Consider the following 57671-nt stretch of genomic DNA (forward strand, 5'->3'; position numbering starts at 1 on the left):
GTGCGCCAGAATCGGAACTCGACATCCTCAGGGCCCGGCTTCTGGGCGGTCCGGGACGCCCGTCGTAGCAGCGAGGCGCGGTGCACCGCAGGGTCATCCTTCATAGGGAGCCTGGAGTACGGCGCGGGCCTTTTACGGCTTGGGCGGCGCGGCCTCCTGGTGCTCAGTCTGTGTATGCCGGGGACAGCGAACACGCTGTCCCCGGCAACACCGGAGGCTCCTCTGTTCCCAGAAGGTCATCCCTGGTGGGGGTCAGGCTCCGTACCGCGCCTGAAGTGCGAGCGCCGCGGTCGGGCCCACAACCATGCAGACGGTGGCGAACAGCGCTCGGCCCTTGCGGGGCCTCTGCTTGAGGACGACCGTCAGGCCGCCCACCTTGAGAGTCAGATAGGGCTGTTGGCGTCGGGCTGGCGGTTTGGTGGTGCTCATACGGTCACTCCGTCCACAGCCGTGGTACCAGTCGGCGCGGCGGAGGCGACGTTGGTGCGGTGCCAGGCGAAGTACTGCTCGCTCTCACCATGGTGAGCAGTGCAGGTCCTGCCCTTGAGTACCTTGGCAACCGACGCCAGGTCCTCGGACGCCTCGGCCTTCGGTGACATCTCGACCGAGCCATCGAAGGTGACGTAGATGAAGCCGTCCTCGAACAGGGCATCGCAGCCGAGCACGCATGCGCCCATGAGGTTCCACAGGTCGGAGCGCTCCTGCAGGTTGCACTGCGAGCGCTTCTTCACGTGTGCGGCACGCACCAAGATGGCCGGCAACATCCGACCGCACAGGTCACACCTGACGATCGGCTTGCCGCGGAACTTGGCGCGCCGCAGCCCGGCCTGCTCGCGGCGGGCGAGTGCCAGGGTGGGACGGTCGAGGTTCTCGGGCAGGTCCAGGTAGCGCTCCTGCGGGTCGACATCGTCAGGCGTGCTGCTGGGCGGCGTCTGTGATCCGTCTTCACCCGCGCTCTGCTCCTGGACCGAGTCGACCAGGCGGTCCAGGACCGCAGGGTCGTGGACCGGGACGGGAGCACCCTGCTTGTTGGCGGACAGCCGGAAAGCCTCCATGGCTTCCTCGCCGAGCTGGTGGCCGGCGACGGCCTTCTCGACGCCAAGGATCTCCAGATCGATGCGAACGTCGTAGGTGTCGTCCGGCCACACCGTGTTCTCGGCGTGGTACCTGTTCGACGTTGCCCTGGCCACAACCAGCTCCTGCAGGACCGCATCGGTCCAACCGCCGGCCGGTACACGGGCGTTCGGCCCGCGATGGCCGAGCAGCAGGTAGTCACCGGGCTTGAGAGAAGCCAGTACCTGCGGGGTGTCGGCCCTGCCAGCGGTGTCGGGCTTCCAGCCCCACACGGACTTCGCCAGGCCGATCTGAAAATTCCGCCGCGATCCGGCGGGAACGTATACGACAACGACAGACACGTCGACTTCCTCCACGGCTCGACTCCCCACGCGCGCGGGGGAGTTCGGTGGTTCGGTTGAATGGCGCCGCGTGTCCCGCACATCTGCGGGAGATGACAGCGCCTTGATCATGTCTACCAGACCCCACCGACACTCTGGAAGCCACTGCGATGGGACCGCGAGCACGGCCACGGGGAGGCAGTCGTCCTGGCTGGCGAGTCCTCCCACTTGCACCGGCAGGCAGACCGGCCGCTTGCCGGTCAGTAGCGTCCCTACGCTCTGGGCATGGAGGCCGCGAGGTATGCCTGAGTCTCCATGTCGGTGGAGTAGAAGCGTGTGGCGCGAGCCCCACGCGTGGCGAGGACCCGGTAGGTGTTCAAGGCATACGGCAGGTACTGGTCTGATGTCAGGCCCTTGAGAGGTGTGTCGTGGCTTGCCTCCGGCCGGGCCAGCCAGCGGCCGTTGCGCCGGACGAGGTCGTCGCCCACGATGACGGCTCCGAATCCGTACTCCAGGCCCTGCGCGGTGTAGATGCACCCGACCTGCTCGTGACCTCCCGGGTCGGTGGCCCAGTAGGGGCGGGCGGGAACGTTGGGGAATGCGGGAAGCGGTTCATCGGAGCGCAGGTTCCACGGACGGGCCCAGGACTGGTCGCGCCCATCCGCATCCACCCACTTGAGGGCGACCTCCGGGATCAGTGGTGGGACTGATGGTCGCTCCCATGGCCAGCAGAAGCCTGCGGTGATTCGGGCACTGTGGCCGGCCGCGGTGTGGTCGTCAACCCATGCCGCCAGCTCGTCGGGGTCACTGCTCAAGGCGAGGTCGTAGTTCTCGCCCGTCCACGGCGCTGCCTGCCCCATAGGGGAGAACATCTGGTCGACCCATTGGAAGTATGCCTGTGAGCCGTTGCATCGGAACTGCGTCACCAGGTCGACGTGCTCGAACGCCGCTCCCGTTTCCTGTGCGTGGCGGCGCAGCTCGTTGAGGGTGATGCCTTCGCTCGGTCGCACGATCTGGCGTTCGTCGAGGAAGAGCACTAGGACGCCCACCCGATCGAGCACTCTGCTCAGTGTGAGGGGAAAGGCTGTCCTGCGGTTGTTTGGGTAAGTCCGGGCCCGATGGGCCTCGTCTAGAAGAATGACGCTGCGCTTGTCCAGCCCGGTAGGAGTGCTGTCGAGAAAGGTCGTCACCAGCCCGCGCGAGGACTCCCCGAGCAGCCGTTGCAACTGCTTGGTAAGCGTGCCAGAGGGCGTCAGCAGGCGGGGATTCCGCCCGGGCTGCCCGCACAGCTCGCCCATGAGGCGCCCCGCGATGGCTGTCTTACCCGTGCCCGGCCCGCCCGTGACGACGACCATGCCACCAGGGCCAGTCCCTCCAACTGCGGCCACGGCCCTCAGAATCGCCTGGCGAGCCTGATCTTGTTCCCCGATGAGAGGGAACAAGTTGTTGCCACTGATGTTCTCGGCCAGCCGGTTCAGAACTTCCTGCGACGGCCTGTGCTCCGCAGCGAGAAAGGCGGCGACCGTCTCCTCGCGGGCAGCGGTCAGGCCGCCACAACCAGTGCGCGCCGCCAGCTCCTCGGGAACGACACCGGCGGCGAGATCACCACGACCGAGCAACGGAAACTCGGCGCTCGGCGCGTCCGCGGGAACCATCCCCCGGAGGCCGCCGATCAGTTCCGCTGGCGCGTTGTGCAGGAGCACTGTCCCCCTGACCCGTAGCGCAGCGCCTCCGGCGACCCAATCCCGCAGGTAGTAGACGTAGCCCCCGACCTGTCGCGCGGGATGAGCCACCTCCCGCCCTCCGACCTCGAGCTTCCCCGGCGTCGCCGCAGGGCGCGCGTACGTCCATTGCTTCAACTCGACTGCAACTACGGTCAAAACGCCGTCCGCGTCTTGACCGACAATCACCGCATCAACACGCTCGCCCGTCGCCGGCAGCGAGTACTCGAGCAGCACGTCCAGCTCGCCCAAACCGGCGCGCACCAACACATCGAGGAGCGCCGGCCAGCTCTGACGCCAGCTCCTCACCTCCTCTTCCGCAGGAGCCAAGCCGAACAGCTTGCCAAATCGTCGAGCGCACGCCTCAACGAAATCAGGCTGCACGACCAGCCGCGCTACATCCTCGACAGTCCCCCGATACACATACATAGACCGATCAGTACCACCCCAGACAGACACCTCACACACCAGGCTGCCCTCAAGGTGCACCCCGCCGCTGGAACGCTGCGCTCTGGCAGGTCAGGGCAGTCAACCAACGCAGCTCAGCAGAGAGCTACGGTCCGCGCCAATCCAAGCCACGCTGCGACTGCGCCGAGGGCTACCGCTGCGGCTGTTCTCCGCCGAGACCCAGGTCGCTACCACCGACCGGCGCCGCTACTTCCGCCTCGCCCGCCACTGGCCCTGGACCGACGTGATCACCACCGCGTTCGAGCGTCTACAGGCACTGCCGAACCCCGGCCGCCCGGCGGCACCGCCCCTCCGACGATTAGCCCAACCACTCGGAGCCGTGGAACCCGGCGCCCACCCAACGCGACAGTCGGGCCACCGACCTGCCCGTACACCCAAATGCCAAATTCGGGCAGTACAAGAAGGGCCCGTCAATCAACCGACGGACCCTCATGCAAAATAGAGGCTAGCCAATTTGGCGTGCGGGTGGATTAGAAATATACGAGTTCAAGTGCGGTGAATCTTGAAATCTAGAAGGCAACGTCTCATATTTGCCAAGCATAGTGTTGCAGCTAGTACACAGGAGCCCTCGAATACACTCCCCGCAGCTACCACCATTCATCCGACAGCATCCATGAAAGTGATCAATTGCTAGGCGCTTACCATCCGCACTGGAACCCCGCCCACAGATAGCACATCCGTCGCTCTGCAATTCGAGAATATCCGCATATCGCTGCGGCGTGATATTGAATCTCCGCTTCAAGCTGTAAGCCCAATTGCAGTGGGCACAATCCCGCTTGAGGCCGTCAGCGGATTTTTCATGCTTGTAGTATTCAGAGTTCGGCTTAACCAATTCGCAAGTAATGCACCTCTTCTTTGAGCCGTCGGAGCGATAGTCCTTGTATTTTCTGATCGGCCGCAGATATCCGATACGATTAGTCCCCCTCAACTGCCCATAATGCGCAACGCACCACTCCCGGGACCGCCGGGGGCTCAGGCACTCCCAATCTCCATAGCCCTCGCCGGCGAGCTCATGAGAGCTCCGCGCTGAACATATAGAATTCGGATAGGACTGCGGCCTAGCGGCGACGAGTGGCTTGCCAGCATTAGCTTGTTGATAATGCGCACCGCATAGCATTTTAGCGTAGTACTTAACGTCGCGATCACACTCCCACCCCTCCCCTCCTGCGACACACTTAAGAAAACTCAACCGCCGAGCTTCAGGCATTCCCACCCCGAAATATTGGATTCATTCGAGCACGCAAACTACTTATACCTCGGTCGGCCCCCTATGCAAGCCGAGCGCCTCTGGCGCCGCCGCTCTAGCCGCTCCTCGTGCGATACAGCTGACCGACCGAAGTTACGCCCCTGGGCTTTGTAACGGCACTGTTGGCTACAGTACCGAGGTGCAAGGTAAGGCACAGCGCTGACACTGGCGCTCGGCCCTGCCCCCCGGTGGGCCCTGAGACCCGATCGGACTTCGATACGCGCCAGATCGCGCTCCGGTCCGATGGAGCCGGTCTGAGCTTGCTCAGCTTTGACGGACACCTTTGGTGTGGTTGCCAGGCGGCGAGGGCGGTCTCGTGCTCAGTGGGGCTGCGGTGGCTGAGGCTGCTGTGTAGCCTGCGCATTTTGTACCGGGCTTCACGTTCGATGAACTCTACGACCGAGCATGCTTCATCGTGGCGGATCAATAGGACTCAGTCGCCCACCTTGCGGCCAGGAACGGGATCACACGTCAGTAACACTCCGTAGGGCCACACAACGAGCAAGCGGCGCGACCTCTCACCACCACATAGCACTTTCCGATGCCTCTCATCCGTTGAGGCCGCCGCGTGTGCACTGGTTGTGAAATGATCTTCCATGTGACCCGTATTTCCCCAGGTCAGAGGCATGTTCGATCAGAACTACGACCTGTAGAAGGTGCTCTGACCTGCGGAAACACGCCAATTCATAATCGCGTTTCCGTAGGTCAGCCATGCGCTGACCTACGGAAACGCCTGATGGCTGGCACTCGTTCACCCCTCGGCCGATCCCTCCGCAGGGGCGAGCGGGAGGACGTACTCCTTCGCCAGTTGCGCGAGGTGTAGCGGGAGGGGGTACGCCAGGGGCGGGTAGTCGTCGTGGTAGCGGAGTTGGTGGGTCAGGGTGGCCCAGTCGACGGGATGGTCTGCCGAGCGTTCAGAGGAACAGCAGCCGAGAACCGTAACCTCAAGAAGCCTGGGGTTCCAGGCCGTCTTCCCGGGCGCGGTCCGGCTTCCCGGAGTCGGGGCGAGCTTCATCAGCCCCTTCGGCCTTGCCGCGGTGGGTGGGGTGCTGGTCGTACTGGCGAAGATGCGGTTGTGGGGACCGTCCGACAGGGCCCAGACGCCTTCGGAGAAGCCGATCTTGGCCAGCTCGTCATGGGCGTACCACTCGGGTACTTCGCCCCGGCCGTTCTCGTCCCGGACCAGGACCATCCGCAGGTCGTTGCCGTAGGCCGTGAGTCGCTGATCCGGACCGGTGCCGAAGGCGAGCATGTCGCGGGTCAGCGCGCCGTTGCGCAGCCTCGGCCAGCACTGCCGGAGGTTTCCCGAGTTGACCAGCAACAAGGTCGGCCGGTCACGGAGTTGGAAGAGCACGGTGCGAATCTCGCGCTCCAGGTCCGTGGGGACCGTGCCGCCGGCCTCTACGAGAGACAGCAGCATGCTGGGGTAGGGCACCCACTCGGCCCGTCCCGTGTCCCAACCCTCGACCGTCCCCGGGTCTCCGTCGGAACGGACCCGCACCGCAACCAGGCGGCGGGCTGGGCTCCGGGTGGGCCCGTCCTTTGTGCAGCGCACCAGCCAGAGCGCGGCGTACTGCAGGTCCCCTGGGATACCGTCACCCGCCCGGTGGGCCGGCGGGCTGATCGCACCGAGCTGCCGGAAGGCGTCCAGCCAAGCCCAGTTGGCCCGGTGTTCCAGGGCCGCCGTCCCGGGATCGGGCAGGTTGATGAACTGGGTGAGCCTCCCCTGTCGCCCGCAGGCGAGGCGCAGCGCATGTTTGGGGTCGGAACCGGGCACCGAGGCGAAGTGCTCCTTCCCGGCGATCTCTGCGATCACCAGACTGACGCCGTCACGCGTCCGGTCATCCGCTTCCGCCACCAGGGCGCAGCGCTCAGTGATGGCCTCGGCCAGGCGAACGGCCGGGCGGCGCTTGCGGTCGGTGGAAAGCCGCAGGGCGCTCGCCAGCTCTCCGGCCGGCCTGGTCCGGACCACGATCCGGACGCCGTCGGCCGTCCAGCTGGTCGCGCCGCCCCCGTCGGTCCGGCTCCCCGGCACAAGACCGATGACCTTCGGAAGTGCCGCAAGGAGGGCGTCCCGGGTCTGCGGTGACTGCCAGAGGATCTCCACGTCCAGCGGTCGGCCGTCGAGAGCACGGCCCAACGCGGTACGGCGTGCCAGAGCCTGCTGTGCTTCCCTGCTGCCCGGCTCGCCCTTCTTTGCGGAGCGGGGCAGCAGGGAAGGGGTGTTCCGCCGGGTGACCCGGCTCAGGTCCGCTACTCGGCGCAGGACGGGGCTCAGCCCCTGCTCGATCCACGCGTCCAGTCCAGCCCGCTCCCGTGGCATCAGGCCGGCCCCTACCTCGTGCAGCCCGAGCACCGGGTGGTAGACGATTCCGGCAGCAACGTCCTGGCGTCCGTTGAGCCACTTCTCGGGGGAGGTGAACAGCTCCTCCGGCTCCGGAAACCGGCGGGTGATGTCGAGATCGGACAGGAGCAGGGCGGGGCTGCGCCGCTTCCAGGCGATTTCCTTGGACCTCCAGTCGTACCCCAGGGTGTTGACCATCAGCCGGTAGCCTTGGTCCGGCCCTTCCGGCCACGGCAGTGGGGTATCCAGCAGTACGGTCGCTCCGCCCAGCTTCCACCGGGGGATGTCCAGCCGGGTGGCCCAGCGACGCACCCCGGTGGTCACGTGGACCCGGAACCGCTGGGCGAACGGCACCGTATGGACGGTGACGGTCAGGTGGGCCGAGTAGTACCAGGTCTGCTTCCGGTGTTCGTACCGCAGCGGCGGCCAGGAGACCAGATCGACCCCGCCGATTCCGGAACTGACGACACGGAAGCGGAGGCTGCCGCCACCAGTACGAAAAGGCGTGCCGGCCAAGCGGAAGGCAACCGCCTCGGGGAGCAGGCGGTAGAGCCTGGACAGAGGTTCCGCCGTACCGCCGGGGGACACGACCGTCTCTGTAAGGTCAACCCGTTCGGTCTCCCACTCAGGCAGGGATAGCGCCGTAGCTTCACACCCTGTCTGCAACTCCCGTTCCAGGTCGGCCGATTCGTCATCGCTGCTGGAAAGGGCGGCGGCCCAGGTGCCGATCAGCGGCGCGAGGACCTGCCGCGGAACGGGCTCGCGCGCGTAGAGCCAAGGCAGTCGGCCGTCGGCTCCGGCGTTGCGCCCAGTGGCCAGTACCCCCGGCGCCCAGGCCCGCAGCAGCGAGTGGAGCCGGGCTACGGGGAGGTGCGACTGGCCACCGCCGCGCGAACGTTTCTGACGATCCATCAACTCCTTTTGCAGGCCGCATCCGAGCTGCAGGACGTGCAGGTCTTCCTGCCAGGCTCCGTGTTCAGGGTTCGGCTCGTAAGCCACGGCACGAATGGCGTGATACATGGCAGTGCTCCTCGGTGAAAGGACACGGACTCGACGACTGATGCACCATCAAGCCGCTGGCAGCGGCTGGGCCAGGCAGCGACCGAGCATGCGCCACAGCGGCTGGTAGAGGGCCCGGACGATGAATTCGTGGTCGGCAGGTGTCGCCCCGTCCTGGAAGTACGGATCGAGGACCTCAAGGATGCTGTGCAGCAGGCTGGACTTCGCCGTGTCCGCGGCCGGCGGACACGACGCGCGGTTCGGGGCGAAGGCCGCGTCCACGAAGACCACACGAGCCGGGACACCGCCACGCACGAGCCGACCGATGACCTGCCACATCAACACCAGGATGTCCCAGGTGACCTGCGCTCGGTCCTCGTTGAGCCGGCTCCACGCCATGGACCGCTGCAGCACCCGGTACCAGCATGACCTCGCCTCCCGACGGACCGCTTCGGCGCCTGCCTCCAAACTGTTCCCGCTGCGCACCCACTCCCCGAACCGTCCATCCTCCTGGGCCCGCACGATCCAGTCGTTGACGGCATGCACCGCCAGTGACAGGTCGTCGGGGTGCGGGTTCGGACGGGCGAGGAAGTAGACCGACCCGATGGCCGCCTCGTCCCTGCGGTTGAGGATGTTGTGCCCGCGTTCCACCGAGAGCAGCGGCGCCACCAGGATGTCCGCCTGGAGGTCCCGCAGGCGTTCGACGTCGCCCCGGCGCAGGGTCCGGGCCCGCTGCGCGGACGGGGCCTCGTCCTCCTCCTCGATCTCCTCGTCATCCGAGACGAGGCAGAGCACCTTGTTCCGCCAGCGCTTGTTGAGGTTGTGCAGGGTGTCCGCCACCACGCGTGCCTCTTGGTAGCTGCCCACCAGCAGCAGGATCTGGTCGCGCTCCGGAGGGAGCGACAGCAGTTCCTGCTCCAGCGGCCCGCCGTCCTCGATGTCGTCCGCGCTGGCGCCGAGCCAGGTCGCGATGCGGCGCAGCTTGGCCGGCCGCTCCGCCGGGGCGCTGCCCGACACACGCAACTTCCCCTGGTCGTCGTCGATGAACTCGAAGCGCATCCCGCTCTCGGCGGCGATCCGCTCCATCGCCTCCGGCGGTGGCTCGATCACCACTCCGACCGGAACCTGGATGTGGTAGCGGCTGGACTGCCCCGCCCAACTGCTGCCGGACATGAGCAGCACGTGGGCACCGGGCCGGCCGTCCACTGCGGCCAAGCCGGGCATGACCCGCAGCAGTTCACGGCCGACCCCGCTGCACCGGAAGAAGGTCAGCTCCCCGCTACGGACCCCTTCGCCGTCCTCGCCGTGCACCAGGAACTGAAAGCCGAGCACGTTTCCCATCGGCGCCTCGGGCACCATCGGGGCGTAGTCGTTCGGCCGTCGGTACATCTCGCTGAAGCCCAGACTGAGTGCGGCTTCGACCCGCGGCCACATGGCGTTGATCAGCGCCAGGCGCGGTTCCAGGGCGCTCAACAACAAGGTGAGTTCGAACCGATCGGCCATGCTGTCGCACCATTGCCCGGGGGTCTGCGGCGGCGGGGCCTCCTTTCCGACTCGCTTGCCGCTGCGCTGCCGGCACTGCCGCGCCTCCTGCTTCGCCTGCCAGGCCGCGAACCGTTCCTGGTACTCCGCCTCCTTCTCGGCCATGAAGGCCTCATCGAGCTGGAGCAGGGACTTCACGACGGCCAGTAGGCGGGCCCGGGTCCGCTCCGGGTTCCCGGTGTGCAGCAGTTCGTTGAGCAGCACCGTGAGGTGCGAGAAGTCCACCTCGGTGTGCCGGGCGCGGTCGCCGAACGGGTTGTCGCGGAAGGCCTCCAGTAGGTTCTGGAGCTCCTCCAGCGGGGCACGGTGCGGGTGGTCCTCAGCCGCGTCCTCAGGCAGGGGGAATCGCTCGTCGAGGATGTCCAACTGGAGCGTCCAGGCGCTGAAGTAGCCGCGCCCCACCCATTGGCGCAGTGGATACTGGGCCACCAGCATGGCGTGCAGCCGGTCGGTCGCCGCCACTACGGTGTTGAGCGCGGCGGAGAAGATCGCCACGTCTCGGTCGGACAATTGGGTGCGACCACTCGCGGCGAGTTCGCGGATTTTGTGCCGGCTCAGCCAGTCGATCAGCCCCCGCTCCTTGTCGGCGGCCAGCAGCACCGCGGGGGCGAAAGTCTGGTCAAGTTGCATCTGGATCCGGTCGGCCTCGTCGATGATCACCAGATCGCTGCGCCGGCAAGCGAGTTCGAGGTAGCGGATGCGTTCCCCGTTCTGCGGGTACGGTGGCGCGGAGTCGATCAGGCTGGGCAGCGTGGCGACCCAGATGGCCGCCTCGACCAGGGCCCGCGCACCATGGTGCCGGGGGCAGGCGGACCAGTACGGGCAGGCCAGGTTCTGTTTCTGCCACTCCGAGGCGTGGGCGCGCCCGGTCCGCCGGTGCGGGTCGGACGGTGGGCGTAGCCGGCTGCACGGCGACTCGCCGAAGGCGAGCGGCTCGCCGTTCCCGCCGCGCAGCTTGAGGTTCAGCACGCAGGACGTCCCCAGGTAGGCGAAGGCCGGGTCGTCGTGCGCCAGCAGTCGGTGTTCGCCGCGGCCGGCCAGTCTGCGGTGCAGCCGCTGGGCGTGGCGCTCCCGGCCGGAGGAGCCGAGCACCGGCGCCGCCGCGCCACCGGTGTACCGGTTGTAGAGCTCGACCAGCTTCAGGACCTCGGCCACGTCGGAGACCACGACGGTAGTCCGCCTCCGGCGCCTGGCCAAGTGGACCGCGATAATGTCCCGCAGCGTGCTCTTGCCCGCCCCGACGATGCCGAGCAGGTGCTGGATCCCGTCCACGGTGAACTCCTCGGACCCCCGGAAGACACCGAGCTCCGCCGTGGACATCTCGAACCCTCGCAACCGCCCCGCCCAGCTCAGGTCCTTCGCCTTGTCGAAGCGCCGGTCCACGGCGTCCATCACGGCTGCGGTGCGTGCCAGGTCCTTCAACCGGAAGGTCAGCGGCTCACCCCCGCCGGCCGGGACCAGATCCACGTCGTGGACCACCATGGGCGCCGGGGAGACCTCCGGCAGGTCGACCACCGCCAGCGAGCGGCCGACCGGGAAGGCGTGCGGCCCCGGACCGGCGACCGGAAGCCTCCGACCCGCCAAAGGTGGTGCCACCGACAGCAGCTGGTCGTAGGTCTGCCACCGCTCTGTTCCCACCGAGACCTCCCGGCGGACCGCCGCGGTGTCGGCGTGCGCCACGTCGTAACCGCGTAGCGCCGGGTCCAGCTGCTGGTAGCGCTCCAGAGCCTCCCGCCAGGCCCTGCGCCGGGCCAGGGTCCAGAGTGAATACCTGGCGACTTTGAGGGTTCGATCGGCATCCGGCGGCAGCGGAACCTGATAGGCCTTGGCGAACCCGTACCCGCTGAACAGCACCCAGGCCTGGGCCGCCGGGGCCTCCGGCATCAGCCGGTGCTGGAGGTACAGGCCGAGTTCGACCTGGCAAAGGAACTCCGCCGTCGGTCCGGGCAACTTCGGTCGGGCGTAATGCTGGAGCTCCCGAACCGTCCTATGCAGGATCGGCGTCAGACTGCGCACTTCCTTCTCCTCTCATCTCTGTTTCGCCGACGGCTCGTTCACCACGGAGCCGGGCTCCCAGATCGCCCGGCCCGGTCAGCAGGACCTGTTCCGGGGCGGACAGCGCCTGGGTGAAGGCGTTCCGGTACCGGACGACGCCGGCGAGGTCCTCCGGCACCACCACCAGGACCGGCCCCGTGGCACCGCTGAACCGCTCAGCCAACAGCGCAGGCTGAACCCGGTCATGAATGTGTAGTTGGCGGACCGACAGCCCGGCGCCCTGGAGCCGGTACGCGCTCAGCTCATTCGGCAGGGCCTGGTAGCCGACGGCCGCGCGGTCCAGGTCGGCCAGGACCGCCTGCTCCAACCGGAACGGGAGCGACAGGAAGGCCCGCAACGGCCTGCCCAGCAGCAGGACGCCGTCCGTCGTGCGGATCAGCTCCATCGGGATCCCATGCGGGCAGCTCTCGCCCTCGCACCAGGTATCCGACCCGGACACCGCCCCCTGGTCCGGCACCCGACGTCCCCCCAGCAGGGCCGGCAGCCGGCAAGTACCGCAGCGCAACAGGGTGCCCTCGACGGTCAGAGACTCCGGCACGGGACGGTAGAGGTCCTTGACCCGGGACCAGATCTCCTTGCTCCAGCCGCGCTGGAAGCGGTCTCCATGACGCACCACCGGATTGAGTGCCAGGAACCGCCGGCTCTTGTGAAACCGCTCCATCGAGCCGCACCGGCCAGCCAGTTCGCTCAGCAGCACGTGAGCGGTCTTCTCCGGACCACCCTCCGCGCCCGCGGAGGCCAGCTCCAGGCAGGTGCGGGTGGGCAGCAACCCGTTCCGGTCGACCAGGGCCGCGTCCGGGAAGACCAGCGCGGGTGGGACCTCGAAAGGCCGGTCGCCGGCCAGCGTGCAACGACACCACTCGATCAGCTCCGGCAGGCTCTTCGGAGGCACCAGGCCGAGGCCCATACAGTGCAGCACCATCCGGTCCAGTACTCGCTGCGCAGCGGGCGGGTAGGGCAGCAGGAACGACCTGAGACCGACCTCCTCCCCCAACTCGCATACGACTTCCGCAAGTTCACGGAGCAATGCGACTCCGTCCGACGTCATCGGGCCGCCTGGAAAGCCGGTCCGCTGGAGCACCATCGCGCCGTCTCGCACCGGGCACAGGCCGGTCCGGGACGTGGCGCGTAGTCCTCGTCCCGGAGCCAGCGGTCCACCAGCCCGCGCACGACCTGCTCGGCCGCGGCCCGTACTTCCAGGACGAACGGATCGATGATCTCCAAGTCCGCGCCGCCCGGCCGCAGCACCTCGAACTCGATCCGGGCCCGGTCCGACGTGCCGGCCAGGTCGCCGCGGGCGAGCAGCAACACGGCCAAGGCCAGTTGCGGGTACTGCTCCAACAGCGGGCGGTCGAAGGACCGATCGCGCGCCGCCGTCTTGGTCTCGCGCCACACCCAGGCACCGCCGTCCCGGTAGAGCAGGTCGGGCCTGGCGACCACCACCACGTCAGCGGCGGTGTCGTGGCGCACCACCCGCGGCTCGTTGCGGACATCGGTGGCGTCCCGGACCAGCCGCATCGGACAGACCGCAGCGTGGCCGCGCAGCAGCTTCGCGCCGAGCGCGCGCTCGGGCTCGGGCAGTTCGAAGCCTTCGGGCACCCACTGCTCGGGGACCTTCACCGTGCACGGGCGCGGTGGACCACCGCCGTGGCGCTCGGCGAGGTACGCGTGCAGGGCGCGGCCACGATCGACCGCCGCGGCGTGCTCGACGTCGTCCGCAGCCGGCAGGTGCAGCCGACGCATGTGATCGCGGGCCGGGCAAGCCCTGTAGTTCCGTCCATTGGTGACGGACCACCAACGCTTGGTCCGTCCCGGCTCGTCGATCCCCAGCAGGCCGGGAGCGCGGCGCAGCACCGGACAGGCGGAGACGTACGGGCAGTCGGCGCAGGAGGCGCCCGGGCGGTACTCCTGGCTGGCCAACAACGCGGTCAACGCGGCGCGACCGTGTGCACGGTAGTGCGCGAGCGACTCCTCCCGAGTGCCGTCGAAGAGCGGGCGGACCCGGCCGTCCAGCAGTGCGAACTCAACGATCCGCACGCGCTCCGGCCGTGGCCCGGGGGCACCCTCGGCGAGCACCAGAGCAGCCGCCGCGACGAAGCTTTCCGGCGGACGCTGCCGTCCCAAGCGATTGACAGGCAAACGCAGTTCGCGCACCGTGCCATCACGGGACTGCAAGCACCGGCCCCAGACCGTCAGGTGGTACTCGTCCGCACCCGAGGAACTGGTACCGGTCACCAAGTGGCTGTAGCGCCAAGGAGTTTTCACGTCTGACAGCAGGAGATCCGGGTCCTCCGGAAAGGCGGCGGTGTAGCTCGCCACCGCGTGCGCTGTCCACTGACGCAGGCCATCATGCAGCGGCTTCGCGGACCGCGGCTCCTCGGCGGGCTCGCCCGTGGGCTGGCTGAGGGCGTCACATGCGGCCATGAAGGGGCCGAAGGCGAACTGTTCCAACCGCTCTTGGCGCCGACGGCCGGCCTGCACCGGCTGGTAGCCGCGCGCCTTGAGCGCGTCAGCGGCCGGACAGCGGAAGTCGCCGCCCTTGAACATGCCGACCGACACCCTGATGACGTTGGAAACACGGCGAACCCCGTCCGGGGGTAGCCATGAGTCAGGCATTATGACTCCATATCTGTGGAAACCGGAGCCCTGCTGACATGCTCGGAAATCAGCCGGACTCCGAACAACGACAGGACGGGAAGACGACCATGACGCGACGGATCAAGAAGTTCGGCGCAATCGAAGACCACTACGAACTGATCGAACACATCGGCGGGGGTGCCCAAGGAGATCTCTACCTCGCCCATGGCCTGGGAACCGGGGAACAGGTAGCCATCAAGATCCAGCGGGAGCAAGAGTTCGAATCGGAGCGGAGCTTCGCCGAACTTGCACGTGAACTCACCCGCGAAGGGGTCTTCAGCCACCTGGTCTCCGACGGTCCGGGCGGAACGCTGCAGTTGTTCGGAATGGGCGAATACCAAGGTCGGCGCTGCATCGTCATGGAGTACGTCGACGGCGTCCTGCTGTATGACCTGATGACGGATTTCCGGCCGATCAAGGATGTAGCCACCGTGGCCTCGATCACCGGCCAACTCTGCGAAATCCTGGACGATGTCCACCGCAAGGGATTCGTCCACCGTGATCTGAAGCCCGAGAACGTCATGGTGGAGCACTCCGGGCGGGTGCGGCTGCTCGATCTCGGGCTCAGCGTGCTGGCCCGCCAGGGCACCCGGCACGGCTGCGGCACGATCGGCTACGCGCCCCCCGAGCAACTCACCGCGACCGCCGACGGAGTGACCGCGCGGGCCGACATCTTCGCACTCGGCTGCCTACTCCTGGAGATGACCGTCATGCAGCTCCCCTACGGCGGGACGAGGGCGGGGATCACCGCCACCCCTCCGGTCGTCCTGCCTGCGGATCGACTCGCCCTCGTGCCGACGCCTTTCACCGCGCTCGCCCTCTCGATGGTGGAGTTCACGGCGGAGAAGCGCCCCGCCTCGGTGCGCGAGGTGTTCGAATGCCTCCGCCCGCACCTGCCCACAGTCGACGGGCCCCGACCCGTGAAACCGCTCCGGCCCGACCCGACGGAGTACTACCGGACCCGGCCGCCCAGGTGGTGAGGCGGTGACGGCCCCGGGCCGTCACCGCAGTGACTCCAGACGGTCGCGCACCTCCCGGAGATCCCCTCTGCCCATCAGCTCGCGCAGCACCAACACCCGTTCCAGTGCCGACACGGCCTCGGCCGCCCGACCCAGCGCCACCAGGGCATCGGTATGCAGGCACAGCGCCCTGTCCTCATCGGTCCACGAGCCCAGATCGCGGTAGATGTCGACGGCCTGCTGGAACAGCACCAGCGACGACTCCCTCTCACCCAGCGCGAATCGGACTCCGGCCAGGGTGCGCAGCACGTCGGCCCGGCCGCTGCGGTCTGCCGTCCGGCGCACCAGGTCGAGCGCCTCGTTGCAGAGCCTGAGGGCTTCGTCGTGCTCCCCGCGGTCGTGGTAGAGCGTCCCCAATCCGTTCAACGCGGCCGCCGCCCCCGCGTCGTCGGCCAGCTCCCGGTACAGCTCCAACGCCGACCGATGGCACTGCTCCGCGTCCGTCTCCTGTCCCTGTTTGCGGCGGGTGAGCGCCAGGGTGTGCAGGGATCGGGCCAGGCTCAGCCGCCCACTCGGGCTGCTGTCCCGCTTGCTCAGCAGCACGGCACGGGACAGATGGTTGGCGGCGATCTCGAAGCGGCCCTGACGCCAGCGGGTCCCCGCAAGCATCCGGAAGATCATGGCTTGGTCGACCGGGGGTGCGTCGTTCCGCTCTGCGGCCTCGCTGGCCCACGTGAGACCCCGCTGGGCGTCCTCGAAGCGATGGCGGCGCCATTGGTAGGTGACCAAGGCCATCGGCAGCAGCCACATGTGGCGTCGGCTTCCGCGCTCGATCGACAATTCGACTCCGCGCATGGCTGCTTCGTACTCGTCGTCGAGGAGGGCCAGCGCCCGCTCCAGGTCCTCGGGCTGGACCACCGTAATCCCTTCCGGCTCTCCGACCGGCAGCCATCGCTGCCCGTCCAGCCACCGGTCGCAGGCCCAGACGTAGTGCAGTTGGTGTTCCAGGATCTGCCAGACGGTGGCCTCCTCGAACCTGGGGGACGAGGTCAGGGCCGGAGGTCGCACCTGTTGGCGGGCGAAGGTCCGCACCAGGTTGTGCAGGCGGTACCGGCCCGACTGCAACTCCACCAGGTGCGCCGCCCGCAACTCCTCCACCGCCCGGTCGGGGTGCACGCTCTCGGCCGCCGAACCGAGATCCATCACCGCATCCCAGCCGATCGACGGCCCAGGATGCACCGCGAGCTGCCAGAGCAGACAACTAGCTTCTTCGGAAAGGGCGTTCACTGAGCAGGCCAAGGCCGCCCGAACGGACAGGCGGGCCGGCGGGTGTTCCAGGGCATCGAGCCGTCCTTCCTCCTTCGCGAGTTGTTCGCGCAGGTGGCGGATCGCCCTGGCCGGACGGCCTTCCAGGCGCCGAGCGGTCACGGTCAGCGCCAATGGGTTGCCGCCGCACACCTCGACGAGATCCTCGACCTCCTGGGTGAACATCCGACGATCGGATGGAGAGATGTCTTCCTGAAGCAGCTCCGCGGCAGCCTCGTCGTCGAGTTCACCCAGAGCCCAGAGCTTCACCTCCTGGCGGGCACGGAGCATTTCCGGCCTCCGGCGGCTGGTGATCAGCACCGCACTGGGCCCGGTTCCTGGCAGCAGCGGCAGCACCTGCTCGTCGTCCCAGGCGTCGTCGAGCACGATAAGCACGGAGCGGCCCGCCAACACCGAGCGCAGCGCCGCACTCTTCTGCTCCAATCCGACCGGTGAGTAGGGCAGCGGGAACTCCGCCAGGAACTTGTCGACGACGCGCTCGGGATCGGCCGGTTGCTCTCCTTCCCCCGGGAATCCGCCGAGTTCGGCGTAGAGTGCCCCGTCCGGGAACGCCTCCCGCAGCCGATGCGCCACGCGGTTCACCACCAGGCTCTTCCCGATGCCGGGCATGCCGCAGACCACGGCCACGGTCGGCCGGCCGGAGTCCTGCTGCCGCAGCACCGCCGCCACCACTTCACGGATCACCCCGTCACGGCCCAGTGCCGATCGTCCGAGAGGCGGCAACTGACTCGGCACGGAGGTCAGCGCGGTGGCACCCGATCGTGGTGCATTCCCCTGCAACTCGTCGATGACTGCCTGCAGTCCCTCGTCCGGACGCCTGAAGCGACTCTTCCATTCCTTGATCACCCTCTTCAGTCCCGCCGACGTCAGCGAGCGGCCGTGTGCGATCAGGTAGTAACGCAAGGGCCAGTCCTCCTCCGGCAGGCTGCGGTACCACCGGTCCGTCTCCGTGCGCAGCCAGTCCTCCATTCCAGCCCGCCGAGCGGTCTCCAACTGGGCTTCCACCACTGCCCGCCGTTCCCGCCGCAGCTTCGCCCGGCGCTGTACGGCCCATTCCCCCTTCAGGCCGCTCAGCGGAACCAGGTCGCCCCACTCCCCCAGGGCCGCGGTCAGAGCATCGACCCTGTCCTTCCCGAACAGCCGTTCCGCGTGCTGCACCTGGTCTCGGAAGCGGTAGAGATCAATCCGATCCCTCGGTAGATAAATGGAACAGATTCCCGATTCCATGCGCAGCGATTCCTTCCCCAGCCCCAATGCCTTCCGCAGCACGGTCATGACCTGGTCCAGCCGATCCCGCCCGAACTCCTCCGCGGGCCACAAGCAGGCGAATACCTCGCGCGCGGGACACCGACCGCCCGGCGACGTCACCAGCAAGGCGAACAGGGCTGCTGGCTTTGTGGATCCCATTACGGTCGGACTACTCGATGAATTTGATGGCCCAACACTCACCACCCCAAGCACTCGTCCATCCATGTTCGATTCCTCCGCTTCACGGTGATCGTCTCGGCCAGGGCTGTGGCACCACAGGGATCTGTGCGTTTCCGAGCGCCGGTTTACACGGTTGCGCTACTTCGCGCCCCCTCAGATCGAACTCAGAGTTTCCTCAGTTCCGCGCCCACCGAGCTCCTCGCCGGCTGGGCACCATGGCGTCAGTCGCTCGCCGAACCCGGCGACGACGGCTCGACCACGGAAAATGTCAGAAAAGGAAGGACGAGACCATGAGCAACCGCCTGCCCGCCCGCCGAGGGGGTCGCACCAAGCGGACCTCCGGCGGGTTCCCGCCGACCGCCAAGCGTCGGACCCGCGAGAAGGAGCTGCCGCCGGCGCCGGCAGCGCTGCCCGACCCCGCTCCGGACAACCCGTCACCGCCGGAGGTCTGAGACCTCCGGCTCAGGCCGAATCGGGGTGCCCGCCGACGGGTGGGCACCCCCTCCGGGAGGACTTTTCGTCCTTCCTACCGTTTCGGCCCGCCTAGTTCACGGGCTAACACGCGGTACCACTGCGTAGCACTCGGTACCACTCAGCAACAGTTCCACAGAACAGCCGCACCGAGTCCAGGCGGGCGGCAAGAGAGGACTGCACCTTGACCGTTGCCGGCGCCAGCAGCGTGTTCGCTGCCGTAGCACGGTACTTCGACAACCCCCGGGCACAGGAGGTCCGGCTGACCCTCCACCCGAACGGCGAGCCGCCGGTCCTGCTGAGCCCCGCTCAGGCGCGCGACGCCATCTACGGGACGGTCCAGGACCCCGCTCTGGTCACCGAGATCTGGCGGGCGGCCCTGCGCGCTGCGCAGACCGAGCACGGACCCGCGGAGGAGTGGCGACTCCTGTTGGTCTGGTTGGCCCTGCCGAGGCTGACCGGAACCGCCTTCCGCATCTGCCACCGGATGCGGGCCGACCGAGCCGATGTGGAGGCGGAGATGGTGCTGGGCCTTCTGGAGGGTCTGCGGACCGGCGAACCGCCGTCGGCGCTGTCGGTCGACGCCCTGCTCAAGGCCGTGTGCAGCAGGGCGTGGCGGCTCGCGCGGGCGGGGCGGCACGAAACCGCGTGCGCCACGCTGGAGCAGTGGGTGGACGATAGCGGCGGCACGGCGGCGTGTGACGGACCGGAGGAGGACGACCAGGTACAGCAGCCCCAGGTCGAGGTCACCCGGCACGAACGGGTCGGCGGACTGCGGGCCCAGCTGCGCTTCACCATCTCCCCCGAGCGCCTGAGCCAACAGGCTCTGACCGCACTCACCGAGGAGGCCGAGCGGCAGCAACTCAACCGCCGGGCGCGGCATGTCAAGCGGCAGCGCCACGCCAACAGCGCCTCCCCGCACCGAGGCGCGAGGCACCTGTGAGCCCCGCGAAGCACGGCCAGCTGAGCTTCATGGAGGCCTTCAACCTGCCGGTCGTGGTCGACGTGCCGACCGCCGCCCGAGCCCTGGGCATCTGCCTGGCGACCGCCTACCGGTTGGCCCGTCAGGACGCCTTCCCGTGCAAGATCTTGCGGATCGGCACCCGCTACCGCGTTCCCACCGTCGAACTCATGCGAGCCATCGGCGTTGACGAACGTGCCGTGTACACACTGGACCACCGCGCCTGAGCCCGAGCCACCTCACCCGCGCGAGTTCGAGTTGTACGACGATCCGCAAGGGCTCTCTGGCCTACGGGAACCCGGGTAGGTAGCTTGCGTCTGTGCAGGTCAGCGAGATCGCTGGCCTGCACAGACGTAGTCAGTACGGAAGCTCCCGCCACTTCAGCCCGTCGTGATGCGCGGTGGGGCTCTCGATTGCTTCTTGTGGCGGCCCTCGGGCGGGTGGGGCCGATCGGGTGGAAGTGTGGGGTTGTGCGTTGCGTCGGGGGAGGGACGGTCGGACGGTCGGATGAACTTCCGAGATGCGCATTCACTTCCGGACCGGTCGGATCGCCTCGGTGCTGGCCCTGCTGGCCGGTTCGCTGCTCGGCAGCAGCGTGCTGGCGCCGCCGGCCCAGGCCGCGATCTCTTTCACCAAATCCGTCGACAAGGCGACCGCCTCCCCGGGGGAGAACGTCACCTACACCCTCCGGTACACCTGTTCCATCACCGAGTGCACCGACGGGCGGATCACCGACGCCCTGCCGTCGAACATGCAGTTCGTCGGCTGGACGCCCGACCCCTCCTCGGTGGACCAGGCCGCCTCCACGGTGCCCGCGGCGGGCGCGATGGGCGGCACCATGGACATCAGGCTCAAGGACCTCAGCCCGGGCACCACCGCCACCATCACGGTGACGATGAAGTACCCGAACTTCACCACCCCCGACGGGGCGGCCTCCACCAACTCGGCCACCATGACGGCCACCGGTGAGCCCAGCCAGACCGCCACCGCCGACACCAAGGCCCAGGTGCAGCCGCAGTACACGGTGACCAAGGGCATCCAGACCTCCAGCAGCGACGGGCGCACCGTCACCTACCAGTTCAGCGCCTGCGCCACCGACCTGGTGCCCAACGTCGACCTGGACACCAGCCGGCTGCTGGACACCCTGCCGCCCGGCGCCGTGGTGGACACCGGCCGCTCGCCCGGCTGGAGCCAGGTCGCGCCCGGCCCCAACACCTGGGGCTACGACATCGGGGAGTTCCGCTCCGGCAACGGCCGCGGCGGCTGCCGGCTGCCGGGTGTGCTGGTCGTCAACTACCCGGAGGCCGACTTCCCGGACGGGACGACCTCCGACAACACCGTGGACCTGTACGGCGACCCGATCGGCCCGGACGCCGAGCGCGAGCTCGACACCGCCGGCACCACCACCGGTCAGTTCCGGCCCCCGGCCACCGGTGTGATGGTGACCGCCAGCAAGGTGTGGCGCGACAGCGTCGCCTCCGGCGACCTCGACTCCTTCAGCCTGTCGGCCACCAACACCTCCGGCCCGGCCACCAGCCTGACCATGACCGACCCCGGCGCCGGCACCACCGACGGCCTGTACAACTGGCTCTTCCCGCAGTCCCTCCAGCTGGAGCCGTGGAACCCGACCAGCATCGGGCTCACCCTGCAGTACCGCCTCGACGGCGACCCGACCTGGCAGACCTTCAGCCCGTCCAGCCCGCTGGACGGGTCCAGCGCCCGCCGGATCACCTTCGTCCAGGGCGCCGGCGACCCGACCCGCGACGAGCTGGGCATCCCGGCCGGCCGCCGGCTCGACGGCCTCAGGTTCACCTGGGACGGCCCCATCCCGACCGGCTGGAGCCCGGGCAACTCGGTGCAGGTGATCACCCAGGTCGTCACCCCCGGCCACGACGGGCGCCCGGCCCCCAGCCCGCTGACCAACTGTCTGGACACCACCGCCGGCGACGGCACCAGCACCTCCGCCGCCAACGCCTGCGCCTCGACCACCGTCACCGCCGCGACCAACCTGGGCGCGGCCAAGACCACCGTCGCCGGCGAGCTGTCCGCACCCGGCGGCATGGCGACCTTCCAGGTGATCCCGTACAACCGCAGCGGCCGCGACCTGACCCGCCCGCTCGTGCTGTACGACGTGCTCCCGGCCGGTGTCGTCTACGTCGAGGGCTCGGCCCGCCCGGACCCGAACTACCCGGACGCCAAGGCCCCCCAGTCGATCACCGTCACCCCCGGCCCGGACGGCCGCCAGATCGTCCGGATGGAATGGCCGCCCGGCGCGCCCGACATGACGTACCTGCACGACGCGCTGGCCTACCGGATGCTCTTCGACGTCCAGGTGGCCAGCAGCATCCGCTCCGGCGAGCTGACCAACGACATCTACGTCACCGTCGACCAGCCGACCGCGCCGGTCTCCTGCATGTTCTCCGGCTCCGACAGCGGCAGCACGCCGGACGTGCTGGACCTCAACGGCAACGGCGACACCTCCGAGCTCATGTGCCACGCCTCCTCCCAGATCCAGGTGGACGTGCCGAGCGTGCTGCGCTCGTACAAGGAGGTCATGGGCGACCTGGACGCCGACTACGTCAGCATCGGCAGCGCCACCCCCGGCGGCCGGATCTCCTACCGGATGACCGTCCGCAACGACTCGCCCGACCCGGTCACCGACTTCATCGCCTACGACAAGCTCCCCACCCCGGGCGACAACTACGTCCTCACCCAGGACGCTCCGCGCGGCAGCGCCTGGACCCCGTCGCTGAGCCAGCCGATCACCACCAGCGACCCGACCGTGGGGATCGAGTACACCACCGACCCCAACCCGTGCGTCGACGCCGCCCTGGTCAACCGGACCGGCTGCAACAGCGGCGCCACCTGGAGCAGCACTTTCCCCGGCCCGGGAACGGCCACCTGGTTCCGGGTCCGCCGCCCCGGCAGCCTGGCCTCCGGCGAGGCCTTCACCCTGACCTGGCCCATGGTCGCCTCGGTGGACGCCCCCGACGGGGAGTACGCCTGGAACAGCTTCGCCTTCACCGCCACCGACGCCAGCGGCCGCCAGCTGCTGCCCGCCGAGCCGGCCAAGGTCGGCGTCGCCGTCAAGCAGACCAAGCCCTCCGACAACGCGCTCGGCGACTTCGTCTGGCAGGACGTGGACGGCTCCGGCATCCAGAAGCCCGGCGACCCGGGCATCGCCGGCGTCACGGTGAAGCTGCTCGACGGCAACGGCCAGCCCGTCCGCGACAAGAACGGCAAGCCGGTCACCACGGTGACCGACCGGAACGGCCACTACCTCTTCGACCACCTGCCCGACGGCAGCTACGCGGTGCAGTTCGACCTGTCCACCCTGCCCGACGGCGCCGTCGTCACCAAGCGGGGCGTCGGCACCGATCCGGCCAAGGACTCGGACGCCGACCCGGCCACCGGCATCACCCAGACCGTCACGCTCAGCGGAGGGCAGCGCGACCTCGACCTCGACATGGGCGTGATCCTGCCGACCACCCCCACCGGGTCGCCGTCCCCGTCGCCGTCCCCGACCTCTTCGCCTTCCCCGACATCGTCCCCGTCGCCGACGTCCTCGCCGACGCCGTCGCCGTCCCCCTCGCCGACCGCGACCCGGTCCGGCAGTACGACCCCGACCGCCGGCCCGACCCACAGCGCGAGTCCGTCGGCGAGCGGCGGGACGCTGCCCAACACCGGCGGCTCGGCGCCCGACGCGCTGATCGCAGCCCTCGGCGCCCTCGCCGTCCTGGGAGGTGTGGCGCTGTGCGCGGTGGTCTACCGGCGGCCCGGACGACACAGCTGACACCGACGACGGACAACTGAACACCCGACCGACACCAGTGGCGCCGCCCCCAGCGGCGCCACTGGCGCGTTGTCGGAGGCGGACGGGCAGGCAGGCGGGCGGGCAGGCGGGCAGGCGGGCAGGCGGGCAGGGCTGGAACCGGGGGCTCGGGCTGCGGGAGTTCACCCGGGGAAGGCCTACGGGCGCTCCGGAGTCAGCGCCAGGACGGCGAGGTCGTCGGCGAGCAGGCCGGCGTACTCGTGGACGTCCTGGGCCAGGAAGGAGACCAGCCGGTCGGGCGAGGTGGTGCCGAGGGCGGCCAGGCGGGGGGCCAGCGGGTAGAAGGCGCCGGTGGCGTCCCCGGCCTCGCTCACACCGTCGGTGTAGAGCAGGACGGTGTGGCCCGGGGGCAGCGCGACGGCGGTCGGCTTGCCGCGCTCGTCGGGGGGCCCGAGGTGGGCCAGGCCGAGCGGGAGTTCGTCCGCGCAGGACACCGGGGTGATGGTGTGCTCGGTGAGCAGCAGCGGGGTGGTGTGGCCCCGGTTGACGATCTCCACGCAGTCGGAGCCCGGCCGGTACTGCAGCAGGACGGCGGTGACGAACAGCTCGTCGTCGCCCCGGTCGGCGGCGTCGCGCAGGACGGCACGGTCCAGCTGGTCGGCGAGGTCGACCAGGTCGGGGGTGTCGTGCGCGGTCGCCCGGAAGGCGCCGAGCACGTCGGCCACCGTACGGACGGCGCCGAGGCCCTTGCCGCGGACGTCGCCGAGCAGCACCCGGACGCCGAAGCGGGTGTCGCACACCTCGTACAGGTCCCCGCCGACCAGGACCTCGGCCTGGGCCGGGCGGTAGAGGCCGGCCACCCGCAGACCGCCCGCCCGCTCGGGCACCGGGCGCAGCACGGTGCGCTGCAGGGTCTCGGCGACGGTACGGGCGTGCAGCAGGGTGCGGTTCTGCCGGGTCCGCTGCCAGGACAGGGCGGTGCCCATCACCCCGGAGAGCAGCGTGGCGATGTAGACCCAGACGTGGTGCTGCTCGTCGATGTGGCCCGCCCGCACGGCCAGCACCAGTTGCAGCGCCAGGGCGCCGACCGTGGTGGTGGCGGTCAGCACCGGGCCGTAGCTGAACGCCGCCACCACGGGCAGCGCGGTCAGCAGGAAGCCGGCCGCGACGGCGTCCGGGACGACCGCCTCGGCGGCCAGGTCAAGCAGCAGGAGGAGCACCGGCAGCCAGGGCACCCAGCGCGGTGCCCGGGGTTCCACGGCCGCCGGATGCTCCGGGCGGGGTGCTACGGGCACGGTGGGGTCCTCCTGGCCGACCGGTCGGTATGACCGGTTCGTCCCTCCATGCTCTCCTACGGAGGACCCGGCCACGAACGGCCGAACGTCCCGGTTTCCGGGACCGACCGGGCCCGGAAGCGGGGCGTCAGGGCCGGTCGGCGGACGGTGACCAACCCGGCCCCGGCCGACAGCCGGGGCCGGTGGGCGGTCGGCGGGCGCGCCGACAACCGGGCCGGTGGGCGGTCAGCGGCGGCCCCACCGGTGGGCGGTCAGCGGCGAGACGGTCATCAGCGGACGATCACCGGCAGGGTCTCGAAGCCGCGCAGGACCAGGCGGTCCCGCCGGGCCGGCACGCCGCCCGGGGCCAGCCGGGGGAAGCGGTCGAGCAGGGCGGGCACCGCGACCTCGGCCTCCAGTCGGGCCAGCTGGGCGCCCAGGCAGTAGTGCGGGCCGCCGCCGAAGCTCAGCGGCTGGCTGTCCCGGCGGGTCGGGTCGAACACCTCCGGGCGGTCGTACCGGGCCGGGTCGTGGTTGGCCGCGCCGAGCAGCAGGAGCGCCACGTTGCCGACCGGCACGGGCAGCCCGTCGACGGCCAGCCCCTCGGCCAGCGCCACCCGGGAGGTGAGCTGGACCGGGGAGTCGAAGCGCAGCACCTCGTCGGTGAAGCCGGCCGGGGTGATCGCGCCGCTGCGCAGCCCGGCGGCGGCCTCCGGGTGGCGGAACAGCAGGGCCAGGCCGTTGCCGAGCAGGTTGGTGGTGGTCTCGAAGCCGGCCACCAGCAGCAGCACCAGGTTGGCCAGCAGTTCCCGGGCGGGCAGCCGCTCAGGGTCGTCGACGGCGATCCGGGCCAGGTCGGTGACCAGGTCGTCCTGCGGGCGGGCGAGGCGCTCGGCGGCCAGCTCGGTGAAGTAGCCGGCCAGTTCGTCGGCGGCCTCGTCCGCCTCGGTGAGCTCGGAGCGGTCGTCGATGAACTCCAGGGCGACGGTGAGGTCGGAGGCGAGGTCGCGGAAGCGGTAGCGGTCCCGCTCGGGGACGCCGAGCAGTTCGCAGATCACCCCGACCGGCAGCCGGAAGGCGAAGGCGTCCATGAAGTCCACCGGCGAGCCGTCGGCGCCCTGCTCGGCCATCCCGTCCAGCAGCCCGGCGACCGCCTCCTCCACCGCCGGGCGCAGCGCGGCCACCCGGCGGGCGGTGAAGACCGAGGCGATCAGCGAGCGGACCCGGGGGTGGTCGGGCGCGTTGCGCTGCAGGATCGAGCGGCCGAACAGCGCCAGCGACGGGTGCTCGGCGAACTCCGGGGTCAGCTCCGCCATCATGTCGGCGGTCGCGACGGCGAAGGCGGGGGTGCGCAGCACCTTGTCGGCCGCGGCGTGGCCGGCCACCAGGAAGGTGTCCGGCCCGGCGGGCACCGCCGCGCCCAGCGCGTGTGCCCGCGCGTACAGCGGGTACGGGTCGGCCCGGCCCTCGCTGGTCAGCAGTTCCTCGATGATCGCCGCGCCGTCCATCCGGTGCTCCCCTCCCAGAGGCCACGTTCCTGCTGCGTGAACCACCGGAGGGTGCAGCGGAGTTCCCGTCCGGCGGGGGCGCCGGGCCGGACCGGGGGCTCGACCGGCGGAGGCCCGGGTGCGCGCCCGGCGGGGGCGCCGGGCCGGGCGGGTTGGCGCCCGGCCGTCGGGCGGCTCGGTAGGGTTGCCGGTATGGAGATCTGGATCAACCCGCGCTGCGGCAAGTGTCGATCGGCGCTCGGCGAGCTGGAGGCCGTCGGGGCCGAGTACACCGTGCGGCGCTACCTGGAGAATCCGCCGACCGCGGCCGAGCTGGAGCAGGTGCTGGAGCGGCTGGGCCTGGAGCCGTGGGACATCACCCGCATCGACGAGCAGGTCGCCAAGGACCTGGGGATGCGGAAGTGGTCCCGGGAGCCGGCGGACCGGGACCGCTGGATCGCGGCGATGGCGAAGCACCCGATCCTGATCCAGCGCCCGATCATCACCGCGGACGACGGCCACGCCGTCGTGGCCCGCACCCCCGAGGCGGTCAAGTCCGTCCTGCCGTAGCAGCGCCGCGTCCGGAGCCCAAGAGGCGTCCGGGGCGTCCGGGGCCGGTCAGTGCAGCTGGATCCGCTGCACCGGCCGGCCCGGGTGCCAGTTGAGGACCCACAGGTGGCCCTCCCCCACGGCGGTGTGCACCACCTGCTCCAGGTCCAGCCGGAAGGCGTGGAAGGCGGTCGGCGGCGGCTCGGGCAGATCGGCCGCGTAGGCGGAAAGTTCGGCCTCGTCGGTGATCTCGACCGCGCGGCCGGAGACCTTGGAGTCCCCGCCGGCCATCGTCTCGTCCCCCGGATGGGCGTGCAGCGCGAAGCGGCCGTCCCGTTGGAGGTCGCGCGCCTTGGCCGAGCCGTACATCGACCCGAGCATCAGGTCGGCGCCGACGAAGTCGACCTCCGTACCGCTCACCCGGGGCGACCCGTCCTTGCGCAGCGTCGCCAGGACGTGGTGCTTCTCGGCTTCGAACCGGGCCCGCACGAGGGGCGCCAGCTCGGGTGCCTGCTGCTCGAAATCCTGCCAGGTGGCCATGGCGCCAGTCTGGCACCGGGCACCGACAACCGCCGGGTGTCAGGGGCCGGTGCCAGACTGGCGGAGTGACCACCACGACCACGTACATCGCGTTCCTGCGGGCGATCAACGTCGGCGGCCGGACGGTGCGGATGGAGCGGCTGCGGGCGCTCTTCGCCGAGTTGGGGCTCGGGGGCGTGCGCTCCTACATCCAGAGCGGCAACGTCTTCTTCACCACCGACGAGCCGGACCGCGCCGCCCTCACCCGGCGCATCGAGGAGCACCTGGAACGGTCCCTCGGCTACCCGGTGCCCACGCTGCTGCGGACGGTCGACGAGGTGGCCGCGCTGCTGGCCGCCGAGCCGTTCAAGAGCGTCGAGGTGACGCCCGACGTCCGGCTGGTGGTGGCCTTCCTCTCCGAGCCGCTGCCCGCCGACCTCGCCCTCCCCCGCCTCTCGCCGAAGGGCGACCACGAGGTGGTCGGCGCCGACCCGGGCGCCGCGTACGTGGTGGTCCACCTGCGGGACGGCAAGTGGGTCACCGGGGAACTGTTCGGCAAGGCCTACCGGGGTGCGGTCACCTCCCGGTTCCTGCACACCACCGAGAAGATCCTGGCGGTCGCCCGGAAGGGCTGACCTCCTGACATCCGCGCACCGGCCACCCCGGCACCAGGCAACCCGGCCACCCGGCCACCCGGAACCGCGGTGGCGCACCGGGCGTCTGGAGTGCAGTGACGTACTCACCGTGCGCCGGCACCCGGCGTGATCTGGACAGTCCGAGCCGGCCGAGCCGACAATCGGGCCATGACGTCTCCTGAGTTCCGCACCGGCGCCGTCCGGCCCTCCGGCGCGGTCCGCCCCTCGGACGCCGAACGGGACCAGGCGCTCGGGGTGCTCAAGGACGGAGCGGGCAGCGGACGGCTGTCGCACGACACCTTCCTCGGCCGGATGGACATCGTCCTGCACGCCACCAGCCGGGGCGAGTTGGACGAGGCGATGACCGGGCTGCCGACCGGGAGCCCGGTCGAGCGCTTCCTGCTGCGGACGGTCGGCCGGGTCTCCGCGTTCGGGGACCGGCTGCGCCGGGCCTGGCGCACCGAACGGCTGCCCGGGCTGAGCCTGCCGGAGACCGGGGCCGGGCAGTTGACGATCGGTCGGTTCCCCGGCTCGGGGCTGCGGCTGCACGACGCCTCGGTGTCCCGACGGCACGCCGAACTGCGGCGCGAGGGCGGCGGCTGGGTGCTGTACGACCTGGGCTCGACCAACGGCACGCATGTGAACGGGCGCCGGATCGCGGGCGGGGTACGGGTCCGGCCGGGCGACCAGGTCCGGTTCGGGAACCTGGAGTTCCGGCTCGCCTCGGACTGAGTCGCACCCCCGGCCGGTCGGTACGGACCCGAGCGGGCACCGGGGAGGCGTCGGGTGGGCGTCCATGCGTGCGGACGGTGAACGTGCGGGTGTGCGGGTGTGCGTGCGGGTGTGCGGGCGTGCGGGCGTGCGGGCGGTGAACGTCAGCCGCGGGTGACGTGCAGTTCGGCGTAGCGGTCGCCCTTGTCCGCCTTGCGCAGGGTGACCTTCGCCGTGCCGACGGCGGTCTCGGCGCCCTTGCCGACGGTCTTCCGTTCGTCCCCGACCGCGACCTCGACCGTGCTGTCGGTGATGTGGCTGACGGTCATCTTCACGGTGCGGTCGCCGCCGAAGACCTGGAGGGTCTTGGAGGCCTCGGCGTCATCGGTGCGCACGACGACGTCGCAGCTGTCGTCGTCGAGGCAGAGCGCGACACCGCCGTCGCAGGCGGTCAGTCCGGCGCCGAGGGTGAGGACGGCGCCGGCGGCGAGGAGCGCCGGGCGGCGGACGGCGGGCCCGAAGCGGCGCCGGGCAGGGGTTCGGTGGGAGTTCGGGGTGCTCGCTGTGGTCATGGCGTCGACGGTAGGCGCCCGCACGCGCCCCGCCATCGGCCGTCGGCGGTACGCACCCCCTGGCCGGCCCCGGAGCGCCCGAACGATCGCGACCCCGAGGGCGATGGGTCGAATCCCCTAGGGGACGAGGGGAGTTGGAACTGTTGGATCGGATTCCGGAAAGGCTCGGCATATGCCTCAGAGGTATGCCACGCGCGTAGATCGACGGGCCGCGAAAAGGACCGGCGGTCAGTCGGCGACACCGCCCAGGTCGCTGCCCCGCGCACCGGCCGGGCCCCACAGCGGCGCCATGCAGCGCTGGTAGGTGGCCTGCCAGTGCGGCCAGTTGCGGGCCACGTCGTCGTCACACTCGGCCAACAGCCGCTCCACCAGAGCCGGTTCCACACCCTCCAGCAGCCAGGCCAGCGCGTCCGCCGTCCCCGGGCCGTCCGCCGAGCGCAGCAGGTCCATCAGCTCGCCCAGGCCGCCGAGCCGGGAGCCCTCCGGGACCACCCGCTCCATCCGGGGCAGCAACTGGCGCTCCTCGATCCGCAGGTGCGTCTCCAGCCGGGCCGCCAGGTCCTCCATCGCGTACGCCACCGGCCAGGCGCTGCCGGTGTCCCGGCTGGCGATCCGCACCAGCGTGGTGACCCGGGTGAACGAGTGGTCGAGGTTGTGGTGGTCCGCCTCCAGCCAGTTGAGCAGCAGCCGCAGCTCGGGGGCGAAGCGGCGCACGATCGGCCAGATCCGGCTGTCCTGCTGCTCGTGGTGGCAGGTCAGCATCGCGGTCACGAAGCTCCAGTGCCGCAGCAGCGCCTCGCCGGCGTCGTCCTCGCCGGGCTGGAGCAGCCGCAGGGCGTTGGGCAGCCGGGCGAGGTCCCGGCGCAGCGCGGCGTGCACCAGCCGCAGTCCGGCGAAGCGGGCCGTCGCCGGCTCCTCGCCGACGGCCCGCACGGGCACGGCCGCGCCCCGGGTGTCGACCCCGGACCCCGCCTGCTCGGGCACGGAGGGGGACGGCTGGGGCAGTAGATGGATCGGCATGGCACTCTCTTCACGATGTCGTGGGGCGGGCGGGGCCAGCCGGTGGAGCGGCCCCATCCAAGGTGCTCACAGTCGATCAAAAGTGAATCAATGTCCGATTGACGCGCAGGTCACAGGCATGTGCGCGGGGGAAGCCGCGCTGCGCGGGTGCCGCCCCGCGATCGCCCGCCCCGGCCTCCGGACGCTGCCGGAACGCCGTGGGCCCGGGGCACCTGGGTGCCCCGGGCCCACGGCCTGCGGGTCGTCGTACGGCGCGTCGTGCGGACGGCCGCGCGGGTCGTCGTGCGGCTGGGATCAGTCGGCCTCCGGGCCCGCCAGGTTCTTGGTGAGCCACTGCAGCGTGTCCGGGATCATCTTCTTGAAGTCCGAGGTCAGGTGCTTGCCACCGGGCTGCTCGTAGTACTCCAGCGACGCCGGCGGGGCGGCCTTGGCGACCCAGCCCTTGACCAGCTTGGTCTCGTACGGGTTGGCGCCGCCCGCGGTGACCAGCATCTTCACGTCGGCCTTGCCCTGGGCGACCAGCACGTCGGGGTTGTTGGCCTGCCGCTCGGCGTCGTGGCCCTTCCACAGCCCCGAGTCGGGAACGTAGTAGCCGTCGATCGGGACGGCGGCCTTGTAGACGTCCGGGTGCTGGAGGGCGAGCTTGGCGCTGCAGAAGCCGCCGGTGGAGGCGCCCATCACGCCCCAGCCGTCGCGGCCCTTCACGGTGCGGAAGTTGGCGCGGACGAAGTCCGGGAGGTCCTGGGACATCCAGGTGCCCATCTTGGGCTGGCCCGGGATGTCGGAGCAGTCCAGCGCGTTGTGCTCGTCGCTGTTGAAGTTCTGCACCGGCATGATCATGATGAACGGGTGGGACTTGCCCGCCTTGACCAGCTGCTCGTTCTCCTCCTGGATCGGCAGCTGGTTGTCGGTCCAGGTGTTGTAGCCGTTGCTCTGGCCGCCCGCGAAGAGGGTGAGCACCGGGAAACCGGTCTTGGCGAACTTGGGGTCGTTGTACTCGGGCGGCAGCCAGACCCAGACCTTGCCGGAGACGCCGGACTTCGCGCCGGTCACCGTGGTCACCATGATCGGACCGGCGGACGTGTCCCGGGCCTTGCTCAGGGTGGCGGCCGGACCGGTGGGCATCAGCACCTTCCCGGTGGCGGCCGCGGGCTCCGCGGTGGTGGGCGCGGGCGTACCGCCGCCACCGGCGCTGGGCGAACCCCCCGTGGCGCCGGTACCGGTCGCACCCGGGGTGCCGGCCGCCTTGGCGCTGTCCCCCTTCCCGCCACCGGAACTCCCGCAGGCCGCCAGCGAGGCGGCCAGGGCGAGCACGGCGGCGCCGGTCAGGACGGCGCGGGAACGGGACGACTGCCTAAGCACGGTGAGGACTCTCCGACCGATGACACGCCCGGTCCGTCTGACCGGGCTGTGGCCCCCCGGTGGGGCCGGACAGGCCGGGGGCGCGGCGCTGGTGCGGTCCCCGGGGTGGCGGCGCGTCCTCCCTCGCGGTGGCGCGCCTTCCTGCGATCTTATGACGTGGACCGGGGTGGCTCGGTTGCGCGGTGGCCACCGGAAATCCAATGTTTGTTCGCGATCAGGTAAAGGCCTTCACCGCTCCCCCCGGTCGGCGGGGGCCGGACGGCGGGGAGCACGGTCCGCGGCCTGTCCGGGGGTGCGAATTTTGGGGCCTTCGACCAGTGACGGCGGCCGCCGCATCCGCAACGATCGGCTCACGCCCCAACCGACCCGCGCCCAGCCGAAGCCGAAGCCGAAGCCCACCAGACCCGAGCAGACCCAGGAGAACGCCATGCCCCAGCAGATCGCCGTCGTCACCGGAGCCGGGAGCGGAGTCGGCCGGGCCGTGGCGGCCGAACTGGCCGCGGCCGGCTGGCGGCTGGTGCTGGCCGGCCGGCGGGCCGAGCCGCTGCGGGAGACCGCCCGCCTGGGCGGCACCCCGACCGCGGTGGTGCCGACCGACGTCACCGACCCGGCGGCGGTGGACGCGCTGTTCGCCGGAGCCGTCGAGCGCTTCGGCCGGGTGGACCTGCTGTTCAACAACGCCGGCACCTTCGGCGCGGCCGTGCCGGTGGAGAACCTGGAGGTCGAGGCCTGGCGGGCGGTGGTCGACCTCAACCTGACCGGGGCGTTCCTCTGCGCCCGGGCCGCGTTCCGGCAGATGAAGGCGCAGGACCCGCAGGGCGGCCGGATCATCAACAACGGCTCGATCTCGGCGCACGTCCCGCGCCCGCACTCGATCGCCTACACCGCGACCAAGCACGCGGTCACGGGGCTGACCAAGTCGCTGTCGCTGGACGGCCGCCCGTACCGGATCGCCTGTGGGCAGATCGACATCGGCAACGCGGCGACCGACATGACCGCCGCGATGACCACCGGGGTGCGGCAGGCGGACGGGCAGATCGCGGTCGAGCCGACCATGGACGTGGCCGACGTGGCCCGCACCGTCCGACACATGGCCGAACTGCCGCTGGAGGCCAACGTGCAGTTCGCCACCGTGATGGCGACCGCCATGCCGTACGTCGGGCGGGGCTAGGGCTGCCTGCCGGAGGTCCGCCGTCGGGCTCCCGCCGTCAGTCCGCCACGGACTCGCGCAGTCGCTTCTTGTCCGGCTTGCCCACCGCCGTCAGCGGGATCGCGGCCACGACGTGCAGGGCCTCCGGCGCGTAGATCCGCCCCTTGTGGGCCGTGACGAACGCGCGGACCTCCTCCAGGTCCGGCCGCTGCCCCGACGCGGCGACGACGGCGACGTGGACGTGCTCCGCCTCCTGCGCGTCGCGCACCCCGAAGACCGCGCACTGCGCGATCGCCGGGTGGGTGAGCAGCAGGTCCTCGACCTCGGACGGGTAGACGTGCCCGCCGACCACGATGATCTTGTCCTTGAGCCGGTCGGCCAGGTAGAGGTAGCCGTCCGCGTCGAAGTAGCCGATGTCGCCGGTGTTCAGCCAGCCGTCGCGCAGCACCTCGGCGGTCAGGTCGGGCCGCTTCCAGTACCCGGCCATGACGGTGTCCGAGCGGACGTGGATCTCGCCCTGCTCCCCCGTCGGCAGCTCGGTGCCGTCGGCGGACCGGATCACCACCTCGACGCCCGGGAGGGGGCGGCCGACCGCGATCTGGCCGCCGTGCCCGACCCGGTCGTGCTCGTGCGGGGCGAGCATGCAGATGTTCTGCGCCTCCGACTGCCCGTAGCCGCTCCACAGGACCGGCCCGAACACCTTGAGCGCCTCGCGCACCCGGGTGGGCGAGGCCGCGCAGCCGCCGTACGAGACCCGGCGCAGGCTGGACAGGTCGGTGCGGCCGATCGCCGGGTGGTCGAGCAGCTGGTAGAGCAGCGGCGGCAGCACCCACAGGTCGGTGATGCGTTCGCGCTCGATCGCGGCCAGCACCGCGCCGGGGTCGAAGGAGCGCTGGAGGACGACCGCACCGCCGTGGTGGAGCGTCAGGTCGGAGAAGAGCCCGGCGAGGTGGGCGAGCGAGGTGGCGGCGAGGAAGCGGGGCGCGTCGCTCGCCATGCGGCCGGGGGTGTCGAAGACCTTCCGGTAGGCGCCGTGCAGGCTGCGGATGCCCTTCGGGATTCCGGTGGTCCCGCCGGTGTGCCGGATGCCCCAGTCGTCGTCCGGGCCGACCCGGACGGCCGGCGGCTCGGCGGGCCGGTGGGCGGCGGCGGCGATCACGTCCTCGCCGATCGCATCCGGTCCGGGGCCGAGACGCAGGACGGCCGGCACGTCGATCAGGGGCAGCAACTCGGCGGCCACCGGGTACCGTTCGGCGTCGACGAGCAGGACGGCGGTGTCGACGCTCGTCGCGATCTCGGCCAGGGTCGAGGCGCTCATGCCGTCGTAGAGGTTCACCACCCGCGCACCCGCGAGGCCTGCCGCGTAACGGGCGCTCAGTGCCTCGGCGGTGTTGCCGGCGAGCAGGGTCACGGTGTCGCCGCGCACCACGCCCCGGGCGACGAGCTCGTGGGCGAGGCGGTAGGTGGCGGCGGCGAAGTCGCCGGCGGTGAGTTCGACGCCGTCGGCGGTGGCGATGGCCCGTCGGTCGGGGTCGGCGGCGAGGGACTGAAGAATCAGGGCGGGAGCGCTGACGAACTCCGGTTCGTTCACGGCCACTTCTTCCTCGCGGTTCGCAACCATGTCCCCACCCTAACCCAACCCCATTTCCAGGGCCGGGAGTTATACCCGATGGCGATCACTCGTCGTGCGAGTGGCGGTAGCGGAGCGAGCCGGCGCGGTCGCCGTCCAGCCGGTAGACGCTGGTGGTCGGCCAGTACTCGCCGCTCTCCGCGGCGGGCAGGCGGGCCCGGAGCAGCATCCGCAGTGCGGGCGGCGGGGCGGCGGCGTTGACGCGCTTGCGGTGGCCGTCCCAGCGGCCGCCGCACAGTTCGAGGTCGAGGACGAGGGGGGTGGTTCTCATCCCGCGATCGTGTCAGCGCCGCTTCGCCAGCCGAGGTTTGAACCGGCACGGCCACCCGCACGAGGGACCCCCGTCAGGCCAGGCTGACGGGGGTCCAGGGGCGGCCCGAGGGCGGTCCGGAGGTGTCACGGGCGCGCCGCCCGGGGCCCTACGGCCGCCAGGTGTCGTTCAGGGCGACCAGGCCCGAGGCCGGCGCGGTCGCCGTCCGGTTGGCCCCGGACTCCCAGGTCACCGCGCCGCTCGCGTCCTTGCGGACGTACTTGTACTGGAAGGCCGTGCCGGCCGGCAGCGCGAGCGACAGCGACCAGACCGGGTAGCCGGCCGAGGAGAGCGGCAGCGCCTTGGCCGGGTCCCAGCCGCCGAGCGCGGCGACGTCGCCGACCACGTAGACGTTCTGGCCGTTGACGGTGGTCGCGTTGACGTTGAACGAGGCGCCGGAGCTGCTGGCCGCCCCGCCCGGGACGTACAGCGCGATCGCGTCGCCCGCGCCGACCGTCGCGGTGAACTGCCCGTTGGCGCCCACCTGGTAGGTCGGGCCGGTGCAGCCGCCGCCCGGCTGCGGGTCGCCGTGCTGGACATCGCAGTAGGTGCCGGCCGCGAGCCCGGTCTGGAAGGTCCGGGTGATCGGGCCGCTCTCGTGGTTGAGCGCGACGTAGCCCTTGTTGCCGCGGCCGAAGGCGATCGCGTTGTTGCCGTTGGACCACCAGTTGGTCACGCCGGTGCCCGCGACGGCGTTGCGGAAGCCGACCATGTTGGCGATCTGCCGCCAGGCGTGGGTGCAGTTCCAGCCGTCCTGGTAGCAGGCGTTGACGGTGCCGCCGTTGGGCGGGCCGTCGTCGTTGTTGGTGAAGGCGTAGCCGGAGTAGACGTTGGGCGCGCCGTACGGCGAGGCGAGCAGGAAGACGTTGGCCAGCGTGTAGGTGTTGCCGTAGGTGTAGTTGAGGGTGGAGCCGTTGCGCTCGGTGTCCCAGTTGTCGATGAAGGAGCGAGCCTGCCCGCTCGGCAGGTACCCCCAGGAGGCGCCCCAGCCGGACAGGTTGGCGAGCTTGTCGCTGGTGAACATCCGCTTGAGGTCGGTGCCGACGCGGAACTCGTCGACGTCGCCGGTGCCGGTGTACTCGGTGGGCTGGACCGGCTCGCCGGCGCCGTAGATGACCTCCTGCACCCAGTAGGCCTTGGGGTTGGCCGTCTTCGCCTTGATCGCGGCGAGGTCGCCGGCGGCGATGTGCTTGGCGGCGTCGATCCGGTAGCCGTCGACGCCGAGGGAGCCCAGGTCGTCCAGGTAGCGGGCGATGGTCTGCTGGACGTACGCGCTGCCGGTGTCGAGGTCCGCGAGGTTGACCAGCTCGCAGTTCTGCACGTTGGAGCGGTCCTGGTAGTTGGTGATCGGCTGGCGGCAGGAGTGGAAGTCCTGGTCCTGGTAGGTGCCGGGGTAGGTGTACTTGGTGTACGCGGTGCCGCCGGTGCCGGTGCCGGAGCCGGCCGTCATGTGGTTGACGACGGCGTCGGCGATGACCTTGACCCCGGCGGCGTGGCAGGTGTCGACCATGTTCTTGAAGGACGTCCGGTCGCCGAGCCGCCCGGCGATCCGGTAGCTGACGGGCTGGTAGGAGGTCCACCACTGCGGGCCCTGGATGTGCTCCTGGGGCGGCGAGACCTCGACGAAGCCGTAGCCCTTCGGGCCGAGCGTCGAGGTGCAGGCCTGGGCGACCGAGTCGAAGCGCCACTCGAAGAGGGTGGCGGTGACGTCCTTGCCGTTGTTGGCGGGTGGGGCGGCCTGGGCGGCGGGGGCGCCGAGGGAGGTGGCGAGCGAGAGCGCCAGGGCCGCCGAGGCGGCGAGGGCGCCGGCCGCGCGGGCGGTCCGGCGGGTGGGGGCGGTGGTGACCACGTCGTCTCCTGGGGGTGGCTGGGGTGGGGGCAGCCGGGGGTGAGCCGTGCGGGAAGAGCTATGCAGGAAGTTTCTGTAACTTGCCGGAAACTTGCAGCGCTGAACCTAGGGCCGCCGGGAGAGAGCGTCAAGGGCTCGGGAGGAACGTTTCTGCACCGCCTGGGCCCGGACGCACGACAAGGGCCCGGCAGCCGTAGCCGCCGGGCCCCTCACCTGTCCTGGTTCACCGGGCCCGCGGGGGCCCGGTCCGGACTCAGCCGGTCTGGATGGAGGTGTCGTCGATCACGAAGCTCGTCTGCAGCGAGGCGTCCTCGGTGCCGGTGAACTTCAGGGTGACCGTCTGGCCCGCGTAGGACGAGAGGTCGAAGGTCCGCTGCTGGTAGCCCGCCGCGGCGTCCGCGTTGGAGTACGTCTTCAGCGTGGTCCCGTTCACCGACACGGCCAGCTTGTCGTACGCGGTGCTGCCCGACTCAGCGGTGTCGATGTGCAGCCAGAAGCTCAGCGTCGCCTTGCAGCCCGTCGGGATCGTCACCGTCTGCGCCAGCGTGTCGGTGTGCGAGGAGCCGTAGCCGTTCAGCCACGACTTCCACGAACCACCGTGCGCCGCCTGCGAGGAGCTGTTGTCCACCACGCCGGAGCTGGTCGTCCACGGCGCCGCCGAGCCCGTCTCGAAGCCCGCGTTGCCCAGCAGCTGCGCCGGCGTGCAGGTGCCGCCACCGCCACCGGTCACCGTCCACGTGAAGCTCGCGGTACCCGACTTGCCCGCCGAGTCCTTCACCGTCACCGTCACGTTCGACGAGCCCGCCGTGGTGGCGGTACCGGTGATCGCACCGGTGGAGGCGTTGATCGCCAGCCCGGCCGGCAGACCCGTCGCGCTGTACGACAGCGGCGCGGTACCACCGGAGGCCTTGATCTGGAGGTTCACCGCACCGCCGACCGCCGTGGACTGGTTGCCCGGGCTGGTGACGGTGATGCCGCCGGGGTTGGGCAGCGAGCCGACGTTGACGGCGGCCCAGGCCGTGGCGACCGCGTTGTACTCGGCGCTGTTCGCGCCGTACAGGTCGGTGGCCGCGTTCAGGGTCGCGGTGCGGGCGGCGGCGTAGTTGGTGGTGGAGGTCATGTACGCGGTCAGCGCCTTGTACCAGACCTGCTGGGCCTTGTCCCGGCCGATGCCGCCGACGGTGATGTTGTTGACCGTCGGGCTGTTGTAGCTGACGCCGTTGATCACCTTGGCGCCGCTGCCCTCGGCCAGCAGGTAGAAGAAGTGGTTGGCGACACCGGACGAGTAGTGCACGTCCAGGTTGCCGACGCCCGAGTACCAGGAGTCGGCGGAGGTGCCGTCCTTGGAGGGCTTGTCCATGTAGCGCAGCGGCGTGCCGTTGCCGTTGATGTCGATCAGCTCGCCGATCAGGTAGTCCGGGTTGTCGGCGGGCAGGTTGGCGTAGAACTCGACCATCGAACCGAAGATGTCCGAGGTGGCCTCGTTGAGGCCGCCGGACTCGCCCGAGTAGTTCAGGTTGGCGGTGGCCGAGGTGACGCCGTGGCTCATCTCGTGGCCGGAGACGTCGAGTTCGGTCAGCGGGTGGGTGTCGCCCGAGCCGTCGCCGTAGGTCATGCAGAAGCAGCTGTCGTCCCAGAAGGCGTTGACGTAGCCGGTGTCGTAGTGGGCCCGGCTCATCGCGCCGACGCCGTCGTTGCGGATGCCGTTGCGGCCGAAGGTGTTCTTGTAGAAGTCCCAGGTGGCGGCCGCGCCGAACTGGGCGTCCACGGCGGCGGACTCGCGGTTGCTGGCCTGGCCGTTGCCCCAGGTGTCGCTCGACTTGCTGAACAGCGTGCCGTTGCCGGATGTGCCGTTCTTCATGTCGGTGGTGTACTGGCCGCCGCGGGTGGCGTCCTTCAGCGAGTACGTCGAGCCGCTCTGGGTGGTGGTCAGCGGCACGTTGCCGACGAACACGCCGTTGCCGGAGCCGCGCTTGATGCCGTCGGCCTTGCTGAGCACGTCGCCGGTCGCGGCGTCGGTGACCACGTGCAGCTTGCTCGGGGTGCCGTCGGACTCGCGGCCGGAGACGACGGTCTCCCAGGCGAGCTTCGGGGTGCCGTCGGCGGCCCAGACGACCAGGCGCGGCGCGGTGTCGACGGCGGCGCCCTGCTCGGCGGCGAGCGCGGCGGCCTGGGCCTTCGGCGCGGCCTGGGCCGGCGTGGTGCTGACACCGGCGAGGTTGGCCTCGCTGGCCTTGGTCACGCTCTTGGTGGCGCCCGCGGCGTCCTGGTGGACGATCAGGTCGCCGCCGAGCACCGGGAGTCCGGCGTAGGTGCGCTCGTAGCGCAGGTGGCGGCCGCCGTTGGTGTCCAGGACGACGTCCTTGGTGACCAGCTTCTCCTGGCTGCTCAGGCCCAGGGCCTGGGCGAAGGACGCGGACTGCTGGTTCGCGGAGGCGATCAGCGCGGCCCGGTCCGACTGCTGGGCGGCGACGGCGGACGGGGCGTCGGGCGTCGCGGCCTGCGCGATGACCGGTATGCCGGTCACCAGCAGCGCGGTGGTTGCGGCCATGACAACCGCGGCCTTCCGGGCGTGAGCGTAACGGGACATGCGGACTCCTTTTCCGACCGGCGCGGGTTCGCGCCGGTGGAGAGAAACCTGGGCCGCAGGGTTGCGGCGCAGTGGGGGCCCCCGCCCGGGGTGCGCGACGGGGGTGCGATTGCGGTGCTCACAAGTCGTGGCAGGTTTGGGACGCGCTGCACCTGAACTGGTCAGCCGCACCGGGGGGTGGGGCCCCCTCGTCTGCAGCCGCAGGAATCGTGGCAGCAAACGAGTCGTTAATGACAGATGCATGCCACGGAATGGCCGATTCATTACCGAAACCGTATGCATGACTGTTCATCAGTTGTGTTACCCCTTTGAGAACTCATGAACACGGTTTTCATGATCCGGGGAATGTTCGATCACTTCCGGAAGTCACTGACCAGCACTCAGGGCCCCCGCCCGCACCACCCGGTGGCCGACGGCGCCGGGCGGGCGCGGCACATCACGCTTCCGGCCGTGCCATCGGTGCTTTCCGGCCACCGGGCGGCCAAAACGAAACGGGTCCCGCACCGCCACAACGGCGGTGCGGGACCCGGGGGTTCCGGCGTTCGTCGATCAGCCCTGGACGAACACCGCCACGGTACGGCCCGGCACGGTGAAGGTGCCGGTCACGGCGTCGAAGCCGGACTGCTTCACCACCGCGTCCGCGCCGCCCGCCTGGACCGGGTGCAGGGCCTGGCCCGTCCCCTTCAGGGCCGCCACGGTCTGCGCCTGCGCGGTGGGCGTGGCGTTGAACACCACGGTGACGCCCTTCTCGGCGCCCTTCAGCCCGGTGCCGTCCAGGTGCAGGGTGATCACCCCGGGCGTCTCACCGGGCGTGCCGGAGAGCGGGTAGGACAGCCGCTGCTGGACGGCGGCCAGGGTGGGCAGCGAGAACAGCGGCGAGGACCGCTTGATCCGCAGGAACTCCTGGTACTGCGCGGAGGTCGCGCGGATCTCGGCCGCCCCCACGGTCAGCCGCGGGTTCGCCAGCAGGGACTGCGCGGTCGGCCACATCTCCTTGTTGTCGGCCGCCGGCGGCAGGCCGCGGCCCCAGCCGTTGCCCTGCGACGGGTCCCAGTGGATGGCGTTGAACCAGTCGCCCGAGTCGTAGGAGTTGGCGTCCAGCGACTTGGAGCGCAGCAGGTCGCTGCCGGCCTGGGCGAAGCCCGCGCCCTGGGTGAGCGCGGTGAGCGAGAGCCCGAGCGCCTGCATCCGGGCCCGGTCGGCGGGCGTGGTGCCGGTCGGCAGCTTGTACGCGAGCGCGTCGAACAGGTCGGTGTTGTCGTGGGCGTCCACGTACTCCACCGCCTCGCCCGGCTTGGCCGCGTACCCGGTCGGGGCTCCGTTGTAGTCGACCTGCGCGCCGGTGACGGCCCGGCCCGAGCTGTCGGTGAAGGAGTAGCCGGCCAGGTTGCCGGCCAGTCCGACCTTCAGCTGGTCCATCTGGTGCAGCAGCCGGTCCTTCTGCTCCTGCGGGGTGCCGTTGGCGGGCGAGCCGTTGGGGTCGGTGTACAGGCCCGAGGCGAAGCCCTGCTGCGGGGCGGAGTTCAGCATGAAGTTGCCGCCGCGGGCGGCGTCGCGGAGCCGGTCGTCGAAGGTGGCGATGCCGGTGCCGGCCAGGTTGAGCTGGGTGGCCTGCTCGAACCGGGCGTTGTTCGCGACGACGCCGAAGTTCCAGCCCTCGCCGTAGAGGAAGACGTTCTTCCCGTCGACGCCGTCCGAGGCGGGCGTCATCTTCCGCAGCGCGGCCTGCACGTCCAGCATGGTGGACTTCGGGTCCAGGCCCATCAGGTCGAAGCGGAAGCCGTCGACCTTGTACTCGCGGGCCCAGGTGGTCACCGAGTCGACCACGAGCCGGTTCATCATGGCGTGCTCGGGCGCGGTGTCGGCGCAGCAGCTGTCCGCGGTGACCTTGCCGTTGTCGTCCAGCCGCTGGTAGTAGCCGGGGACGACCTTGTCCAGTACCGAGTGCTCGGCCTGGCCGCTGGCGGCGGTGTGGTTGTAGACCACGTCCAGCACCACCCGCAGCCCGGCCTCGTGCATCGCCTGCACCATCCGCCGGAATTCGACGGTGCGCGCCACCCCGGTCGGCTCAGTGGCGTACGACCCCTCCGGCACGGTGTAGTGCAACGGGTCGTAGCCCCAGTTGTACGCGTCGTCGGCGGCGACGGCCGCCACGCATTCCTGCTGCTTCGGGCCGTCCGGGGGCAGGGACTTGAGGTCGCAGGCCGGCAGCTTCTGGTCGGCCCGGTTCTCCCGGATGGTGGCGATGTCGAAGGTCGGCAGCAGGTGGACGGTGGTCACCCCGGCCTGGGCGAGCTCCCGCAGGTGCCGCATGCCGGCCGACTGCGACTCGGTGAACGCCAGGTAGGTGCCGCGCTCGGCGGCCGGGACGGTGGTGTCCTCCACCGAGAAGTCCCGGACGTGCAGTTCCTGGATCTGCTGCCGCGCCGGCGGGACGGCCTCGGGGACGTTCTGCTCCTCCCAGCCCGCGGGCTTGAGCTCCTTGGCGGCGAGGTCGGCGACCAGGCTGCGCCTGGAGTCGGTGGACAGCGCGACCGAGTACGGGTCGGTGACGGTGTTGACCACCACCTGCTGGACGGAGGGCGCCCAGACCTTCACCTGGTACAGGTAGTACTTGCCGTCCAACTCGCCCTTGTCGCGGACGACTTCCCAGACGCCGGTCTCGTCGTCCAGCTTCAGCGGCAGCGTCTTCGGGGTGCCGCCGGTCGCGCCGTCGAAGACCTGGACGGACACCTCCTGCGCGGTCGGCGCCCACACCGACAGCGCCACCTTGCCGTTGTAGTAGGCCGGGCCGAAGTCCACCCGGCCGGTGCGGCGCGCGTAGAGGTCGTCCAGCACGCCGGGGGTCTGCACGCCGGTGGCGGCCAGCACGGCGCCGCTGGGCAGGTGTTCGGTGAACAGCAGCTGGCTGCGCAGCGCGGCCGGGACGCGCGCGGTGTCCCGGGCGTCCACGGTGAAGGCCCGGTAGCCCGCCAGGTGCGGGAACGCGGCCTTCTGCGCGGCGGTCAGGCCGCCCTGGGCGGCGTTGAGCCGGATCCAACGGCCGGGCTTGGTCAGCACGCCCTTGTCGGCGCGGATGCCGCCCTCCGTGTCGTACACCAGCTGGGCGCTGGTGCCGCCGGCCAGGGCCGCGTCGCCCGCGCCGTAGGCCGCCGGGACGACGACGGTCCTGGCGTCGATCCACTGGGCCTTGGCGGTGCCGAGGTCCACCTGCGCGGAGGCGGCGGCGTTCTGCGGCAGCAGGTGGCCCTCGCGGCCACCGAGCAGCCACACCTCGCGGCCGTCGACGGCGAGGTCCAGGGACTGGTCGGTGGGCAGGTCCTTGTCGTTGCCCTTGTGCAGGATGTAGCTGAGGCTGGTCGCGCCGGGGGCCAGCGGCACCTCGAAGACGGCGCCGAAGGCGTCGCGGCGCACCGGCATCAGCGGCTTGCCCCAGTCGGTGGGGGTGGCGGCGCCGGTCCAGTCGTGCAGGCCCCAGCCGTCGTAGTCGCCGTCGGCCCGGTTGTAGTGGAGGACGGCGGTGTTGGCGGGCGGAGTGTTCACCGGGCCCGGGTCGGCGGTGCGCACGGCCGGGTCGCCCTGCCGGAGCCAGACCTCGCCGGTGGCGCCGACGTCGACGTGGCGGTCGGCGTCGACGTCCTTGACGCCGTTCTTCTCGACGACGAACCCGACGTCCGAGGCGCCGGGCTTGAGCTTCACGTAGGCGAAGGCGCCGTACGCGTCCCGGCCGGTGAAGGCGTGCCCGGCGGGCCACGGGGTGGCCTCGCCGTCGGCGAGGTCGCCCCAGGCGTAGAGGTTCCAGCCGTCGTAGTCGCCGTCCGGACGGTTGTAGTGCACGACGGCGTACGGGCGGGCGCCGGCGGTGGGCACCGGCTTGGGCGCGGGGGCGCCGGTGGTGAAGCTCGCGGTGGCGGAGCGCAGCCGGCCGTTGGAGTCCTGGACGACGGCCTTGTAGCGGACGACCGTGCCGGGGGCGGTGGCACTCAGGTCCTGGGTGACCAGGTTCCGCCCGGTGTCGGCGGTGCCCAGGGTCTGCCAGGGCCCGGTGCCGATCTGGGCGGCGAAGGTGACGCGGTTGAAGCCGCCGCCGGTCGTGGCGCCGACGGTGACGGTGCCGCTCGAACCGTCGGCCGGGGGCTGCACGGAGAGCTGCGGCGCCGCCGCGGTGGGTGCGAGCCCGGCGCCCGCCTTGAACACCACCGAGGAGAGCGCCGGCACCGTCACGGTGACCTTGCGGTCGGCGCCGGAGGTCGCTTTCCCGCCCGGTGCCGGGTAGATCCGGTCGAAGCCCATCCCGGCGGAGAAGGTGTCGAGGGTGACGGTCTTCGCCTCGGCGGCGTTGTTGACCGCCACCAGGTACTCGGTCCGCTGCCCGGCGTCGATCCGGGAGAAGGCGTACACGCCCGCGCCGTCGGCGGCGTAGCGCTCGATCTGGGCGCCGTCGGCGAGCGCCGGGTTGTCGCGGCGCAGCTTGGCCAGCGCGGCGACGTCCTGGTAGAGCGCGCCGCCCTGCCCGTACCGGTCGGCCGGGCCGGAGGGGCCGCCGAGCACCCGGTCGCCGTTGTAGGAGGGCGTCTTCGAGGCGAACATGTCCTGCCGGGCGTCCTGGTCGCCGCCCGCACCGGTGAAGCCCTGCTCGTCGCCGTAGTAGACGACGGGCTGGCCGCGGGTGAGGAACTGGAGCTCGTTGCCGAGCCGGTCCTTCTTCAGCAGGGTGGCCTCGTCGGCGCCCGGGTTGTCGGCGAGCAGGAAGGAGCCGAACCGGCCCATGTCGTGGTTGCCGAGGAAGGTCGGCAGCTCGTACGCGTCGGTGTCGGCGGTGGTGTAGCGGTAGTCCTGGCCGTAGACGTCGGCGAGGTTCTTCGCCGAGCCGCCCTGGGAGACGTAGCTGCGGGCGGCGCCCTGGAACGGGAAGTCCAGGGTGGCCTGGAGCTTGCCCTTGGTGACGTACGGCGAGGTGATCGCCGGGTCGCCGGAGTAGACCTCGCCGAACATGAAGAACTTCTTGTTGCCCTGCTTGGCGGCGAAGTCCTTGAGCGCGGGCGCCCACTGCTGCCAGAACGCCATGTTGACGTGCTTGACGGTGTCGATCCGGAAGCCGTCCACGCCGGCGTCCTTGACCCACTGCTGGTAGACCTTCTCGAAGCCCTTCACCACCCGGGGGTTCTGGGTGTCGAGGTCGTCCAGGCCACTGAAGTCGCCCTCGGTGGCGGACTCGCCGACGAAGGTCGAGTCACCGCGGTTGTGGTAGAGCGCGGGGTCGTTGAGCCAGGACGGGGTCTTGGCCGTGGCGTCGGCGGGCTTGCGGAAGACCGGGGTGTAGGGGAAGGAGTCCTTGGTGAGCCGCGGCCAGGACGCGCCCGCGCCCGCGTCGGCGATCGCGGTCTCGTCGACGGGGTTGCCGTCGGCGTCGAGGGTCGGGTAGGCGCCGACGGAGCGGTAGCCGTGCTGCTGTTCGGCGGCGTCGATGACGTCGGCGGTGTGGTTGGTGATGACGTCGAAGAAGACCTTGATGCCGCGGGCGTGGGCCTTGGCTATCAGGTCCTTGAGCTGGTCGTTGGTGCCGAAGTGCGGGTCGACCTGGGTGAAGTCGGTGATCCAGTAGCCGTGGTAGCCGGCCGAGGCCTGGTCGCCGCTGCCCTGGACCGGCTTGTTCCTGAAGATCGGGGCCATCCAGATCGCGGTGGTGCCGAGGTTCTGGATGTAGTCGAGCCGCTGGATCAGGCCGGCCAGGTCGCCGCCGTGGTAGAAGCCCTTGTCGGCCGGGTCGAAGCCGTGGTCCAGCCGGCCTCCGGTGATGCCCCCCGTGTCGTTGGCGGGGTCGCCGTCGGCGAAGCGGTCGGGCAGGACGAAGTAGAACTGCTCGCGGGTGAGGTCGTGCCGCCCTGCGGTGGCCGCCAGGGTGGCGTCCGAGGGCGGGGCCGGCGGGGCGGCGGCGAGGGCCGCGGGCGCGCTGCCGAGGGTGGCGGCGGTCAGTGCGGCGGCCAGCAGGACGGCCGTGCGGCCGGGTCTGCGTCGGGGGGTGCTCCGCCGGGGGCGGAGCCGGACATCGGCCACTGAGGGTCTCCCTTAGGGGAAGGGGTGAGCGAGTTCCCTGGAAGCTAGCGGCCTGCAATATGTTTCAGCAAGATGCAGAAACCGTTTCGTTCCGGGAAACTCCAGGCCAGGACCGTTGCCGCCACCCCGATTACGCCCTTCGAGCGGTCGGCGTAACAATGGGACGTATGCCTGTCCCGCCGGTAAGCACCAGACCCGACCGCACCCCCTACCCCGGTGGGAGCCGCCCCCTAGCCCTCAAGGGGGACAGCCGGTGAAGAATCCACTGCCAGGGGATGACTGGACGGCGACGGGACGTCTGGCAGACTTCTCGTCCATGGGGGAACCGACCAAGATCCAGCACGGCCGCGAACAGCGCGCCGAAGCGGCGCGTGGTGACGGTTCCGGAGCACGGCCGGCCTCCTCGGGACGCCTGCCCGACGGAGCCGCCCGCGCCACTCAGTCCCGTATCGCCGCACTGCGCGGCCGCATCCGCGACCAGCGGCGCTCACCGGCCCGGCCGAAGATCTGGTTCGAACTGGCCCTGATCGGGATCAGCTACTGGATCTACTCGATCATCCGCAACGCCGTCCCGGAACAGGCCTCGATAGCCCAGAAGCACGCGCGCTGGATCTGGGACCTGGAGCAGTCGCTGGGCATCGCCGTCGAGCGTTCGATCAACCACGCCGCGAACAGCGTCGGGTGGCTCATCACCGGGATGAACTACTACTACGCGACCCTGCACTTCGTCGTGACGATCGGCGTGCTGGTCTGGCTCTACCGCCGCCACCCCGGCCGCTACGTCGCCGCCCGCACCGTGCTGTTCGCCACCACCGCGATCGCCCTGATCGGCTTCTTCTTCTTCCCGCTCGCACCGCCCCGGCTGATGACCGACGGCGGCTTCATCGACACCGTGAAGGTGCACGGCACCTGGGGCTCGATGGCCTCCGGGCCCGCCGCGCACGTGTCCAACCAGTACGCGGCGATGCCCTCGATGCACATCGGCTGGTCGATGTGGTGCGGGCTGGCCATCTTCTACCTGGCCCGCCGGACGTGGGTCCGGGTGCTCGGCCTGCTCTACCCGCTGGCCACCCTGGCGGTGATCGTCTCGACCGCCAACCACTTCTGGATGGACGCCGTCGGCGGCGAGCTCTGCCTGGTCGTGGGCTTCCTCACCGCCCGCTGGCTGTACCACTCCTGGGTCTACAAACTGCCCCAGGTGCCCGCCCGGGAGGCGGCGGAGGAGCCGATCACCGTCCCCGAGCAGTGGAGCGAACCCGCGGCGACCGGCGCCCGCCGGTAGAGCTGCCGGACCCGGACGAACCGAAGGGGCCCCACCCGGGGCCCCTTTCGCGTGCCCGAGCCTCGGCCGCCGGCCTCAGCCCCCGTAGAACAGCCGCTCCACCACCGCCCGGGCCCGCCGGGTGGTCCGCCGGTAGTCGTCCACCAGCTCGCCGCTGTGCCCGGCGCCGTACCCGAGGTAGCGGGCCACCCCGGCCAGCTCCCGGGCCTCCCCGGGGAAGCTGTCGCCGGGCCGGCCGCGCACCAGCATCACCGCCGAGCGCACCCGGGAGGCCAGTACCCAGGCCGCGTCCAGCACCTGCGCGTCCGAGCGCCCGACCAGCCCGGCTTCGGCGGCGGCCGCCAGCGCGGCCCTGGTCCGGGTGGTGCGCAGGGCCGGCAGCTCGTGCCCGTGCTGGAGCTGGAGCAGTTGCACCGTCCACTCCACGTCGGCCAGCCCGCCGCGGCCGATCTTGGTGTGCGTGGTCGGGTCGGCGCCGCGCGGCAGCCGCTCGGCCTCGATCCGCGCCTTGATCCGGCGGATCTCCACCAGGTCCCGCTCCGGCACCCCGACGCCGGGGTAGCGCAGCGGGTCGATCAGCTGCCGGAACCGCGCGCCCAGCTCCTCGTCCCCGGCCACCGGCTCGGCGCGCAGCAGCGCCTGGCTCTCCCAGGCGTGCGACCAGCGCCGGTAGTACGCCGCGTACGAGGCGAGGGTGCGCACCAGCGGGCCGCTGCGCCCCTCCGGCCGCAGGTCGGCGTCGACCAGCAGCGGCGGCTCGGTGGACGGCGCGCCGAGCAGGGTCCGCAGCTCGTTGCAGACCGCCTGGGCGGCCCGGGCGGCGTCCTGCTCCAGCGAGCCGAGCAGCGGCTCGTGGACGAAGAGCACGTCGGCGTCCGAGCCGTAGCCCAGCTCGTGGCCGCCGAACCGGCCCATCGCGATCACCGCGATCCGGGTCGGCAGGTCGCCGTGCTCGGCCTCCCAGCCGGCCGTGCAGGCGCGCAGCGCGCCCTGGAGGGTGGCGGCGTTGAGCGCGGTCAGCGCCTCCCCCGCGGTGTCCAGCGCCTCGGCCGGGTCCTCGCCGAGGCGGCCGAGGACGTCCGCGGCGGCGGTCCGGAACAGCTCCCGGCGGCGCACCGAGCGGGCGGCGGCGACGGCCGCGGCGGTGGATCCGGCCCGGCCGACGGCGGCCAGTATCTCCTGCTCCAGGGCGGCCCGGCCGCGCGGCGCCAGGCCCTGCGGGTCGCCCAGCATGGCGACCGCCTCGGGGGCGCGCAGCAGCAGGTCGGGGGCGAGCCGGCCGGCCGACAGCACCCGGGCCAACTGCTCGGCGGCGGCGCTCTCGTCGCGCAGCAGCCGCAGGTACCAGGGGGTGCGGCCGAGCGCGTCGGAGACCTGGCGGAAGTTGAGCAGCCCGGCGTCCGGATCGGCCGAGTCGGCGAACCAGCCGAGCAGCACCGGCAGCAGGGTGCGCTGGATCGCGGCCTTGCGGCTCACCCCGGAGGCGAGCGCGCTGAGGTGGCGCAGCGCGGCGGCCGGGTCCGCGTAGCCCAGCGCCTCCAGCCGGGCCCGGGCCGCGTCCGGGGTCAACCCGGCCGCGCCCGGCGGCAGTTCGGCGACGGCGTCGAGCAGCGGCCGGTAGAACAGCTTCTCGTGCAGCCGCCGGACCTCGACCGCGTGCCGCTTCCACTCGCGCTGCAGCGCGGCCACCGGGTCGGAGCGGGTGTCGTCGTTGATCAGCGCGGCCAGCGAGCGGGCCAGCCGGCGCAGGTCCTCCGCGCCGGTGGGCATCAGGTGGGTGCGGCGCAGCCGGTAGAGCTGGATCCGGTGCTCCAGGGAGCGCAGGAAGCGGTAGGCGGTGTCCAGCGAGACGGCGTCCGCCCGGCCGACGTACCCGCCGCGGGAGAGCGCGGCCAGCGCCTCCAGGGTGTTGCCGCTGCGCAGCGCCGGGTCGGTGCGGCCGTGCACCAGCTGGAGCAGCTGGACGGAGAACTCGACGTCGCGCAGCCCGCCGGGGCCGAGCTTGAGCTGGCGGTCCAGTTCGGTGGCGGGGATCGAGTCGATCACCCGGCGGCGCATCTGCTGCACGTCGGTGACGAAGTTGTCCCGGGCGGCGGCCTGCCAGACCATCGGGGCCAGCGCCTCCAGGTAGGCGGCGCCGAGTTCGGCGTCCCCGGCGACCGGGCGGGCCTTGAGCAGCGCCTGGAACTCCCAGGTCTTGGCCCAGCGCTGGTAGTAGGCGAGGTGGCTGGCCAGGGTGCGCACCAGCGGGCCGTTGCGGCCCTCGGGGCGCAGGTTGGCGTCCACCGGCCAGATGGTGCCCTCGCCGGTGGTGTCCGCGCAGAGCCGGGTGAGGGCGGCGGCGAGCCGGGTGGCGGCCTTGACGGCCTCGTGCTCGTCCACGCCCTCGCGCGGCTCGGCGACGAAGATGACGTCCACGTCGGAGACGTAGTTGAGTTCGCGGCCGCCGCACTTGCCCATGCCGATCACGGCGAGCCGGCAGGCCCGGGCGGCGTCCTGGTCCTGCTCGGCGGTGAGGTCCAGGGCGGTCTGCAGGGTGGCGCCGGCCAGGTCGGCGAGTTCGGCGGCGGTCTGCGCGAGGTCGGTGGTGCCGGTGAGGTCGCGGGCGGCGATGGCGAGCAGGCAGCGGCGGTAGGCGACGCGCAGCGCGTCCGCCGGGCTGCGGCCGCCCTCCCGGCCGCGCCGGACGCCCTCGGCGAGCGCGCGGCGGAAGTCCTCCGGGCCGGGGTGCATGTCGCGCAGCTCGAAGGTGACCAGCATGTGCCAGTCGTGCGGGTGCCGGGCCAGGTGGTCGGCGAGCGCGGTGGAGACGCCGAGCACGCCGAGCAGCCGGTCGCGCAGCGGCTTGGAGGTGGTGAGGGTGTCGCGCAGGGTGCGCCGTTCGGCCTCGTCGGCGGCCTCCAGCAGCCGGGCCAGGCCGAGCAGGGCGAGGTCGGGGTCGGCGGTGGCGCCGAGCGCGTCCAGCAGCACGGGGTCGTCGGCCAGGCCTTCCAGGCCGGGGCCCGCCAGCAGCCGCACCGCCTGCGCCGGGTCGGTGAACCCGCGCCTGACCAGCCTGATCTCCGGCCGGCTGACCCGGCTCCCGGCCCGCTGCTCGTCCACCGCCATGGCCCCTCCATCCGTCCGCCCCAGCAGGTTACGCGCCCTGACGGCCCGGCGCCGGACACGACCGCCGGACACGACCGCCGGGCGGCCCGGCGCCGCGCGCCGCGCCGCCCGTCCGTGACCTCGGGCCCGCCGCGCTCGTTCTCCCGGCGCCGACCGTCCCACCCCGTTCCGGAGCGCCGATGCCCAGCCGCCTGCCCTCGCTCACCGGGCTGCGCTTCTGGGCGGCCCTGCTGGTGGTGCTCTACCACTTGTCCCGCAAGGTCGGCGGGCTGCCGGTGCTCGATCCGCTCGCCTGGTACGGGCGCTCGGGGGTGACGTTCTTCTTCGTCCTGTCCGGTTTCGTCCTGGCCTGGACGTACGGCGGCTCGCCCGTCCCCACCGGGGCGTTCGCCCGCCGCCGGTTCGCCCGGATCTGGCCGTTGCACGTGCTGAGCACCGTGCTGTCGCTGGGCGCGGACGCCGCGATCGGCACGGCGCTGCCGGTGGCGGCCGCGCTCTGGTCGCTGCTGCTGGTGCACCCGTGGGCGCAGGCGACGGTGTACGGCGGCAATCCGGCGTCCTGGTCGCTGGGCGCCGAGGCCTGGTTCTACCTGCTGTTCCCGCTGCTGCTGCGGTTGCTGGCGCCGCGCCGCCGCGCCTGGCTGCCGGTGGCGGCGGTGTGCGCGGTGCTCGGCCCGGCGCTGTGGGCGGCGGGCCCGCTGCTGCCGGCCGATCCGACGGTGCGCGGCTGGCTGCTGGACTACCTGCCGCTGGCCCGTACCCCGCAGTTCGTGCTCGGGGTGGCGGTCGGGCTGGCGGTGCGGCACGGGCTGCTCCCCCGGGTGCGGCTCGGCGTGGCGGCCGCGGCGGTGGCGGGCTGGCACCTGCTGCTGGCGCCCTGGCACGCGGCCGTCCCGGACGCGCTGTGGTGGGGCCCGTACAGCGCCTCCCAGCTGGTGCCGGCGGCCCTGTTCGCGGCGCTGCTGGTGGCGGCGGCCCAGCGGGACGCGGCCGGTGCGGCCCCCCGGCCGCCGGACGAACGGGGACCGGCCGGACGAGGTCTGGCCGGGCGGGCAGCGGTGCGGCTCGGCGAGTGGTCCTACGCCTGGTACCTGGTGCACGAGATCGGCATCCGCTGCTGGCTCGCCGAGTTGGGCCGCCCGGCGCCCGGGGCGGCGGCGCTCGGGGTCTGGCTGCTGCTGGCCGGGGGGTCGCTGGCGGTGGCGGCGGGCCTGTACCGCTGGGTGGAGCGGCCGTGCGAGCGGCTGCTGCGCGGCTCGCCACGCCGGCCCGGCGGGAACGCGGCGGCGCCGCTGCCGGCCCGCGCGGTGCGGGTGGGTCGGCAGCGGCGCCGGGCGGCGGCCGGTCAGGCGTCGGTGGAGCCGTCCAGGTTGACGTAGGCGTAGAAGACGCCGATGTCGTAGCCGTCCTTCTGGGTGTTGAAGGTGGTGGTGAGGTCGGTGTCCCCGTTGCGCAGGTACGGCGAGATGTCCCAGCGGTTGGAGTCGTAGCCGAAGTTGTTGCGGTTGTACGGGTTGCGGGCGAACTGGTCCTCCGGGGTCAGCTCCTCGATGGTGGAGTTGAAGGCGTCGTCCGGCGCGTGGTTGATGTCGGAGAACAGCGCCTCGGGCCCGTTGGTGGACTTGACCGACAGGGTGTCACCGGTCCACTTGAGGTCGCCGTCGTAGACCACCCAGCCGAGCTTGCCGTGGAGCTGACCGCTCTGCGGCGTCTGCAGCCCCGTGAGCTTGATCTGCCGCGTCGGGCTGTCCGGCAGCTCGACCTGGAAGCCGTCCCACAGGTGGATGTGCCGCATCGGCTTGCAGTCGTTCTCGTACGCGACGACGATCGTCCAGCCGCCCCAGCTGTGCGGCTTCACCACCGAGTCCATGTCGGCGACGGTGTAGGTGCCGTTGCCGGCGTTCCTGACCAGGTCGGTGATGTCGGCGGAGGCCTGGTAGCTGCTCTCCACGTCGGTGGTGATGTAGCCGATGGACGGCTGGTCGTTGGCGATGTCCCGGTACTGCTTCTCGCCCGGGACCTTGAGGTACACCTCGTCGATCTGGTTCTCCGGCAGCACGGTGCCGCCGATGCCGCGGGTGCCGCCCCAGTACAGCCGGGCGTACTTGACCTTGGAACCGTCGATCAGGCCGAGGTCGGCGGAGCTGGCGGAGTAGATCGGGTCACCGAGCGGGCCGATGGAGCCCGGGTCGATGTTGATGTACTTCATCTCGTACTTGTTGTTGATCGGCATGCTGCCGAGGCCCTTGCGGGCGTCCTCGCAGGGCGGCTGCGCCGGGTCGACCGGCGGCTTGGTCTCGTCACAGGTCATCAGCGAGTTGCTGATCCTGGTGACGGAGCCGTGGAAGTCGCCCTGGAAGCGGGTGGTGAACGGCAACGGGTTCTCGGAGATGGTCTCGGCGCGCGGGCGCGGGTTCGACGAACCGGAGCCGGAGCCACGGGCGTCGGCGACCGGGGTGGCCAGCAGCTGGCTCGCGACGGCGGCGAGGGCGGCGCCCGCGACGACGGCCCGGCGGGCGAGCAGGCGGGCCGCGGCGGCGCGGCTGACAGCGGAGGAGGGCATGGGATCCTCTCGGGACGGAACGGACGAGCACGCCCATCGGATCACAACCGTCCGTCACAGGATCTTCACATACCGCCATTGGGGAAGCGATCCCACCCCAGCGGACGGCCCGCTGTCATCCGATCGAACGACAGCGGGCCCGGAGGTGTTTGGGAGCCTCAGGCGCTCAGAGCACCTGGAGGTTCTTGCGCAGCTCGAACGGGGTGACCTCGGAGCGGTACTCCTCCCACTCCTGGCGCTTGTTGCGCAGGAAGAAGTCGAAGACGTGCTCGCCGAGGGTCTCGGCGACGAGCTCGCTGCGCTGCATCAGGTCGATCGCCTCGCCGAGGTTCTGCGGCATCGGCTGGATGCCGAGGGCGCGGCGCTCGGAGTCGGACAGCGCCCAGACGTCGTCGTCGGCGCCCGGCGGGAGCTCGTAGCCCTCCTCGATGCCCTTGAGGCCGGCCGCGAGGGTGACGGCGTAGGCGAGGTACGGGTTGCAGCCGGTGTCCAGGGAGCGGACCTCGATCCGGGTGGAGCCCTGCTTGCCGGGCTTGTACATCGGCACCCGGATCAGCGCCGAGCGGTTGTTGTGGCCCCAGCAGATGTAGGACGGGGCCTCGCCGCCGGCGCCGGCGGTGCGCTGGGAGCCGCCCCAGATCCGCTTGTAGGAGTTCACCCACTGGTTGGTGACGGCGGCGGTCTCGGCGGCGTGCTTGAGCAGGCCGGCGATGAAGGAGCGCCCGACCTTGGAGAGCTGGTACTCGGCGCCGGTCTCGTGGAAGGCGTTGCGGTCGCCCTCGAACAGCGACAGGTGGGTGTGCATGCCCGAGCCGGGGTGGTCGGAGAACGGCTTGGGCATGAAGCTGGCGTGCACGCCCTGCTCCAGCGCGACCTCCTTCATGACCAGACGGAAGGTCATGATGTTGTCGGCGGTGGACAGCGCGTCGGCGTAGCGCAGGTCGATCTCCTGCTGGCCGGGGGCGCCCTCGTGGTGGGAGAACTCCACCGAGATGCCCATCGACTCCAGCATGGTGATGGCCTGTCGGCGGAAGTCGTGGCCGACCCCGCGCGGGGTGTGGTCGAAGTAGCCGGACTGGTCGGCGGGGATCGGCGGGGTGCCGTCGCCGGGCAGGTTCTTCAGCAGGAAGAACTCGATCTCGGGGTGGGTGTAGAAGGTGAAGCCCTGGGCGGAGGCCTTCTCCAGGGTGCGCTTGAGCACGAACCGGGGGTCGGCGTAGGACGGCGAGCCGTCGGGCATCAGGATGTCGCAGAACATCCGGGCGGTACCGGGGGTCTCCGAGCGCCACGGCAGGATCTGGAAGGTGGTCGGGTCCGGCTTGGCGATCATGTCGGACTCGTAGACCCGGGCGAAGCCCTCGATCGCCGAGCCGTCGAAGCCGATGCCCTCCTCGAAGGCCTGCTCCAGTTCGGCCGGAGCCACCGCGACCGACTTCAGGAACCCGAGCACGTCGGTGAACCACAGCCGGACGAACCGGATGTCACGCTCCTCAAGCGTCCGAAGCACGAACTGCTGCTGCTTGCCCATGGGGACAGTCTCACCTCTGCTCTTTACGCTCGTGTTACGCCCGGAAGACCCCCGGACGCGACTGCCCCCATCATGGCCGATCACCGCGCGGGACGGCAGTCCGGACCCCGGTCCGACCCCCCGGGCAGCACATTGCGTCAGATCGACGATTACACTCGGAGGCATGCCCAATCTCCGTCTCGCCCTGAGCCAGATCGACCCCTGGGTCGGTGACATCGCCCGCAACAGCGATGAGGTGGTGCGCTGGACCAGGCAGGCCGTGGAGGCCGGCGCCCAGTTGGTCGCCTTCCCCGAGATGGCCCTGACCGGCTACCCCGTCGAGGACCTCGCCCTGCGCAGCTCCTTCGTCGAGGCGTCCCGGGGCGCGCTGGTCGAGCTGGCCGGGCGGCTGGCCGCCGACGGGCTGGGCGAGGTGCCGGTGGTGGTCGGCTACCTCGGGCGCTCCGAGCACGCCTCGCCGAGGTTCGGCCGCCCGGCCGGCTCCCCGCAGAACTGCGCCGCCGTGCTGCACCGGGGCGAGGTGGTGACCCGCTTCGCCAAGCACCACCTGCCCAACTACGGCGTGTTCGACGAGTACCGCTGGTTCGTCCCGGGCGAGCAACTGCCGGTGCTGCGGCTGCACGGAGTGGACGTCGCGCTGGCCATCTGCGAGGACATCTGGCAGGACGGCGGCCGGGTCACCGCGGCCCGCGAGGCCGGGGCCGGGCTGCTGCTGGTGGTCAACGGCTCGCCGTACGAGCGGAACAAGGACGACCAGCGGCTGGAGCTGGTCCGGCGCCGGGCCGCCGAGGCGGGCTGCCCGCTGGCCTACGTCAACATGGTCGGCGGCCAGGACGAGCTGGTCTTCGACGGCGACTCGATCGTGGTCGGCGCGGACGGCGAGGTGCTGGCCCGCTCCCCGCAGTTCGAGGAGCACCTGCTGGTGCTGGACCTCGACCTGCCGGCCGCCGGCGGCGACCACACCGACGGCCTGCTGCTGAGCGACGGCCTGCACCTCGTCCGCACCGAGCTGGGCGGCGAGCCGCAGGCCGCGCCCGCGGACACCCCGACCCCCGAGGTGGCGCCGCGACTGTCCGACGAGGCGGAGATCTGGGCCGCGCTGGTCTCCGGCACCCGGGCGTACGTCACCAAGAACGGCTTCCGTTCGGTGCTGATCGGCCTCTCCGGCGGCATCGACTCGGCACTGGTGGCCGCCATCGCGGTGGACGCGATCGGCGCCGAGAACGTGTACTGCGTCTCGATGCCCAGCCGCTACTCCTCGCAGCACTCCCGGGACGACGCGGCCGAGCTGGCCCGCCGGACCGGGCTGCACTACCGCACCGTCTCCATCGCCCCGATGTTCGACGCCTACCTGGGCGCGACCGAGCTGACCGGCCTGGCCGAGGAGAACCTGCAGTCCCGGCTGCGCGGCACCCTGCTGATGGCGATCTCCAACCAGGAGGGGCACATCGTGCTCGCGCCCGGCAACAAGAGCGAGCTGGCCGTCGGCTACTCGACCCTGTACGGCGACTCGGTGGGCGCGTTCGGGCCGATCAAGGACGTCTACAAGTCGCTGGTCTTCCGGCTGGCCCACTGGCGCAACGAGGAGGCCGAGCGGCGCGGCGAGGTGCCGCCGATCCCGGAGAACACCATCTCCAAGCCGCCGTCCGCCGAGCTGCGGCCGGACCAGAAGGACAGCGACTCGCTGCCCGACTACGACCTGCTGGACAGCGTGCTGGCCCGCTACATCGAGGGCGACGAGGGGCGGGACGCGATCGTCGCGGCCGGCTTCGACCCGGCCGTGGTGGACCGGGTGGTCCGGCTGGTCGACACCGCCGAGTACAAGCGGCGGCAGTACCCGCCGGGCCCCAAGGTCTCGGTCAAGAACTTCGGCCGGGACCGCCGCCTGCCGATCACCAACCGCTGGCGGCGGGGCTGACCTAGCTAGTTGAACCGGTAGGTGGCGGCCACCGCGAGGTGGTCGCTGCCGTCCCGGGGCAGGGTGCGGGAGTCGACCGGCGCGAGGCCACCCTTGCTCATGATCTGGTCGATCCGGGCCATCGGGAAGGACGCCGGCCAGCTGAAGCCGAAGCCGTCCCCGGCGGCGCCCTGGGCCGAGCGCATCTGCGAGGTGACCGGCGCCAGGCTGCGGTCGTTCATGGTGCCGTTGAGGTCGCCGAGCAGCAGCACCTTCTTCACCGGCTCGGCCTGGATCGCGTCGCCGAGCGCCTGCGCGCTGACGTCCCGCTGGTCGACGGTGAAGCCGCCCTCGGCCTTCAGCCGCACCGACGGCAGGTGCGCGACGTACACCGCGACCGGGCCCTGCGGGGTGGCGACCTGGGCCCGGAACGCCCTGGTCCAGCCCATCTTGAGGTCCACCGGCGAGACTCCGCTGATCGGGTACTTCGACCAGAGGCCGACCGTCCCCTCCACCTCGTGGTACGGGTACGCCTCGGCGAGCCCGCTCTCGTAGTCGCGCAGCGGCTTGCCGGCCAGTTCCTGGAGGGCGACGATCTGGGCGCCGGAGGCCACCAGGCCGCGGACGGTGCCCGGCACGTCGGGGTTGGCGGCGGCGACGTTGTGGCTGACCACCGTCCAGTCGCCGGTGCCGCCGCTCTTGTCGCTGAGCAGGCCGCCGAACAGGTTGAGCCAGATCGCGACGGGCAGCAGCAGCGCGATCAGCGCGGTGGCGGAGCGGCGCAGCAGCGCGGGGACCAGCAGCACCGGGACGGCCAGGCCGATCCAGGGCAGGAAGGTCTCCAGCAGGCTGCCGAGGTTGCCGGCGCTGTTGGGGACGTCGGCGTGGAGGGCCATCAGCAGGGCGGTGAGCACGGCCAGCACCGCGACCGCCAGGCCGCGCCGCCAGGTGGTGGCGCCGCGGCCGTCCCGGCCCCAGTGCCGCAGGCCCAGGAACCCTCCGGGACGGCCCGCGGGGGCCGGGGCGCCCGCCTCGCCCCAGGGCCCGGCCGTGCTCCGGTCGGTCCTGTCCGCCTGCGTCATCCGTGGCTCCCGTTGTTCGTGCCGTCGCCGGTCCGGTGTCCGGCCCGTGCGGTACGGGCGGGTGCCGGACTGGTGCCGGTTTGATCGGATACCCGGCTCAGCCTATGCCGGGACAGACGCGGGGCCGTCGGAGCGGGTTCCGGCGTGGCCCGGTTTGGTGAGCCAGGCCACGCCGGACGCAGGTCGGTGCAGGTCGGTGCAGGTCGCTGCGGGTACGGGACCGGGGCGCGGGGGCCGGGGCGCGGGAGCGCGTTCAGCCGCGGGAGCCGGAGGCCGCGTGCGGCGCCAGGCCTTCGAGCAGCGAGTCGACCATCCGGCGGGCCAGGTCCGGGTCCTCCAGGTCGGAGTCGTCCCAGAGGATGCTGCGGTACAGGATCGGGCCCATCAGCATGTCGCCGAGCAGCTCGACGTCGAGGTCGGACCGCAGCACGCCCTCGTCCATGGCGCGGCGGATCAGGGTGAGCCCCGCCTCCCGGCGCGGCTTGATCACCCGGTCGCGGTACGCGCTGTACAGGTCGGGCAGGCCCTGCATCTGGCCGAGGGCGGCCTTGAGCACCCAGCGGGAGCGCTTGGCGAGGCCGCGCCGGCGCATGTAGTCGATCATCTCGATCAGGTGGTCCCGGGCGGTGCCGTCGGTCGGCGCGGGCATCGGGACTTCCAGCCGGCTGACCACGTCGACCAGCAGGGCCTCCTTGTTGGGCCAGCGCCGGTAGATGGTGGCCTTGCCGACGCCGGCCGCGGCGGCGATGCCCTCGATGGTGAGTTCGGACAGCGCGGTTCCGCCGGCCATCAGGTCCTCGACGGCGGCGAAGATGGCCTGCTCGGCGGCCTCGCTGCGCGGGCGGCCTCGGCGTACGGCGGCGCAGGGCTGTCCGGCCCCGGCGGCCGGGGTGTCCGTCTTCATCCCCGCTGTACTCCCTCGCTGTCCGCGTGGCGCACGGGCGCCGTTCCGTTTCCGATGGTGGTCCGTGGACCGGGCCGGGTGGCGGCCGCCGTCCTGGACCTCGGCCCTGCCGCCCGGGGGTTCACCCGGGTGACAGGGCCATTGTCGCTCAGTGCGGTCGAGGGTCAGGCGTCCGCGGCCACGGCCTTGCGGCTCTGGTCGGGCTGCTCGGCGGCCTTCCCGGCCGGGCCGCCGGGGGCGGCCGACCGGCGCGGCAGCAGGAACCAGGC

The 57671-nt window shown here is 71.1% G+C and carries 39 protein-coding genes (2 of these 39 only partly in view); 13 read left to right on the forward strand and 26 right to left on the reverse strand.

From position 1 onward, the window contains the following. A protein-coding gene (locus AB0P03_RS10745; protein WP_363628511.1) for a hypothetical protein crosses the window boundary here: on the forward strand, positions 1-68 show its 3' end. 1036 nt of this gene lie to the left of the window's left edge; 68 of the gene's 1104 nt are visible here — the last part of the coding sequence; the start codon falls outside the window, past its left edge; the stop codon is at positions 66-68. A gap of 184 nt (positions 69-252) precedes the next feature. Here AB0P03_RS10745 and AB0P03_RS10750 read toward each other — a convergent pair whose 3' ends face one another. The 8 genes from AB0P03_RS10750 to AB0P03_RS10785 form a co-directional block, all read right to left on the reverse strand. Continuing rightward, positions 253-429, reverse strand: a complete 177-nt coding sequence (locus tag AB0P03_RS10750) for a hypothetical protein (RefSeq protein WP_363628513.1) — start codon at positions 427-429, stop codon at positions 253-255. Next, positions 426-1430, reverse strand: a complete 1005-nt coding sequence (locus tag AB0P03_RS10755; protein WP_363628515.1) for a hypothetical protein — start codon at positions 1428-1430, stop codon at positions 426-428. Before AB0P03_RS10755 ends, AB0P03_RS10750 begins: the two co-directional genes overlap by 4 nt. 236 nt (positions 1431-1666) lie before the next feature. After that, positions 1667-3544, reverse strand: coding sequence for a DNA/RNA helicase domain-containing protein (locus AB0P03_RS10760; protein WP_363628516.1), 1878 nt, complete (start codon positions 3542-3544; stop codon positions 1667-1669). Between the two features lie 484 nt (positions 3545-4028). Continuing rightward, a complete protein-coding gene (locus AB0P03_RS10765; protein ID WP_363628634.1) occupies positions 4029-4790 on the reverse strand; it encodes an endonuclease domain-containing protein in 762 nt (253 codons plus the stop codon). A gap of 790 nt (positions 4791-5580) precedes the next feature. Continuing rightward, the gene (locus tag AB0P03_RS10770) at positions 5581-8193 is read right to left on the reverse strand and encodes a DUF3962 domain-containing protein (protein WP_363628518.1); all 2613 of its coding nucleotides are present in this window, start codon (positions 8191-8193) and stop codon (positions 5581-5583) included. 48 nt (positions 8194-8241) lie between these two features. After that, the gene (locus tag AB0P03_RS10775) at positions 8242-11730 is read right to left on the reverse strand and encodes a hypothetical protein (protein WP_363580927.1); all 3489 of its coding nucleotides are present in this window, start codon (positions 11728-11730) and stop codon (positions 8242-8244) included. Beyond that, positions 11702-12817 carry a hypothetical protein gene (locus tag AB0P03_RS10780; protein WP_363580925.1) on the reverse strand — a complete coding sequence of 372 codons (1116 nt, stop codon included), beginning with the start codon at positions 12815-12817 and terminating at the stop codon, positions 11702-11704. Before AB0P03_RS10780 ends, AB0P03_RS10775 begins: the two co-directional genes overlap by 29 nt. Further along, positions 12814-14328, reverse strand: a complete 1515-nt coding sequence (locus AB0P03_RS10785; RefSeq protein WP_363580923.1) for a PD-(D/E)XK nuclease family protein — start codon at positions 14326-14328, stop codon at positions 12814-12816. Before AB0P03_RS10785 ends, AB0P03_RS10780 begins: the two co-directional genes overlap by 4 nt. 146 nt (positions 14329-14474) lie before the next feature. Between AB0P03_RS10785 and AB0P03_RS10790 the strand changes: the two genes are divergently transcribed. Then, positions 14475-15386 carry a serine/threonine-protein kinase gene (locus AB0P03_RS10790; protein ID WP_363580921.1) on the forward strand — a complete coding sequence of 304 codons (912 nt, stop codon included), beginning with the start codon at positions 14475-14477 and terminating at the stop codon, positions 15384-15386. A gap of 21 nt (positions 15387-15407) precedes the next feature. Here AB0P03_RS10790 and AB0P03_RS10795 read toward each other — a convergent pair whose 3' ends face one another. Further along, entirely contained in the window at positions 15408-17966 is a 2559-nt protein-coding gene (locus tag AB0P03_RS10795; RefSeq protein WP_363580919.1) for a tetratricopeptide repeat protein, read from the reverse strand. Positions 17967-18409: 443 nt separating this feature from the next. Here AB0P03_RS10795 and AB0P03_RS10800 point away from each other — a divergent pair, with 443 nt between their 5' ends. From AB0P03_RS10800 to AB0P03_RS10815, 4 genes are all read left to right on the forward strand, one after another. Next, positions 18410-18571: a hypothetical protein gene (locus AB0P03_RS10800; RefSeq protein WP_363580917.1), complete on the forward strand. Its 162-nt coding sequence runs from the start codon at positions 18410-18412 to the stop codon at positions 18569-18571. 203 nt (positions 18572-18774) lie between these two features. Next, positions 18775-19533, forward strand: coding sequence for a hypothetical protein (locus AB0P03_RS10805; RefSeq protein ID WP_363580915.1), 759 nt, complete (start codon positions 18775-18777; stop codon positions 19531-19533). Next, a complete protein-coding gene (locus tag AB0P03_RS10810) occupies positions 19530-19778 on the forward strand; it encodes a helix-turn-helix domain-containing protein (protein ID WP_363580913.1) in 249 nt (82 codons plus the stop codon). The genes AB0P03_RS10805 and AB0P03_RS10810 overlap by 4 nt, the downstream gene beginning before the upstream one ends. Before the next feature lie 293 nt (positions 19779-20071). Continuing rightward, positions 20072-23344 (forward strand): SdrD B-like domain-containing protein, encoded by a 3273-nt coding sequence (locus tag AB0P03_RS10815; RefSeq protein ID WP_363628520.1) that lies wholly within the window; start codon positions 20072-20074, stop codon positions 23342-23344. A gap of 176 nt (positions 23345-23520) precedes the next feature. Here AB0P03_RS10815 and AB0P03_RS10820 read toward each other — a convergent pair whose 3' ends face one another. Next, a complete protein-coding gene (locus AB0P03_RS10820; RefSeq protein ID WP_363628522.1) occupies positions 23521-24618 on the reverse strand; it encodes a PP2C family protein-serine/threonine phosphatase in 1098 nt (365 codons plus the stop codon). 269 nt (positions 24619-24887) lie between these two features. Further along, entirely contained in the window at positions 24888-26105 is a 1218-nt protein-coding gene (locus tag AB0P03_RS10825; protein ID WP_363580908.1) for a cytochrome P450, read from the reverse strand. A 192-nt stretch (positions 26106-26297) separates the two neighbouring features. Here AB0P03_RS10825 and AB0P03_RS10830 point away from each other — a divergent pair, with 192 nt between their 5' ends. Beyond that, positions 26298-26654, forward strand: a complete 357-nt coding sequence (locus tag AB0P03_RS10830; protein WP_363628523.1) for an arsenate reductase family protein — start codon at positions 26298-26300, stop codon at positions 26652-26654. Positions 26655-26702: 48 nt separating this feature from the next. Here AB0P03_RS10830 and AB0P03_RS10835 read toward each other — a convergent pair whose 3' ends face one another. After that, the gene (locus tag AB0P03_RS10835) at positions 26703-27173 is read right to left on the reverse strand and encodes a pyridoxamine 5'-phosphate oxidase family protein (RefSeq protein WP_363580906.1); all 471 of its coding nucleotides are present in this window, start codon (positions 27171-27173) and stop codon (positions 26703-26705) included. A 65-nt stretch (positions 27174-27238) separates the two neighbouring features. Here AB0P03_RS10835 and AB0P03_RS10840 point away from each other — a divergent pair, with 65 nt between their 5' ends. Next, positions 27239-27787 carry a DUF1697 domain-containing protein gene (locus AB0P03_RS10840; RefSeq protein WP_363580904.1) on the forward strand — a complete coding sequence of 183 codons (549 nt, stop codon included), beginning with the start codon at positions 27239-27241 and terminating at the stop codon, positions 27785-27787. Between the two features lie 168 nt (positions 27788-27955). Further along, positions 27956-28519 carry a DUF1707 and FHA domain-containing protein gene (locus AB0P03_RS10845; RefSeq protein WP_363628525.1) on the forward strand — a complete coding sequence of 188 codons (564 nt, stop codon included), beginning with the start codon at positions 27956-27958 and terminating at the stop codon, positions 28517-28519. 143 nt (positions 28520-28662) lie between these two features. On the opposite strand, the gene AB0P03_RS10850 is transcribed toward AB0P03_RS10845, so the two are convergent. The 3 genes from AB0P03_RS10850 to AB0P03_RS10860 all read right to left on the reverse strand — a co-directional run bounded on the left by AB0P03_RS10850 (position 28663) and on the right by AB0P03_RS10860 (position 31452). Further along, positions 28663-29070 (reverse strand): hypothetical protein, encoded by a 408-nt coding sequence (locus AB0P03_RS10850; RefSeq protein ID WP_363580902.1) that lies wholly within the window; start codon positions 29068-29070, stop codon positions 28663-28665. Positions 29071-29298: 228 nt separating this feature from the next. Continuing rightward, positions 29299-30090, reverse strand: coding sequence for a hemerythrin domain-containing protein (locus AB0P03_RS10855; RefSeq protein WP_363580900.1), 792 nt, complete (start codon positions 30088-30090; stop codon positions 29299-29301). Between the two features lie 294 nt (positions 30091-30384). Continuing rightward, a complete protein-coding gene (locus tag AB0P03_RS10860) occupies positions 30385-31452 on the reverse strand; it encodes an alpha/beta hydrolase-fold protein (protein ID WP_363628527.1) in 1068 nt (355 codons plus the stop codon). Between the two features lie 427 nt (positions 31453-31879). Here AB0P03_RS10860 and AB0P03_RS10865 point away from each other — a divergent pair, with 427 nt between their 5' ends. After that, the gene (locus AB0P03_RS10865) at positions 31880-32623 is read left to right on the forward strand and encodes an SDR family oxidoreductase (RefSeq protein WP_363628529.1); all 744 of its coding nucleotides are present in this window, start codon (positions 31880-31882) and stop codon (positions 32621-32623) included. Between the two features lie 37 nt (positions 32624-32660). On the opposite strand, the gene AB0P03_RS10870 is transcribed toward AB0P03_RS10865, so the two are convergent. The 5 genes from AB0P03_RS10870 to pulA all read right to left on the reverse strand — a co-directional run bounded on the left by AB0P03_RS10870 (position 32661) and on the right by pulA (position 45038). Next, positions 32661-34223: an AMP-binding protein gene (locus AB0P03_RS10870; RefSeq protein WP_363628531.1), complete on the reverse strand. Its 1563-nt coding sequence runs from the start codon at positions 34221-34223 to the stop codon at positions 32661-32663. Between the two features lie 55 nt (positions 34224-34278). Further along, complete coding sequence (locus tag AB0P03_RS10875; protein WP_363580892.1) at positions 34279-34503, reverse strand: hypothetical protein; 225 nt, start codon at positions 34501-34503, stop codon at positions 34279-34281. Positions 34504-34651: 148 nt separating this feature from the next. Next, positions 34652-36391, reverse strand: coding sequence for a carbohydrate-binding module family 20 domain-containing protein (locus AB0P03_RS10880; RefSeq protein ID WP_363628533.1), 1740 nt, complete (start codon positions 36389-36391; stop codon positions 34652-34654). 253 nt (positions 36392-36644) lie between these two features. Further along, positions 36645-38981, reverse strand: coding sequence for a M4 family metallopeptidase (locus AB0P03_RS10885; RefSeq protein ID WP_363580888.1), 2337 nt, complete (start codon positions 38979-38981; stop codon positions 36645-36647). A gap of 549 nt (positions 38982-39530) precedes the next feature. Continuing rightward, positions 39531-45038: a pullulanase-type alpha-1,6-glucosidase gene (gene pulA, locus AB0P03_RS10890; RefSeq protein ID WP_363628535.1), complete on the reverse strand. Its 5508-nt coding sequence runs from the start codon at positions 45036-45038 to the stop codon at positions 39531-39533. Positions 45039-45354: 316 nt separating this feature from the next. Between pulA and AB0P03_RS10895 the strand changes: the two genes are divergently transcribed. Continuing rightward, entirely contained in the window at positions 45355-46320 is a 966-nt protein-coding gene (locus AB0P03_RS10895) for a phosphatase PAP2 family protein (protein ID WP_363628537.1), read from the forward strand. A 75-nt stretch (positions 46321-46395) separates the two neighbouring features. On the opposite strand, the gene AB0P03_RS10900 is transcribed toward AB0P03_RS10895, so the two are convergent. Next, on the reverse strand, positions 46396-49428 hold the full coding sequence (locus AB0P03_RS10900) for a bifunctional [glutamine synthetase] adenylyltransferase/[glutamine synthetase]-adenylyl-L-tyrosine phosphorylase (RefSeq protein WP_363628539.1): 3033 nt from the start codon (positions 49426-49428) through the stop codon (positions 46396-46398). 179 nt (positions 49429-49607) lie between these two features. Here AB0P03_RS10900 and AB0P03_RS10905 point away from each other — a divergent pair, with 179 nt between their 5' ends. Next, positions 49608-50807 (forward strand): acyltransferase, encoded by a 1200-nt coding sequence (locus AB0P03_RS10905; RefSeq protein ID WP_363628541.1) that lies wholly within the window; start codon positions 49608-49610, stop codon positions 50805-50807. On the opposite strand, the gene AB0P03_RS10910 is transcribed toward AB0P03_RS10905, so the two are convergent. Together AB0P03_RS10910 and glnA are read right to left on the reverse strand one after the other, a co-directional pair. After that, on the reverse strand, positions 50774-51991 hold the full coding sequence (locus AB0P03_RS10910) for a hypothetical protein (protein ID WP_363628543.1): 1218 nt from the start codon (positions 51989-51991) through the stop codon (positions 50774-50776). The genes AB0P03_RS10905 and AB0P03_RS10910 overlap by 34 nt on opposite strands. A gap of 166 nt (positions 51992-52157) precedes the next feature. After that, positions 52158-53519, reverse strand: a complete 1362-nt coding sequence (gene glnA, locus AB0P03_RS10915) for a type I glutamate--ammonia ligase (RefSeq protein WP_363580876.1) — start codon at positions 53517-53519, stop codon at positions 52158-52160. A gap of 163 nt (positions 53520-53682) precedes the next feature. Between glnA and AB0P03_RS10920 the strand changes: the two genes are divergently transcribed. Further along, on the forward strand, positions 53683-55437 hold the full coding sequence (locus AB0P03_RS10920) for an NAD+ synthase (RefSeq protein ID WP_363628544.1): 1755 nt from the start codon (positions 53683-53685) through the stop codon (positions 55435-55437). A gap of 5 nt (positions 55438-55442) precedes the next feature. Here AB0P03_RS10920 and AB0P03_RS10925 read toward each other — a convergent pair whose 3' ends face one another. From AB0P03_RS10925 to AB0P03_RS10935, 3 genes are all read right to left on the reverse strand, one after another. Next, positions 55443-56312, reverse strand: coding sequence for an endonuclease/exonuclease/phosphatase family protein (locus tag AB0P03_RS10925; RefSeq protein WP_363580978.1), 870 nt, complete (start codon positions 56310-56312; stop codon positions 55443-55445). A 439-nt stretch (positions 56313-56751) separates the two neighbouring features. Continuing rightward, positions 56752-57402, reverse strand: a complete 651-nt coding sequence (locus AB0P03_RS10930) for a TetR/AcrR family transcriptional regulator (protein ID WP_363580872.1) — start codon at positions 57400-57402, stop codon at positions 56752-56754. A gap of 164 nt (positions 57403-57566) precedes the next feature. Further along, positions 57567-57671, reverse strand: the final stretch of a protein-coding gene (locus AB0P03_RS10935) for an MFS transporter (protein ID WP_363580870.1). The gene runs 1506 nt beyond the window's last position; only the last 105 of its 1611 coding nucleotides appear in the window; its start codon lies off the right edge, out of view; it ends in the stop codon at positions 57567-57569.

This window comes from Kitasatospora sp. NPDC088779, from assembly GCF_040685395.1.
Taxonomy (GTDB): domain Bacteria; phylum Actinomycetota; class Actinomycetes; order Streptomycetales; family Streptomycetaceae; genus Kitasatospora.

Excerpts from the sequence above, each read along its gene's own strand:
- AB0P03_RS10750 (WP_363628513.1), bottom strand. The coding sequence starts at position 429 with ATGAGCACCACCAAACCGCCAGCCCGACGCCAACAGCCCTATCTGACT.
- AB0P03_RS10760 (WP_363628516.1), bottom strand. The coding sequence starts at position 3,544 with ATGTATGTGTATCGGGGGACTGTCGAGGATGTAGCGCGGCTGGTCGTG.
- AB0P03_RS10765 (WP_363628634.1), bottom strand. The coding sequence starts at position 4,790 with ATGCCTGAAGCTCGGCGGTTGAGTTTTCTTAAGTGTGTCGCAGGAGGG.
- AB0P03_RS10770 (WP_363628518.1), bottom strand. The coding sequence starts at position 8,193 with ATGTATCACGCCATTCGTGCCGTGGCTTACGAGCCGAACCCTGAACAC.
- AB0P03_RS10780 (WP_363580925.1), bottom strand. The coding sequence starts at position 12,817 with ATGACGTCGGACGGAGTCGCATTGCTCCGTGAACTTGCGGAAGTCGTA.
- AB0P03_RS10790 (WP_363580921.1), top strand. The coding sequence starts at position 14,475 with ATGACGCGACGGATCAAGAAGTTCGGCGCAATCGAAGACCACTACGAA.
- AB0P03_RS10795 (WP_363580919.1), bottom strand. The coding sequence starts at position 17,966 with ATGACCGTGCTGCGGAAGGCATTGGGGCTGGGGAAGGAATCGCTGCGC.
- AB0P03_RS10800 (WP_363580917.1), top strand. The coding sequence starts at position 18,410 with ATGAGCAACCGCCTGCCCGCCCGCCGAGGGGGTCGCACCAAGCGGACC.
- AB0P03_RS10815 (WP_363628520.1), top strand. The coding sequence starts at position 20,072 with ATGCGCATTCACTTCCGGACCGGTCGGATCGCCTCGGTGCTGGCCCTG.
- AB0P03_RS10825 (WP_363580908.1), bottom strand. The coding sequence starts at position 26,105 with ATGGACGGCGCGGCGATCATCGAGGAACTGCTGACCAGCGAGGGCCGG.
- AB0P03_RS10830 (WP_363628523.1), top strand. The coding sequence starts at position 26,298 with ATGGAGATCTGGATCAACCCGCGCTGCGGCAAGTGTCGATCGGCGCTC.
- AB0P03_RS10835 (WP_363580906.1), bottom strand. The coding sequence starts at position 27,173 with ATGGCCACCTGGCAGGATTTCGAGCAGCAGGCACCCGAGCTGGCGCCC.
- AB0P03_RS10845 (WP_363628525.1), top strand. The coding sequence starts at position 27,956 with ATGACGTCTCCTGAGTTCCGCACCGGCGCCGTCCGGCCCTCCGGCGCG.
- AB0P03_RS10850 (WP_363580902.1), bottom strand. The coding sequence starts at position 29,070 with ATGACCACAGCGAGCACCCCGAACTCCCACCGAACCCCTGCCCGGCGC.
- AB0P03_RS10855 (WP_363580900.1), bottom strand. The coding sequence starts at position 30,090 with ATGCCGATCCATCTACTGCCCCAGCCGTCCCCCTCCGTGCCCGAGCAG.
- AB0P03_RS10865 (WP_363628529.1), top strand. The coding sequence starts at position 31,880 with ATGCCCCAGCAGATCGCCGTCGTCACCGGAGCCGGGAGCGGAGTCGGC.
- AB0P03_RS10870 (WP_363628531.1), bottom strand. The coding sequence starts at position 34,223 with ATGGTTGCGAACCGCGAGGAAGAAGTGGCCGTGAACGAACCGGAGTTC.
- AB0P03_RS10875 (WP_363580892.1), bottom strand. The coding sequence starts at position 34,503 with ATGAGAACCACCCCCCTCGTCCTCGACCTCGAACTGTGCGGCGGCCGC.
- AB0P03_RS10885 (WP_363580888.1), bottom strand. The coding sequence starts at position 38,981 with ATGTCCCGTTACGCTCACGCCCGGAAGGCCGCGGTTGTCATGGCCGCA.
- AB0P03_RS10895 (WP_363628537.1), top strand. The coding sequence starts at position 45,355 with ATGGGGGAACCGACCAAGATCCAGCACGGCCGCGAACAGCGCGCCGAA.
- AB0P03_RS10900 (WP_363628539.1), bottom strand. The coding sequence starts at position 49,428 with ATGGCGGTGGACGAGCAGCGGGCCGGGAGCCGGGTCAGCCGGCCGGAG.
- AB0P03_RS10905 (WP_363628541.1), top strand. The coding sequence starts at position 49,608 with ATGCCCAGCCGCCTGCCCTCGCTCACCGGGCTGCGCTTCTGGGCGGCC.
- AB0P03_RS10910 (WP_363628543.1), bottom strand. The coding sequence starts at position 51,991 with ATGCCCTCCTCCGCTGTCAGCCGCGCCGCCGCGGCCCGCCTGCTCGCC.
- glnA (WP_363580876.1), bottom strand. The coding sequence starts at position 53,519 with ATGGGCAAGCAGCAGCAGTTCGTGCTTCGGACGCTTGAGGAGCGTGAC.
- AB0P03_RS10920 (WP_363628544.1), top strand. The coding sequence starts at position 53,683 with ATGCCCAATCTCCGTCTCGCCCTGAGCCAGATCGACCCCTGGGTCGGT.
- AB0P03_RS10925 (WP_363580978.1), bottom strand. The coding sequence starts at position 56,312 with ATGGCCCTCCACGCCGACGTCCCCAACAGCGCCGGCAACCTCGGCAGC.
- AB0P03_RS10930 (WP_363580872.1), bottom strand. The coding sequence starts at position 57,402 with ATGAAGACGGACACCCCGGCCGCCGGGGCCGGACAGCCCTGCGCCGCC.